Here is a 55096-nt window from a genome sequence, read left to right as displayed (position 1 = left end):
GGTGAGCGAGCTGAAGCGGCTGGCCGTACCGGCGTCGGCGGACTCGATCCCGTCCTCCGCGATGCAGGAGGACCACGTATCGATGGGCTGGTCGGCAGCGCGCAAGCTGCGCACGGCCGTCGACAACCTCACGCGCGTGCTCGCCGTCGAGCTGTACGCCGCCACGCGCGCGATCGAGCTGCGCGAGGGCCTGACCCCGGCACCCGCGACGCAGGCCGTGATCGACGCCGTACGCAAGGCCGGTGCCGCCGGTCCGGGCCCCGACCGGTTCCTGGCGCCCGACCTGGCCGCGGCGGATGCGTTCGTGCGCGAGGGGCGGCTGGTCGCGGCGGTGGAGAGCGTCACCGGGCCGTTGCGGTAAGGGGTCCTTGCACTATGCCCGCCCGGGTCGCGTGGTCTGGCACCGCACCTCGCCGCGTTGCCGAAAAGCCCCAGTAGCTCCTCCCCCACTCTCGGCTCCGCTCGAGCCGGGGCACCCCCATCGAGGGCTCTCCGGCGCCTTGCGATGCACGGCACCAGACCACGCGACCTCATCTGGCGCTCATGGTGCGAGGACCCCTGTGGGGCATGAGGCCCTGTCCGCAGTGGACGGGGCCTCAGAAACGGTGAGCCGGACGGGGCCTCAGAGGCCGAGGCGCTCCCGCCGCATCGAATACACCACGAATCCGGCGCCCAGCGTCAGGGAGACCGTGCCGCCGACGACATAGGGCGTGGTGTCGAAGCTTCCGGTGGCGGCCAGCCGGGCCTGTCTCGCTTGCGCCTCGGTCTCGGACGCGTCCGCCGGCACCGCCTTGGCCTGTGTCGTCGAGGTCGTCGAGTGGGCGACTCTCGCCGAGGCGTCCGCCGTCGCGTTCGCGGAGGGAACGAACCACAGGGCGCCCAGCAGGGTGCCCGCGGCGGTGGCGGTCAGCAGCGGACGGCGCACGGATGACACGGAATATCGATCCCCTTGTGGTCCTGGCCAATTGGCCTGTGGGTTGGCCGTGTGGGGCGATGTTAGTGAAAGCGCGGGTCACGGGAAAGTCACGGGAGCTGTGAGCCTTACCCTCCGATCATGAGTACTGCAGAGACATCACGATATGTCCGGCTTCGCGTAGACCTGGTTCTCGAAGTCGGCGACACCGACGCGGTAACCAAGGCCGCGCTGCGCCGGATCGCGGACGACTCCGAGCTGCCGGCCTCGGAGCGGGTCCACGCCGAGAGCGCTGTGACGGAAGACACGGCGGAGGCCCTCGCCCATCTCGTTGATCCGTTCGGCCTGGTCAGCGAGGTGCCGGGGGTCGAGCTCCAGCAGGCGTCCTGGAGCGGTGAGCGGATCGACTACGACCCTGACTCGCCGGACTGGGATCTCGACGGGGATGATGGGGAAGACGACGACGAAGAAGAAGAGGCCGGCTGAGGCGTCTTGGGGGAATTGATGGCCCCGGGCGGCAACCGCCGTCCGGGGTTTTGTCGTCTCATGAGGCGCACTGACCGACACCCGCACCAGCCGCCCGCGCGGACGTGGTGCGCCCCACCTCCGAAGAAGGTGGAACGGGACGGGTCGTAGCGTTGAAAGCTCTTGACGGGGACTCTCGGGGTTTTTCGGGATTCGGCAACGATGGAGAAACGTGTGATTGCGAACAGTAAGCGGCGCAGGGGCCTGACGGTCGCGTCCGCGCTGCTCGGCGGTGTCCTGGTGCTCTCGGCGTGCTCCGGCGGCGGGGACGGCGCCTCGGGCGGCGGCGGCAAGGACTCCTCGCAGGCCAAGGCCGACGAGGCGGCCGCCAAGAAGACCTCCGAGGCCCAGATCAAGATCACACCGAAGGACGGCTCCGACAACGCCTCCATCAACAACTCGGCCGCCGTGACCGTGAGCAAGGGGACGCTCACGGACGTCACGATGACGACGTCCGACGGCACCGCCGTCGAGGGCCAGATATCGGCCGACAAGAAGAGCTGGAAGCCCAGCGGCCAGCTGGAGCGCTCGACCACCTACAAGCTGGCGGCGGAGGCGAAGGACGTCAACGGCCGCGTCGCCCACGAGAACGCCTCGTTCACCACGGTCGCCCCGGCCAACAGCTTCATCGGCACGTTCACGCCGGACGACGGCACGACGGTCGGCGTCGGGATGCCGGTGTCGATCAACTTCGACAAGGCGATCACCAACAAGGCCGCCGTCCAGAAGGGCATCACGGTCACCTCCACCAGCGGCCAGGAAGTCGCCTGCCACTGGTTCAACGCCAACCGCATGGACTGCCGCCCCCAGGACTACTGGAAGGAAGGCTCCACCGTCACCCTGAAGCTGGCGCTCGACGGGGTCGAGGGCGCCGAGGGCGTGTACGGCGTCCAGCAGAAGACGGTCTCCTTCAAGATCGGCCGCAACCAGGTCTCGTACGTCGACGCGAAGACCAAGCAGATGCGGGTCACCCAGGACGGCAAGACCATCCGGACCATCCCGATCTCCGCCGGTTCGCCCAAGAACAAGACGTACCAGGGCATCATGGTGATGTCCGAGAAGTTCAAGGAAACCCGGATGAACGGCGCGACGGTGGGCTTCACCGACGACGACGGCAAGGGCGAGTACGACATCAAGGACGTGCCGCACGCCATCCGGCTGACCTCCTCCGGCACCTTCATCCACGGCAACTACTGGGGCGCCAAGTCCATCTTCGGCAACGTGAACACCAGCCACGGCTGTGTGGGCCTGCAGGACAAGAAGGGCGCCAACGACCCGAACGTGCCGGGTGCGTGGTTCTACGACAACTCGATGGTCGGTGACGTGGTCGTCATCACGAACACCGGCGACAAGACGGTCGCGCCGGACAACGGCCTCAACGGCTGGAACATCAAGAACTGGGCCGACTGGAAGGCCGGTTCCGCGCTCTGACGGAGCCGATCGGCAAGGCTCTGACTGCGCGCGGAGGCCGCCGTACTGCTCCGGTTCCTCGGCGGCCACCACGGCACTCCGTAGGAGGGGGACCCCGGGGATCAGCCGCCGCTGCCGTACGGGCGGGTGAGGATCTCCAGGTTGTGGCCGTTGGGGTCCTCGAAGTACGCGCCACGCCCGCCGTCGTTGTGGTTGATCTCGCCGGGGTGCCGGTGGTACGGGTCCGCCCAGTAGGTCAGACCGGCCTCCCGGATGCGGCCGAAGATCTCGTCGAACTCGTCCTCCGACACCAGGAAGGCGTAGTGCTGCGGCGTGATGTCGCCGGACTCGGCCAGGTAGTCGAGGGTCACGCCGTTGGGGATCTCCACCGGGACGAACGGGCCGAAGGGCGGGCTCACCTTCAGGCCCAGGAGGCCGGCGAGGAACCGGGCCGAGGCCTCCTTGTCATGTGCGGCGACAATGGTGTGGTTGAGCTGGACGGTCATCGTGCGGCCTCCTCGTACGTTCGCGTGCGGTGGCGCAGGTCTCGTACGTGCTCGTACCGGGCACGGATCCGTGTACCCCGGCACGGCTCCCACGCTAGGTCCGGCCCCCGCCCGCGGGCATCGGCCCTGCGGCGCATCCGCCTCCCGCGCTCGCCCTCGGGCTCGGGTCCTAGGTCCACCATCGGGTGCCTTGCCTTAGCAGAGGATCGGAGTGGGTGTGCGTGCAGTGGGAGTGAGTGCCGCCCTGGCGGTGGCCGTCGTCGGCGGGCCGCTGGCCGGCTGTTCGACATCGGACGGCGGAAGCGGCGCCGGCGCCGGCACGAAGGGGGACGGCTCGCGCAGCCAGGTCATCGGCGCCGGCCACGACGCCGCGGGACCGTCCGCCGCGCCCGGTGAGCTCGCCGCCGGCATGGGCGCCGACAACCAGATGGTCCAGATGGTCGGGATGAATCAGATGATCGGGATGAATCAGATGGTCGCGGTGTCGATCACGAACCGGTACCGCACATCGCTGCCCAGCACCCGCTCGTACGCCTCGTTGATCTGCTCGGCGCGGATCAGCTCGATCTCGGAACCGATGCCGTGCCCGGCGCAGAAGTCCAGCATCTCCTGGGTCTCCGCGATACCGCCGATCATGGAACCGGCGAGGGTCTTGCCGCCGCCGATCACCGAGAAGAGGTTGAGGGAGATCGGCTCCTCGGGGGCGCCCACGTTCACCAGCGCGCCCTCGGTCTTCAGCAGCGTCAGGTAGGCGTTGAAGTCCAGCGGGGCCGACACCGTCGACACGATAAGGTCGAAGGTGCCCGCGAGCTCCTCGAAGGTCTTCGGGTCGCTGGTGGCGTAGTAGTGGTCGGCGCCCAGCTTCAGGCCGTCGTCCTGCTTGCGCAGGGACTGCGACAGCACGGTCACCTCGGCGCCCAGCGCGTGCGCGATCTTCACGCCCATGTGGCCGAGGCCGCCCAGGCCGACGATCGCGACCTTCTTGCCGGGGCCGGCGTTCCAGCGCTTCAGCGGGGAGTACAGGGTGATGCCGGCGCACAGCAGGGGCGCGGCGACGTCGAGGGACAGGCCGTCGGGGATGCGGACGACGAAGCCCTCGTCGACGACGATCTTCTGCGAGTAGCCGCCGTAGGTGGGCTCGCCGTCCTTGCCGATGCCGTTGTACGTCGGGACGTTGCCCTTGACGCAGTACTGCTCCAGGCCGTCCTTGCAGTTCTCGCACTCGCGGCACGAGTCGACCATGCAGCCGACACCCACGCGGTCACCGACGGCGAACCGGGTCACGCCGGAGCCGACCGCCGAGACCACGCCCGCGATCTCGTGGCCGGGAACCATCGGGAAGAGCGCCTCGCCCCAGCCCTCGCGGGCCTGGTGGATGTCGGAATGGCAAATACCGGCGAACTCGATGTCGATCAGGACGTCGTGCTCGCCGACCGCACGCCGTTCGATGGTGGTGCGCTCCAACGGAGCCTTGGCGGCGGGCGCGGCGTATGCGGCAACAGTGGTCATGCCGGGGTTCTCCTAGCGGGGGTCCGTGCCCGGCTGCCTTCTGTTCCTGACCGGGCACGCCACCCAGCCTGCCGAACCGTCCGCCATTCACCCAGGCCACGGCTTTGCGTACGCACACCGTACGTACCACTGGCGGGGTCAGGATGCCCTGCGTACGACGGTGAATACTGGACGCATGGACATACAGCCCGAATCCGTACCCGAGGCCGGCACCGGCCTGGACCGGCGTGCCGAGCTCAGCGAGTTCCTGCGCACCCGGCGTGCCCGGCTGAAGCCGGAGGACGTGGGGCTGCCGGACTTCGGGCGGCACCGCCGGGTACCGGGGCTGCGCCGCGAGGAGCTGGCGCAGCTGGCCGGGGTGTCCGTGGCGTACTACACGCGCCTGGAGCAGGGCAACGGCCGCAACGTCTCGGCGGAGGTCCTCGACTCCATCGCCCGCGCGCTGCGGCTGACCGACGCCGAGCACGCGCATCTGACGCACCTGGCGAAGCCGAAGCAGCACAAGAAGAAGCCGGCGGCGCGCACCCGGCAGGTGCGGCCGGCGCTGCGTCATCTGTTGGACTCGATCGACGGCGTTCCGGCCTACATCACCGGCCGGCGCTCCGACATCCTCGCCTGGAACCGGTTGGCCGCGGCCCTCTTCGGCGACTGGGCCGAGCTGCCGGAGCAGGAGCGGAACTGGGCACGGCTGGTGTTCCTGCGGCCCGAGTACCGCGACCTGTACGTGGAGTGGGACCAGAAGGCGTCCGACGTGGTCAGCCACCTGCGCATGGACGCCGGCTGCCACCCGGACGACCCGCGCCTGTCCGCCCTCGTGGGCGAACTCTCCGTCAAGAGCGAGGAGTTCCGGCGCCTGTGGGCCACCCACGACGTCAAGGAGAAGGGCTACGGCATCAAACGCATCCGCCACCCCTTGGTCGGCGACCTCACCCTCAACTTCGAGTCCTTCCGCCTCCCCGACGACGGCGAACAGATGCTGATCACCTACCACGCCGAACCGGACTCCCCCTCAGCCGAGGCCCTACACCTCCTGGCCAGCTGGGGCACGGACGCGACCCGCTCGGGAACGGGCGCTTCGACCCCGTCGGGCCCCTCCGAGTGAACCCGACGGCACGCGGCCACCCCTTGACCACCCTTCGGCCGACGCCACACCGATGGGTCGCAAGGCGGTGCCCGTCGGACACGAGGCAACCCAGCCGCCCTCGGAAGGGGCACCTGGCCTGCCCCAGCCCCGCCGAGGCGAAGCGCGCCCGAAGCTGTCAGCCCTCTGCCCGGGCAACGCCGATCGGGCAGGACACCCCGGTCCCGCCCAGGCCGCAGTACCCGGCCGGGTTCTTGTCCAGGTACTGCTGGTGGTAGGCCTCCGCCGGGTAGAAGGGGCGGTCCTCGGACGGGAGGATCTCCGTGGTGATCGTGCCGTGGCCCGAGGCTGTGAGGACCTTCTGGTAGGCCTCGCGGGAGGACCTGGCGGTGGCTGCCTGTTCGGGGGTGTGGGTGTAGATCGCGGAGCGGTACTGGGTGCCCACGTCGTTGCCCTGGCGGAAGCCCTGGGTGGGGTCGTGGGACTCCCAGAAGGTCTTCAGGAGGCGCTCGTACGAGATCAGGTTCGGGTCGTAGACGACGCGGACGGCCTCCGTGTGGCCGGTCAGGCCCGAGCAGACCTCCTCGTACGTGGGGTTCTCGGTGTAACCGCCCTGGTAGCCGACCAGGGTCGTCCAGATCCTGGCCGGGAGCTGCCAGAACTTGCGCTCGGCGCCCCAGAAGCAGCCCAGGCCGAAGTCGGCGATCTCCAGGCCCTCGGGGTAGGGGCCGAGGAGTGGGTTGCCGAGGACGGTGTGGCGGTCGGGGACCGTGAACGCCGGCTCCGGGCGCCCGGGCAGGGCCTGCTCGGGGGTCGGCAGCTGGGGCGTACGGCTGTGCAGGAACATGCGGTCTCCAATCGGCGCCGGCGTCATCCACCTCAACGTGCGGGGCCCTGCCCGAATTCCGGCCAGGTGCCGGGGCCGAGCCGGGCTCAGTGCGGCAGGCTCGCCGGGCTGCCGCCGTTCGCCTCGTAGCCCGCCACCGCCAGGGCGCGGTAGACGGCGAACTCGGCGGCCGGGTCGGGGGAGAGGGTCCAGGGCAGGGCGCCCACGTGGCCGTCGATGTGTATCAGCTGGTTCATGGCCTCCGACCAGCGCTCGCTGCGCACCAGGAAGAAGACCAGCATGTGGCGGACGTGTGCCAGCATCGGGTCGTCCGGGCGGGCCGAGTGCACCGCGTGCAGCGCGCCGTGGATCGCCTTGGTGACGACCTCGCTCTGGTAGAAACCGGCGACGAGGTTCACCTCGGGCATGTGCTCGAACACCGCGAAGAGCGGCATCGCGGCCAGCAGGGAGCCCTTCGGCGCGCGGGCCGCCGCGGCCTCCGCGAACTCGTACGCCAGCTCGCGCGAGCCGTGCCACTTCTCGCACCAGTAGTGCAGGGCGGCCAGGTGGGCGCCCATGTGCGTCGGCGCGCGGTCCAGGATCTTCAGCCACAGCTGCTCGAACTCCGGGTGCGGATAGGCCAGTCCGCGGGCCACCGACAGCTCGACGATGTACGGGATGGGGTCGCCGGGGGCCAGCAGCGCCGCCTCGCCGCAGGCCGCCTTCGCCTCCTCCATGATGATCCGGAACTCGTCCGTCCCGGGCGTGGACGTCCGCCACGCCTGCTGCACCAGGAACTCGGCGTGCACCGCCGCACCGCCCGCGTCCTTGGGATGCTCGGCCCGCCACACCCGCAGCCACTGCCCGCCCGGCGCCTCGCTCACCCCGCCGGGCCGCTGCTGCAGCTCCAGCGAGGCGGCGCCCGCGAAGGCCTGCACACGCTGCCAGCGCCGCTCGCCCTCGGTCTCCGTGCCGGCCAGGAGCTGCTGGGCCGCGCGGTAGTCCTGGGTGCGCTGCACCAGGTCCAGGACGTCCAGCAGGTCCTGGTCCGGGCCGGGCATCCGGATGTCCAGCTCCTCCTCGCGGACGAAGCCGTAGTTCGCCGGGTCCGCGGCGTCCGGATGGTCGGGCGAGACCAGCCCGATCGCGCCCCGCCTGCGCCGCAGGAAGGGCAGCAGCACAAAGCCGAGCATGACCAGTGCGATCAGCACCCAGAGAATCTCCATACTCCAAGCGAACCAGACCGCGCCGACAATTGGCCAACCTCGTCGGCGGACCTGTGGAAAACCTCTCGCGGACGTTCCCGCCGGACCGCCGGACCGCCGGACCGCCGGACCGCCGGACCGCCGCCGCCAGGGCCGGCCGCCGCGATCCGCGCCCGCCATCCCGCCCGTCGGCGCACTACGCTCGGTGCCCATGAGCGACAGGCACATCAGTCAGCACTTCGAGACGCTCGCGATCCACGCGGGCAACACCGCCGACCCCCTGACGGGTGCGGTCGTCCCGCCGATCTACCAGGTGTCGACCTACAAGCAGGACGGCGTCGGCGGACTGCGCTGCGGCTACGAGTACAGCCGCAGCGCCAACCCGACCAGGACCGCACTGGAGGAGAACCTCGCCGCCCTGGAGGGCGGCCGCCGCGGCCTCGCGTTCGCGTCCGGACTGGCGGCCGAGGACTGCCTGTTGCGCACGCTGCTCACCCCCGGCGACCACGTGGTCATCCCCAACGACGCGTACGGCGGCACGTTCCGCCTCTTCGCGAAGGTCGTCGCCCGCTGGGGCGTGGAGTGGTCGGTCGCCGACACCAGCGACCCCGCCGCCGTACGGGCCGCCCTCACCCCGAAGACCAAGGTCGTCTGGGTGGAGACGCCGTCCAACCCCCTCCTGGGCATCACCGACATCGCCGCCGTCGCTCAGATCGCCCGGGACGCGGGCGCCCGCCTCGTCGTCGACAACACCTTCGCCACGCCGTACCTCCAGCAGCCGCTGTCCCTCGGCGCGGACATCGTCGTGCACTCCCTGACCAAGTACATGGGCGGGCACTCGGACGTGGTGGGCGGCGCGCTCGTCGCGGCCGACGCGGACCTGGGCGAGGAGCTGGCGTTCCACCAGAACGCGATGGGCGCGGTCGCCGGGCCCTTCGACTCCTGGCTGGTGCTGCGCGGCACCAAGACCCTGTCGGTGCGCATGGACCGGCACAGCGAGAACGCCAGCAAGATCGCCGACATGCTGACCCGGCACGCGCGCGTGACGCGGGTGCTGTACCCGGGGCTGCCGGAGCACCCCGGTCACGAGGTCGCCGCCAAGCAGATGCGGTCGTACGGCGGCATGGTCTCCTTCCAGGTCGCCGGCGGCGAGGAGACGGCCGTCGAGGTCTGCAACCGGGCCAGGGTGTTCACGCTCGGCGAGTCCCTCGGCGGCGTCGAGTCGCTGATCGAGCACCCCGGCCGCATGACGCACGCCTCCGCGGCCGGCTCGGCCCTGGAGGTGCCCGCCGATCTCGTACGCCTCTCCGTGGGCATCGAGAACGTCGACGACCTCCTGGAAGACCTGCAGCAGGCACTCGGCTGACCGGGGCGGGATCCCGGCCGGAACCCGCGGGGTCTCACCAGCCCGTGAGCGGTGGAGTCGTCTCCGACGGCGGCTCCACCCAGGGGCGGGTCATGACCGCCCACACGACGAACGCCACAGCCGCCGCGCACAGCAGCAGCCACATCAGACGGCGGGCGATCACCCTGCGCCGCAGCATGCGCCCGCCCCGGCGCACGGCCTGCGCGCACAGCTCGGGCGGCACCGACGGCGCCCCCTCCTCCAGGATCCGCCGCACGGCTGCGTCACGGTCGAGCCTGCTCATACGCGCCTCCCGGCGCCCGATCGCGTTGTGCGGGGAGCGCGGTGACGGAGGCCTGCACCGGAGCCAACCCGAGAGCGCCGGCCCACTCCGCCGCCGACGCGGCCCCGGACCCCGCGAGCGCCTTGATCCCCACAGGAGCGACCGCCGTACTCCCACCGGCTCATCCCGGCGCGACCGCCGCACTTCCGCCCGCTCATGACGGAGCCACCTTCGCGCCCAGCACCGCCGGGGCCGGTCCTCGCGGCTGGTGCAGCAGGGCCGTCTGCGCGCGGGCGCAGATCGCCCGGACACGGTCAGGGGACAGGCCGAGCTGCGCCGCCACCTGTTCATCGGCGACACCTTCGTACATCCGCAGGACCAGGATCAGTCGCTCCTGCGGGCTGAGCCGGGCCAGGGCGCTCGCGGGGTGCGGGCGGGCCCGCCCGAGGCCGCCGTAGTGATGCCACGCCCCGCGCGCGAAGCGGGCGGCAAGTTCCTGGCGGGTGCGGGCGTACGGGTCCTCGCCGCGCAGCCGGTCCCAGCACGCGTACGTGTGGGCCAGGGACAGGGTCAGCAGGCGTCGCGCGCGCGGGTTGTCGTCCGGCGCCTCCGCCGTCAGCAGCGTGGCGGCGTGCAGCAGCCGCCTGGCCGCGCCCGCGACGAACGCCTCGAACTCCCGGGCCCGCCGGGCACCTTGGGACGCATGCCGTGCTCGCACCGCGCCTCCCCCCTGAGGGCGACCCTGAGGATGCGGGTCCCGGCCGCCGTACGGCCTGTGCCGGCCGCGTACGACGAGGCCCCGGTCTCATATGAGGCCAGGGGTGGCCCGTCGGTCAAGACTCCGGGGCCGGAGTCGGGGCACACGCGCGTGCCGTCGGTGCCGTACCGGGGCCGTCGCTGCCGTGTCCGGCTGCTCAGGACGGCGACTCGGCCTCCGGCCCCGGGCCGTGGGCGGCCATCCGGGTGGACAGCGCGGTGTTGAACCGTGTCAGGAACGTGCAGAACGCCTCGCGCTCCTCCGGTGCCCAGTCCTGCGTCAGCTCGGCCATCAACTGACGCCGGGACGAGCGCACCTCTTCAAGACGCGACTGCCCGCGCGGGGACAGCTGGAGCACCACGGCCCGTCCGTCCTCGGGGTGTGAGGTGCGCTTGACCAGGCCGGTGTCGACGAGCGGAGCCACCTGCCGGGTGACCGTCGAGGAGTCGATCCCCATGCTCGCGGCGAGCGCCTTGACGCCCATCGGGCCTTCCGTGTCGAGGCGGTTGAGCAGCAGGTACGCGGCGCGGTCCATGGAGTTGCGCACCTGCCCGACCCCGCCGAGCCGGGTCTGTTCCGCACGGCGGGCGAACACCGCCACCTCGTGCTGGAGCGTGTCGAGAAGGCCGGTGTCACCGACGGTCGTCATGTCCATCGACATTTCAGGTGTTGTGGGCATGGCCGGGGGCTCACTTCATGAAGGGTGCTGGGTTGGGGGACAGGGTACGCGGACGGGAGGCGGGTCGTACCGGCGCTGCGCGAACCAGTCTCGGAGGTTGGTCACAGCGGCCGTTCCCGCCGTGAACTGCGATGCTTGAGTCATGAGCAACAGCACGGCTGACTCCTTGCGGGCGGTCACCCTCGACGATGTGCGCGGGGCCCAGAAGATGCTGTCGGGCGTGGCCCGGGTGACGGCGATGGAGGGCAGCAGGCACCTGTCCCAGCTGGTGGCCGCGCCGGTGCACCTCAAGTGCGAGAACCTCCAGCGGACGGGCTCGTTCAAGCTGCGCGGCGCCTACGTCCGGATCGCCGGACTGCTGCCCGAGGAGCGCGCCGCCGGAGTCGTGGCGGCGAGCGCGGGCAACCACGCTCAGGGCGTCGCCCTGGCGTCCGCGCTGCTCGGCGTGCGCTCCACGGTGTTCATGCCGAAGGGCGCCCCGCTGCCGAAGATCAGCGCGACGCGGGACTACGGCGCCGAAGTGCGCCTGCACGGGCAGGTGGTCGACGAGACGCTGGCCGCCGCGCAGGCGTACGCGGCCGAGACGGGCGCGGTGTTCATCCACCCGTTCGACCACCCCGACATCATCGCGGGCCAGGGCACGGTGGGCCTGGAGATCCTTGAGCAGTGCCCCGAGGTGGGCACGATCGTCGTCGGGATCGGCGGGGGCGGCCTCGCGGCCGGGATCGCGGTCGCGGTGAAGGCGCTGCGGCCGGACGTGCGGATCGTGGGTGTGCAGGCGCAGGGCGCGGCGGCCTATCCGCCCTCCCTGGCGGCCGGGCGGCCCGTCGCGATCGACAACCCGGTGACGATGGCCGACGGCATCAAGGTCGGGCGGCCGGGCGACGTGCCCTTCGGGATCGTCGGCGACCTTGTCGACGAGGTGCGCACTGTCACCGAGGACGAGCTGTCCACCGCGCTGCTGTTGTGCCTGGAGCGGGCCAAGCTGGTCGTGGAGCCGGCCGGGGCGAGCCCGGTCGCGGCGCTGCTGAGCGAGCCCGGCGCGTTCGAGGGACCGGTGGTGGCGGTGCTGTCCGGCGGCAACGTCGACCCGGTGCTGATGCAGCGCGTGCTGCGGCACGGCATGGCCGCGCAGGGCCGCTACCTGGCGGTTCGGCTGCGGCTGACGGACCGTCCTGGGGCGCTCGCGACGCTTCTCAGTGCGTTGTCAGTGGTCGACGCTAATGTCCTCGACGTGAGCCACGTACGAACCGACCCACGGCTCGGGCTCACGGAGGCGGAGGTCGAGCTGCACCTGGAGACGAAGGGCCCGGCGCACTGCGCCGAGGTGAACCAGGCCCTGCGCGACGCGGGCTACACGGTCATGGACTGACGCCCGCGGCCCGCACGGGCTCACCGCCGCGGCGAACGCCGAGGTCAGAGGCTCTTCGTCACTCGTTCGAGGAATTCCGTTGAGAGACGCGATACATCGCGTTATGGTGTGTCTTGTGTCACCACCCAATGCCGCCGCTGGGCGGAACAAAATGCACAAACCTAGGCTTTCCGACGAATCCTTAACGACATGGAGACTCATATGCCAGGCGCCATCTATGCCGAAGGCCTGGTCAAGACCTTCGGTGACGTAAGGGCTCTGGACGGCGTCGACCTCGATGTCCCCGAGGGCACGGTCCTGGGCCTGCTCGGGCCGAACGGCGCGGGCAAGACGACGACCGTCCGCTGTCTGACGACCCTGCTGCAGCCCGACAGCGGCCAGGCCGTCGTCGCGGGCATCGACGTGCTCAAACAGCCCGACGCCGTGCGCCGCTCCATCGGCCTGTCCGGCCAGTTCGCGGCGGTCGACGAGTACCTGACCGGCCGCGAGAACCTCCAGATGGTCGGCCAGCTCTACCAGATGAGGGCGAAGGCGGCCAAGGCCCGCGCGGCCGAACTGCTGCAGCAGTTCCGTCTCGTGGACGCCGCCGACCGCCCCGCCAAGACCTACTCCGGAGGCATGCGCCGCCGCCTCGACCTCGCGGCGGCCCTGGTCGTCCGCCCGCCCGTGATGTTCATGGACGAGCCGACGACCGGCCTCGATCCGCGCAACCGCCAGCAGCTGTGGGAGGTCATCAAGGACCTGGTCTCCGGCGGTACGACCCTGCTGCTGACCACGCAGTATCTGGAAGAGGCCGACCACCTCGCGCACGACATCGCGGTCGTCGACCACGGCCGCGTCATCGCCAAGGGCACCTCCGACCAGCTCAAGGCCCACACCGGCGGCGAGCGCGTCGAGGTCGTGGTGCACGAGCCGGAGCACATACGGACCGCCTCTGAAGTGCTGCGCGGTTTCGGCAAGGGCGACACCACGGTCGAGGAGCACATGCGCAAGCTCACCGTGCCCGTGACCGGCGGTGCCAAGCTGCTCGCCGAGGTCATCCGCGAGCTCGACACCCGCGGCATCGAGATAGACGACATCGGCCTGCGCCGCCCCACTCTCGACGACGTCTTCCTGTCCCTCACGGGACACGTGGCCGAGGCGAAGGACGAGGAGAACGACAAGGAGGCCGCCAAGTGAGCGCCGTCACCGACGCCGTGCGGGTCGCGCCGGCCGCGGACCCGGTCAGCCAGTCGATCCGGGACTCGATGGTGGTTGCGAGACGCAACCTGAACCGCATCTCCCGGACCCCGGATCCCGTTCGCTCGTATCGGCCAGGATTCATCTCGCCGCGCGTCCGAGACCGGCGGCCCAATGCCTGGAAGGGGCAGGTGAAGTGAGCGCCGTGAGCGATTCCCTGGTCATCACTCGTCGGAATCTGATCCGCATGCGTCGGATTCCCGAGATGATCATTTTTGGGCTGGTCCAGCCCATCATGTTCGTGGTGCTGTTCACCTACGTGTTCGGCGGCTCGATCCAGGTCGGCTCGTCCACCTCCACTCAGGCCTACCGTGAGTTTCTGATGGCTGGCATCTTCGCCCAGACCGTGACGTTCGCTACCGCGGGCGCTGGCGCGGGCATCGCCGACGACATGCACAAGGGCCTCGTCGACCGTTTCCGCTCCCTGCCCATGACGCGTGGTGCGGTGCTGACTGGCCGCACCATCGCCGACTCGGTGCAGACGGCGCTCACCCTCGTCGTCCTGGCGGTCGTCGCCGTGCTGATCGGCTGGCGCACGCACGAGAACTTCGGCAAGGTGCTCGCCGGGTTCGGCCTGCTCCTGCTGCTCGGGTACGCGTTCTCGTGGATCGGCGCGCTCATTGGCCTCTCCGTGCGCACTCCGGAAGCGGCGACCTCGGGCGGCCTGATCTGGCTGTTTCCGCTGACGTTCATCTCGAACGCGTTCGTGGACGCGAACATGATGCCGTCCTTCCTGCGGCACATCGCGGAGTGGAACCCGTTCAGCGCCACCGTGCAGGCGTGCCGTGAGCTTTTCGGCAACCTTCCCCCGGGCTTCCGGACACCCGACGCCTGGCCCATGCAACACCCGGTGTGGGCCTCGCTGATCTGGTCGGTCCTGATCCTCCTGATCTTCCGTACGCTCGCGGTGCGCAAGTACCGCCGGGCGTCCGGTTGATCACGCTTCTTCGCAGGCGAACGCCGAGGCCGCTCGCGGAGACGGGGCATCGGAAGTACCTGCCGATCGTGGCGCCCTGGCTGCGGCACATCGCCGAGTGGAACCCGTTCAGCGCCACGGTCCAGGCCTGCCGCGAACTCTTCGGCAACCCCGGGCTCTCGAACTCAGAGGCTGGCCGGTGCAGCACCCGGTGTAGGTCTCGCTCTTCTACTCGATCGTGATCCTCGTCATATTCCGGACGCTGGCGGTGCGGAAGTACCGGTCCGCCACGGCGTGACGGCACGCGAGGTGACGACGACGGCATGACAGGGCCCCCGGCGTCGTTGCGGACGCCGGGGGCCCTCAAGGGCAGGCCGGCCGATCGGCCGGTGCGGATCAGCCGGTCAGCCGGAGTACGGCTCGGCCTTGAGGATCCGCACCGAGGCCGTCTTGCCGTTCGGCAGCTCGTACTCCGCGTCCTCGCCGACCTTGTGGCCGATGACGCCGGTCCCCAGCGGGGACTGCGGCGAGTACGTCTCGATGTCCGCGCTCGCGTACTCGCGGGAGGCGAGCAGGAACGTCAGCGTGTCGTCCTCGTCGCCGTCGAAGGCGATCGTGACGACCATGCCGGGCGCCACGGCACCGTTCGCCGCCGGTGCCTCACCGACCTTGGCGGTCGCAAGGAGCTGGGTCAGCTGGCGCACCCGGAGCTCCTGCTTGCCCTGCTCTTCCTTGGCCGCGTGGTACCCGCCGTTCTCACGCAGGTCGCCCTCCTCGCGCGCGGCGGCGATCTTGCCGGCGATCTCCGTGCGCGCGGGACCAGTAAGGTACTCAAGCTCATCCTTGAGCTTGTTGTACGCCTCCTGGGTCAGCCAGGTGACGTTCTCGCTGGTCTGGGTCACAGGTGCTCCTCGTAGGTACTTGGAATACAAAGCATCGCCCTACCAAGAAGCATGTTCCTTCATGGATGGGCGAAACCACGAGCCTAACAATTCGCTGCCGGAAGGGGGAGGACATAAGCCATCAGAATCACGTCAACACAGGTCAGCGGCTACGTATTCCGGATGAGATCAGTCGGCGTGACAGCCGAGGAGCTCGGCCGTCGTGCCCGGTGAGGTGGTGCGGAGCGTGACCACCTTGTCGATGCGGGTGGAGTCGCCGTCGAAGCGGAAGTCGGCCCGGCCGACCTCGGCGCCGTTCTCGGCCTGGGAGCGCAGGGTGCAGTAGCCGTCGGCGTCGGCGTCCTTGCGGACCTCCAGGTGCACCTTCACCGAGTCCCGCCCGGCGTCGAAGGCGATCACCTCGGCGCTGATCTTGCTCTGGCCGACGTAGTGGTAGGCGAAGTAGCCGATGAGGGCCAGCAGGGCCGCCGAGAGGACGGCGCCGACGACCTTGAGCGTGCGGTCGGCGCGCTCGTCCGAGGAGCGGCCGTAACGGCCCTCGGGCGGCCGCGTGGTCACCGTGCTCATGATCGTCCTCTCGGCTCGGGTGGGACGAGGGTGTCCCGAAACGGGCGCCCAGAACCGGACACCGGAATTATTCGCCTCCCGATTCGGTCACTATAGAAGCCTCCCTCCCGCCGTCCGACCACCGCCCCTCAACGACGCCCCTACGGGGCGGCACCTATTGGATTGCGCCGAAGCACACAGGGCGCCGTATTGACCAAGGATTGAGTCTTGACTGACCAGCTGCGACTGATGGCCGTTCACGCCCACCCCGACGACGAGTCGAGCAAGGGCGCGGCCACCATGGCGAAGTACGTGTCCGAGGGGGTGGACGTGCTGGTGGTGACCTGCACGGGCGGGGAACGCGGCTCCATCCTCAATCCGAAGCTGCTGGGGGACAAGTACGTCGAGGAGCACATCCACGAGGTACGCAAGAAGGAGATGGACGAGGCCCGGGAGATCCTGGGCGTGAAGCAGGAGTGGCTGGGCTTCGAGGACTCCGGGCTGCCGGAGGGCGACCCGCTGCCGCCGCTGCCCGAGGGCTGCTTCGCCCTGGAGGACGTCGCCAAGGCGGCCGGGGAGCTGGTGAGGAAGATCCGCTCGTTCCGTCCGCAGGTGATCACCACGTACGACGAGAACGGCGGGTACCCGCACCCCGACCACATCATGACCCACAAGATCTCGATGGTGGCGTTCGAGGGGGCGGCGGACGCCGAGAAGTACCCGGAGGACGAGTTCGGCCCGGCGTACCAGCCGCAGAAGCTGTACTACAACCAGGGTTTCAACCGGCCCCGGACCGAGGCGCTGCACGAGGCGTTGCTGGAGCGGGGGCTGGAGTCTCCCTACGGGGAGTGGCTCAAGCGGTGGGACGAGTTCGAGCGGACGGAGCGCACGCTGACCACGCACGTTCCGTGTGCGGACTTCTTCGAGATCCGGGACAAGGCGCTGATCGCGCACGCCACGCAGATCGATCCCGACGGGGGCTGGTTCCGGGTGCCGATGGAGATCCAGAAAAAGGTCTGGCCGACCGAGGAGTACGAGCTCGCGAAGTCTCTCGTGGATACCTCCCTCCCCGAGGACGACCTCTTCGCGGGCATCCGGGACAATGCCTGACATGAGCGCAAGCGCAAGCCTGGTCATGCCACACCTCGTCACGGTCGCGGCCGAGGTCGACGAGGACAAGGTCACTCCCGGCGTTCTCGGGTTCATCGTCTTCGCCGTGATGGCGTTGGCGGTGTGGGGCCTGATGAAGTCGATGAGCCGGCACATGGGCAAGGTCGACTTCGAGGAGGCGACCGATCCGAAGGGGAAGCCGTCCGGCAAGGACGCCGCGGACTCCGGGAAGACCTCACCCACGAAGGACTGAGCCCCTCGGGGCAGCGGCTGGCCGGGGCTGGGTCGCGCGGCCCGGCGCTGGCGGGGTGCCTCCCCCACGCTCGAACGAACTCGCGCGGGGGGCACCCCCATCGCCCACCCGTGCCGCCCTGGGAGTACCTCAGGCACTGGGAGAGGCACGCATGCCCGCAGCTACGACTGTTGCGGGCATGCGGCTACGGCCGCCGCGGCGGCCCACGGCTTGCGAGTGCCTGGCGCGCCGTCGTCGGGTGCGGCGTCGCGCGGGCGCGGCTCGCGAGTAGCGGGCCCAGCCCTGGTTACTTCCGAACGGCCGAGACCTCCACCCCCATCACCTCCCGTGCGTGCCTTCCCGGGGTCATGCCCAGGCGCCACGCCTGCCAGCCCGTTTCCAGCGTCACGCCTCGTTCCAGGAGGAGCTGGTAGGCCTCGACGCAGTCGTTCAGTTTCTCGTCGCGTGAGGGGTGGGTGGCGCGGGTCAGCTGTGTCAGTTCCTCCTGGGCCACCGCCGTGCCGATCTCCACGCCGCCGGGGGCGGCGTAGGGCAGGAGGGTGCAGCGGAGGAAGCGGGACCAGTCCTCGCCGCGGCGGTCGCCGTACGAGGTGAACAACGCCACCGCCTCGTCGCACAGGGTCAGGGCCTGCTGCGTGCGGGCGTTGCCCGCGTCGACCACCGCCAGCTCCAGGCAGGTCCAGGCCTCGCCGTGCGCGACCCCGATGCGCTGGAAGTCGGCGCGGGCGTCGACCAGCAGCTGCCGGGCGAACCCGGAGTTGCGCAGAGAGCCGGTCTGCGCGGCGCGCTGGTCGCGGGTCGCGCGGGCCGAGTGGTGGCGGGCGCAGGCCAGGCCGTACACATCCCGCATCCGGGAGAACATCGTGCGGGAGCGTTCCAGCTCGCGCACCGCCTGGTCGATGTTGCCGGTCTCCTCCAGCGCCTGCCCCAGGTAGTACAGCGTCCAGGCCTCACCGCGCGCGTCCTCGTTGTCCCGGTGCCGGGCGGCCGCGCCGTGCAGCTGCTCCAGCGCCGGCTGCGCGTCGCCGTCGACGAGGCGGGCCCGCGCCAACTGGGTCAGCGCCCAGGCCTCACCGCGGGCGTCGCGGGTACGGCCGTACAGGTCGAGGGCGTGGCCCAGCTCGGTCTCGGCGGCCGGCACGTCGCCCAGGCGCAGGTTCAGCTGGCCGAGCTGGAAGTGGGCCCAGGCCTGGCCGTGCACGGACTCGCCGGCGCGGTGCAGGACCAGGGACTCGGTGAGCAGACCGAGTGCCTCGGCGAGGTGGCCGCGGTCGCGTTCCACCGCGGCCAGCGCGTGCATCGTCCAGGCGCGGTCCGTGGCCAGCTCCGCGGGCGCCTGCATGTCGAGGGCCTCCCGCAGCTTCGCCGCGGCCTCCGTCAGGTTGCCCTGGTGGTGCAGGGTGATGCCGAGGGAGCACAGGGCGCGGGCCGCACCGGCGTCGTGATGCGCCTGCCGGTACAGGTCGACGACGGACGTGAGCGTCGTGCGCGCCTTGTCGAGTTCGCCCAGCTGGCGGGCCGCGATGCCGGTGCGCCACTGCACGGACCGCAGCAGCAGGCCCTGGTCGACGGACTGGGCCAGCTCGCTGATCTCGCCCAGCCGGTACAGGTCGCCGCGCAGCAGGCAGTAGTCGCACAGGGCGCCCAGGAGGTTCAGCACCGCGCTCTGGCTCACGCCCTCCGTGTGCCTCAGCGCCGCCGTGATGAAGCTGGACTCGTCGTCCAGCCAGCGCAGCGCCTCGTCCAGGGACGTGAAGCCGTGCGAGCCGAACCGGTCCGAGCGGGTCGACATGTTGCCGTCGACCAGGCGCAGCACCGAGTCCGCCAGGTCGGCGTAGTTCTGGATCAGCCGCTCCTGGGCCGCCGTGCGCCCGGCCGCCTCCTCCTCGTCCAGGAGGCGGGCCTGGGCGAAGGCGCGGACCAGGTCGTGCAGCCGGTAGCGGTCGCCGCGCACATGGTCGATCAGGCCGGTACCGGCCAGTGCCACCAGGTGCCGGGTGGCCTCCGACTCGTCCGTGTTCAGCAGGGCCGCGGCCGCCGCCGCGCCCAGCGAGGCGCGTCCGGCGAGCGCCAGGCGGCGCAGGAGTCTGCGCTCGGTCTCCGGCTGGTCGGTGTAGCGCAGCCACAGGGCGCGCTCCACCGGGTCGACGGGACCGTAGGCGCTCAGGTCCGCGGCCAGGGAGCGCGGCGAGCGGGAGCCCAGGGACGAGCCCGCGACGCGCAGCGCCAGCGGCAGCCCGCCGCACAGCTCCCGAACCCGGTCGGCGGACTCGGCGTCGTACGGACCCGGCTCGTCCTGCGCGACGGCGGACAGCAGCTCCTCCGCGCCCGCCGCGTCCAGCGCCCCCACCGGCAGCTGGTGCACCCGCGCGGGCAGGTCTGTGGGCAGCTCCAGGGGCTGCCGGGCGGTGACCAGGACCAGGCTGTCGGAGCGCTCGGGGACCAGGGTGCGGACCTGGTCGGGGTCGATGGCGTCGTCCAGGACGACCGTGACCGGCATGCCGGTCAGGTGCTGGTGGTACAGCTCGCTCAGCCGCTTGACCTGGTGCTCGGGGGAGGAGCGCTCGCGGAACAGCAGCTGCTCGCGGGGTGCGCCGAGCCGGTTCAGCAGGTGCAGCAGGGCGTCGCGGGTGGACAGCGGGGTATCGCCGGGCGTGCCGGTGCGCAGGTCGACGACGCAGGCGCCGCGGAAGTAGTCCTTCAGGTCGTGCGCGGCGCGCACCGCCAGTGTCGTACGGCCGCTGCCGGGCGCCCCGTGCAGTACCACCACCGTCGGCTGGGTCTCCGTGCTCGCGCGGGCCGCCTGCACCCACTGCCGGATCCGCCCCATCTCCTGCCGCCGGCCCGCGAACGGGCCCGCCGGCTCCGGGAGTTGCGCGAAGGACTGCTGGAGCACGGTACGGCCGCGGGCCGCCGCGCTCTTGTCCGCGCCGCGCAGCCGCGGACCGGTCTTCTTCGGGCCGGTGGACGCGGCCAGCACCCGCTGCTGGTCCAGGAACGGCCGGATCCCGCGCACCTCCAGCGCGGTCAGCCACGCGAGCCGCAGCTGCTCGGGGCCGCCCGGCTGGCTCACGGCGCCGGCGCGGTGGTGCGCGGCGGGCACGTGGGCGGCGGTCACCTTCACCACGGTCGCCGCCGCGCCGACCACGCCGACCGTCACGCCCGCGCCCAGCGCGGTACCCCCGTCGGTGCCCAGCACCAGGTCGGCGACGGCCGCCGCGACCGCCGCGACGGCGGCCACCAGCAGCGGAGTGCCGGCACCCTCGCGGGCGTACCGCTGCCGGAAGGTGAGCTGCCCGGCCTGCGCCTCGTCCAGCGCGCGCGTGTAGGCCCCGTACTCCTCGGCGGCCGTCTGCGCCATCGCGTCCAGCGCGCCGCGCGCCCGCGACAGCAGCACCTTGCCGTCGGTACGGCCGCCGGAGCGCCGTACCTCCTCCTCCACGGCCCGCACCAACAGCCGTTCGGCTTCCGCCCGATGACTGTCCCGCATGTCACGTCCCCCTCCGGCGGTCACGGCTCTCCCCGGACTCTTCCAGTCCCTGCCCGCTTTCCCGTCGGTCAAGTGTGCAGCGCACGGAACGTCCTGGGGAGAGGGCGGCAATTGCCTGCGTGTGCGCTCCGCATCCCCGGGTGCGGAAGGTCCGCCGACATTCGAGGTCACCGTCTGGGAGACGCCTGACGCGTGACGGGTGGGGTACTGCGGCAGGATGGACACCATGCCGAACCGACTGGCGCATGAGACGTCTCCGTACCTTCTTCAGCACGCCGACAACCCCGTCCACTGGTGGCCCTGGTCGGGTGAGGCCTTCGAGGAGGCGCGCAGGCGGAACGTGCCCGTGCTGCTGAGCGTCGGCTACAGCAGCTGCCACTGGTGTCACGTCATGGCGCACGAGTCCTTCGAGGACCGGCAGACCGCCGACTTCCTCAACGAGCACTTCGTGAGCGTCAAGGTCGACCGCGAGGAGCGGCCCGACGTGGACGCCGTCTACATGGAGGCCGTGCAGGCGGCGACCGGGCACGGCGGCTGGCCCATGACGGTGTTCCTCACCCCGGACGCCGAGCCCTTCTACTTCGGCACCTACTTCCCGCCCGCGCCCCGGCAGGGCATGCCGTCCTTCCGGCAGGTGCTGGAGGGCGTCCACCAGGCCTGGACCGACCGGCGCGAGGAGGTCGACGACGTCGCCGGGAAGATCGTGCGGGACCTGGCCGGGCGGGAGATCTCCTACGGCGACAGCCAGGCACCCGGCGAGCAGGAGCTCGCGCAGGCGCTGCTCGGGCTCACCCGGGAGTACGACCCGCAGCGCGGCGGGTTCGGCGGGGCGCCGAAGTTCCCGCCGTCCATGGTGATCGAGTTCCTGCTGCGCCACCACGCCCGCACCGGCTCCGAGGGCGCACTGCAGATGGCGCGGGACACGTGCGAGCGCATGGCGCGCGGCGGGATCTACGACCAGCTCGGCGGCGGCTTCGCGCGCTACTCCGTCGACCGGGACTGGGTCGTGCCGCACTTCGAGAAGATGCTCTACGACAACGCCCTGCTGTGCCGCGTGTACGCACACCTGTGGCGGTCCACCGGCTCGGAGCTGGCCCGCCGGGTCGCGCTGGAGACCGCCGACTTCATGGTGCGGGAGCTGAGCACCCCCGAGGGCGGGTTCGCCTCCGCGCTGGACGCCGACAGCGACGACGGGACGGGCAAGCACGTAGAGGGCGCGTACTACGTCTGGACCCCGCAGCAACTCCGCGAGGCGCTCGGTGACGAGGCCGACCTCGCCGCCCAGTACTTCGGCGTCACCGAGGAGGGCACGTTCGAGCACGGCGCCTCCGTCCTCCAGCTCCCGCAGCACGAGGGCGTGTTCGACGCCGAACGGATCGCCCGCGTCCGGGAACGGCTCCTCGAAAAGCGCCAGGAGCGCCCCGCTCCCGGCCGGGACGACAAGGTGGTAGCCGCCTGGAACGGCCTGGCGATCGCCGCGCTCGCGGAGACCGGTGCCTACTTCGGCCGCCCCGACCTCGTCGAGGCCGCCGTCGCCGCCGCCGACCTCCTCGTCCGGCTGCACCTCGACGACCGCGCCCGCCTCACCCGCACCAGCAAGGACGGCCACGCCGGCGCCAACGCGGGCGTGCTGGAGGACTACGCCGACGTCGCCGAGGGCTTCCTCGCGCTGGCGTCGGTCACCGGGGAGGGCGTGTGGCTGGAGTTCGCCGGGTTCCTCCTCGACCATGTGCTGGCCCGCTTCACCGACCCGGAGTCGGGCTCCCTGTACGACACCGCCGAGGACGCCGAGCGGCTGATCCGCCGCCCGCAGGACCCCACCGACAGCGCGACCCCGTCCGGCTGGAGCGCGGCGGCGGGCGCCCTGCTCAGCTACGCCGCCCACACCGGCGCCGAACCCCATCGCACCGCCGCCGAGAAGGCGCTCGGCGTCGTCAAGGCGCTCGGGCCGCGCGTCCCGCGGTTCATCGGCTGGGGGCTCGCGGTCGCCGAGGCGCGGCTCGACGGGCCGCGTGAAGTGGCGGTCGTGGGCCCGGAGCCGGACGACGCCGCCGCGAAGACCCTGCACCGTACGGCGCTTCTCGGCACCGCGCCGGGCGCGGTCGTCGCCTACGGCACCGTGGACAGCGACGAGTTCCCGCTGCTCGCCGACCGGCCCCTCGTCGGCGGTGAACCGGCCGCGTACGTCTGCCGTGACTTCACGTGTGACGCTCCGACGACCGATCCGGAGCGGCTGCGTGCGGTCATGACCGGCTGACACCCGTCGGCAACCGTCCTCGGTGACGGTGACGTGCTCTCCTTCGGCGGGCTGCGCGAGGGCTCGACCGGCTCGGTGACGGCCGAGCGCCGGTCGGATGCCCAGCAGCAGTGGCTGCCGACCTGGCAGGTCAACCGCAAGGACGGCCCACTGCGCCTGGACAGGAACAGGGACGGGACAGCCTGCGGCAAGAAGGATCGGAACGAGGCGCTGAACGCCCCGATAGAGGCGCGCGTAACGCCGATGCACAGGGGCGCGGGGCTGTATCGATATGCGGCTCCGCCGCGCCGGCGCGACCAGCCACACACGACCGGCAGATTCCCCACGGCGCTTCCCCTCAACGGCGCTGCGAGCGCAGCGCAAGCGCGCGCTCGACGATGGCCACCAGCTGCTCGTGGTGCGCGCCCTTCCAGTACGCCCGCCCACACACCGTGCACTGCGCGAACACGTCGTGCGTGCGGCGCGTGCCGTGTTCGAGCTGATCGGCGACCTCCTCCTTGGAGGCCTCGCGAAGCAGCCCGTTGCAGGCGGTGCAGCGCGTCCAGGGACGCAGCTCGGGCCGGAACCGGTCCAGCACATCCCGGAGCTGATCCTCCGGCCGGGTGCTGTACACGAACGCGCCGGCCCACAATTCACGCCGGCGCAGCAGCCCCCGGTCCCGGCTCAACATCACCCGCTTCTCTGCCGCCGAGCGCGCGGCCAGCGCCGGGTCGCCGATGTCCGCCGACTCGTACGCCGTGTCCACGCCGAGCAGGCGCAGCCGGCGGGCCAGCGTGCCGAGGTGCACGTCGAGGAGGAACCGCAGGGGAGCGCCCGGCACCTTCTGGGGGCGCTCGACGGTCCCGACCCGCACGGTCTCGCCCGCCGCCGGGACGTGTGACACCGGCACCTCGCGGCCGTCCACGACCAGCGCACCGACCTCGGTCAGCGGGACGCCGAGGGACTCCACGACATGGCCAAGCGTGGAGACGCCGTCGGTCGGCACGGGCGCCGCCCGCCGCGCCTCGGGGACGAACAGGTGCAGCTCGGGGGCGAACTCGACGCGGATCCGGGGACCGTTCACCCGGTCAGGATGTCACGGGGAACGAGCCGCGGCCTCAGGGCTTCGCGGTGGGCAGGCCGTGTTCCAGGACCTCGAGGGCGCGGTCGACGAGGTCCCGAACGTCGTCCCGGTGGTCGTTCTCAGCCCAGTAGTGCGAGGCCTCCAGCAGCCCGCCGATGACGGACATCGTGAGCACCCGCACCTCCAGGCTGTCCGGATCCAGCCCGGTGCGTTCGGCGACGGCCTGGCGGAGCAGCTGGCCGGTGGCCGACATGCTCTCGAACATCCGGCTGCGGACCGCGGGCACGTCGACCATCAGCCGGGTCCGCAGCCGGGTCACCTCCGGCTCCTCGGCGAGGCTGAGGTCGAGGGCCTTGTGCAGCACGTACCGGAGGCTGTCCGACCACGCCTCGTCCGCGGGCCGGGCCCGCAGCTCCTCCAGCATGACCGGGTCCCACTCGTCCGTGAGGACGATGTCCTCCTTGGCCGGGAAGTAGCGGAACACCGTGGACGGCGACACCTCGGCGCGCTCGGCGATCTGCTCGATCGTCGTGGCCTCGTAGCCCTGCTCCTCGATCAGCGCGTACGTCGCGTTGCGGATCGCCTGACGGGTCTTGATCTTCTTCCGCTCCCTGAGGCCCAGTGGGGGCCGGGCGGCGGGGGTGGAGGAGGTATGTGCGGGCGTCATTGGGTCATTGTCCGGCATCGGTCCGCGGGGTGACCATGTCCGGGCCGGTATCCGGAGTGGAGCGTTCCGGGGGTTTTCGTGCCGTCTGCGGCGTGTTCGGCAGGAACGCCCCGGCCAGCAGCGCGGCCACCAGGGACGCGACGCCGCACACCAGCAGGGCGACGCCCATGCCGTGCACGTACGCCCCGTTCGCGGAGTCGGCCAGCCCCTCCGCGCCCGCCCGCTCGGCGACGAGGTGGGCCGCGACGACGGACTCCTTCGCGGTGTCGGCCGCCTGCGCGGTGCGCTCGTCGGGCCCGAACAGCGAGGGCATCACGGACAGGGCCAGCGGGTCCCCGGCCAGCGCGCCGGCCAGGGGCCGCGGCGTCCGACGCCGCGGCCTGCAGGGGTGAAGGGGCTATGCGTGCTGGTACGCGACCAGCGAGATCCCCACGTAGTGCGTGATGAACGCCGCGAGGGTGAGGGAGTGGAACACCTCGTGGAAGCCGAACCAGCGCGGGGACGGGTTCGGCCGCTGGATGCCGTACACCACCCCGCCCGCGCTGTAGAGGACACCGCCGACGATCACCAGCACCAGCACCGCGATGCCGCCGTTCCGCATGAAGTCGGGCAGGAAGAACACGGCTGCCCAGCCCATCGCGATGTAGCAGGGGGTGTAGAGCCAGCGCGGGGCACCGACCCAGAACACCCGGAAGGCGATGCCGGCCAGCGCCGCGGCCCAGATGCCCCACAGCAGCCACTGCCCCTTGGCTTCCGGCAGGAGCAGCATGGTCAGCGGGGTGTACGTGCCCGCGATGATCAGGAAGATGTTGGCGTGGTCGAGGCGGCGCAGCACGCCGTCCATGCGCGGGCTCCAGTTGCCCCGGTGGTACAGCGCGCTCACGCCGAACAGCAGGCAGGCCGTCAGGGTGTAGATGCCGCAGGCGATGCGCCCCCGGGTCGAGTCGGCGAGGGCGGTGAGCACCAGGCCCGCGACGAGGGCGGCCGGAAACATGCCGAGATGCAGCCAGCCGCGTAGCTTGGGCTTGACCGGATGTGGCAGGGAGAGCGCGACGGGTCCACGGCCGGCGGTCGGCGTGTCCGTACGCGCGTCGGAGGCGGACGCAGTCATGCGCGGCATCGTACCTACGGAACCGTAAGTTGCGGATCAGTCCGGCGAGATGAGCGGCCGCAAGTGGCCATCATCTCACGCCTGTGGGTGCGATTGTCACGCAAAGAAACAGTCAGGTGAACTCAACGTGCACGCAAAACGGCACATCTATACGTGGCAATCCTCACGTCGCTCACCTGTGAGGTCCTCTGGACAGATGGGCACTCGCGGCGGATGATCAAATGAGTGCGGTCGGCACCGGATGAGCGCCGTGGATCAAACCGTGAAGCATCCGGGTCGCAGCCCCCACGGGGCCTCCAGCTGAAAACCCTCATCAAACCCCTCATCTAGGAGCAATCGTGGCGCGCGACATCGCGGCTCCCCCCGTCGTCCCCACCAAGCACCGGGAACTGGTCTCGTGGGTGAACGAGATCGCCGAACTGACCCAGCCGGACAACGTGGTCTGGTGTGACGGATCCGAGGCCGAGTACGAGCGACTGTGCGAGGAGCTCGTGGCCAAGGGCACGTTCAGGAAACTCGACCCGGTCAAGCGCCCCAACTCCTACTACGCCGCCTCCGACCCCAGCGACGTCGCCCGCGTCGAGGACCGGACCTTCATCTGCTCCGAGAAGGAGAAGGACGCAGGTCCCACCAACCACTGGAAGGCACCCGGCGAAATGCGGGAGATCTTCCGGGGCACCGGCGGAGAGGGCGGCCTGTTCCGCGGCTCGATGCGCGGCCGGACCATGTACGTCGTGCCGTTCTGCATGGGCCCCCTCGGCTCGCCGCTGTCCGCGATCGGCGTCGAGATCACCGATTCGGCGTACGTCGCCGTGTCCATGCGCACGATGACCCGAATGGGGCAGCCGGTCCTGGACGAGCTCGGCGACGAGGGCTTCTTCGTGCGCGCCGTGCACAGCCTGGGCGCCCCGCTGGAGCCCGGCCAGGAGGACGTGCCCTGGCCGTGCAACAAGACCAAGTACATCTCCCACTTCCCGGAGACCCGCGAGATCTGGTCCTACGGCTCCGGCTACGGCGGCAACGCGCTGCTCGGCAAGAAGTGCTACGCCCTGCGCATCGCGTCGGTGATGGCGCGGGACGAGGGCTGGCTCGCCGAGCACATGCTGATCCTGAAGCTGACCCCGCCGCGCGGGGAGTCCAAGTACGTCGCCGCCGCGTTCCCGAGCGCCTGCGGCAAGACCAACCTCGCCATGCTGGAGCCGACCATCCCCGGCTGGACGGTCGAGACGATCGGGGACGACATCGCCTGGATGCGGTTCGGCGAGGACGGCCGCCTGTACGCCATCAACCCCGAGGCCGGATTCTTCGGCGTAGCGCCCGGCACCGGTGAGCACACCAACGCCAACGCGATGAAGACGCTGTGGGGCAACTCGGTCTTCACGAACGTGGCGCTCACGGACGACGGCGACATCTGGTGGGAGGGCATGACGGAGGAGACTCCGGCCCACCTGACGGACTGGAAGGGCAACGACTGGACGCCGGGCTCCGAGACGCCGGCCGCCCACCCCAACGCCCGCTTCACCGTTCCCGCCGCGCAGTGCCCGATCATCGCGCCGGAGTGGGAGGACCCCAGGGGTGTGCCGATCTCGGCGATCCTGTTCGGCGGGCGCCGGGCCAGCGCCGTGCCGCTGGTGACGGAGTCGTTCGACTGGAACCACGGGGTTTTCCTGGGCGCGAATGTGGCGTCGGAGAAGACCGCTGCCGCCGAGGGCAAGGTCGGTGAGCTGCGCCGGGACCCGTTCGCCATGCTGCCGTTCTGCGGCTACAACATGGGCGACTACATGGCCCACTGGGTCGAGGTGGCCAAGGGCAAGGACCAGGCGAAGCTGCCGAAGATCTACTACGTCAACTGGTTCCGCAAGGACGAGGACGGCAAGTTCGTGTGGCCGGGCTTCGGTGAGAACAGCCGGGTCCTGAAGTGGATCGTGGAGCGGCTGGAGGGCAAGGCGGAGGGGGTCGAGACGCCGATCGGCGTCCTGCCGGCCAAGGAGGCCCTGGACGCGGACGGGCTCGAGCTGTCCGACTCCGAGCTGGACTTCCTTCTCACCGTCGACAAGGAGGTCTGGCGCGAGGAGGCGGCGCTGGTGCCGGAGCATCTGAACACGTTCGGTGAGCACACGCCGAAGGAGCTGTGGGATCAGTACCACGCACTGGTGCGGAGGCTGGGCGCCTAGGAGCTGTCCGCGCCCTTGAGCTGCTGCCAGGTGCGGTCGCGCTCGGCGGCGTCGAGGAAGGCGGACATCTTCGCTGGACGGGAAGGCGAGGTCGTAGCCACTGAGGTCGAGGCCCTCCATGGCCCAGGACCCCGAGGTTTCGGCCCGCACGGTGTAGCCCTGGCGGCGAGGGGCCCTCACCACGTCCGGGTCGGCGAAGAACTCCGCCTTCGCCGACCCGATCACTGCACCGGGCGAATCGGGTGAACGCCGGGTGACCGGGTCCTTCCGGTAGGCAACCGGGGCGGAGGCTTCCGAGGGTGCGGCGGGAGTGGAGGGGCTGGTGGGACACGTGAGGGTGATAACGGAGCAAAGCGGGCGTCTCACGTGGTGGAAAACACGGCCCAAGGTGCGTTACCGGGCCGTAAGCTCCCTGACATGCAGGTGATCCAGTCGACCAAACTCGCCAACGTCTGTTACGAGATCCGGGGCCCGGTTCTTGAGGAGGCGATGCGGCTCGAGGCGGCCGGGCATCGGATCCTCAAGCTGAACACCGGCAACCCTGCGGCGTTCGGCTTCGAGTGCCCTCCCGAGATCCTGGAGGACGTCCTCCGCAACGTGTCCACCGCGCACGGCTACGGCGACGCCAAGGGTCTGCTCGCCGCGCGCCGCGCGGTCGTCATGCACAACCAGACCCTCGGCATCGAGACGGACGTCGAGCACGTCTTCATCGGCAACGGCGTCTCCGAGCTGATCGTGATGGCGATGCAGGGCCTGCTGGACGACGGCGACGAGGTGCTCGTACCCGCGCCGGACTACCCGCTCTGGAGCGCCGCCGTGTCCCTGTCCGGCGGCACGGCCGTGCACTACCGGTGCGACGAGCAGGCCGACTGGATGCCCGACCTCGCCGACGTGGAGCGCAAGGTCACCGATCGCACCAAGGCGCTCGTCATCATCAACCCGAACAACCCGACGGGGGCCGTGTACGACGAGGCGATGACCAAGGGGCTGACCGACATCGCCCGCCGCCACAACCTGCTGGTCTGCTCCGACGAGATCTACGACAAGATCCTCTACGACGGCGCCACGCACACCCCGACCGCCGCGATCGCCCCCGACCTGCTGACCCTCACCTTCAACGGCATGTCCAAGGCGTACCGCGCGGCCGGCTACCGCGTGGGCTGGCTGTCGATCTCCGGGCCCCGCGCGCACGCCGACTCCTACATCGAGGGCCTGACGATCCTGGCGAACATGCGGCTGTGCGCGAACATGCCGGGCCAGCACGGGGTCGTCGCCGCGCTCACCGGGCGGCAGTCGGTCAACGATCTGGTACTGCCGGGGGGCCGGCTGCGGGAGCAGCGGGATGTGGCGTACGAGCTGCTGACGCAGATCCCGGGCGTGACCTGCGTGAAGCCGAAGGGGGCGCTGTATCTCTTCCCGCGCCTCGACCCCAAGGTCTTCAAGATCAAGGACGACCGGCGGATGGTCCTCGACCTGCTGCGCCGCGAGAAGATCATGGTTGTCCAGGGCACCGGCTTCAACTGGCCGGAGCCGGACCACTTCCGAGTGGTGACGCTGCCGACGGTCGGGGACCTGCGGGACGCGGTGGGCCGGATCGGGAACTTCCTGGACGGTTACGGCCAGCCGTAGCCGTCACTCTGCGCAGCCGGGTGCGGGCAGTTTTGCGAACAACTCAACTTTAGACCGAATCCAAGCTAGGATGGCTTCTGCTACAGCACAGGAGGCCATCCCATGTACGAACCGATCCGCACTGCATCTTCCAGTCGGTCCGTCCACGGCACGATGGCCGGCACCACCTCCGACTTCCCCCACCGGTCACGTGAGGAAGAGCTGGACATCCAGCTCGCTGGCCACCTCGCCGCGCTGCTCGCCGTCACGGACGAGCTGCGGGCGGTGGTGCCGTCCGCCGGCCTGGACGCGGCGGCCGAGCGGCTCGCCGGGCAGGTGACCCGGCTCAGGGGTGGACGTATGCCGGCCCGCGTGCCGCTGACGGCGGCCGGCGCCGACGCGCAGGCGGCCGTCCTGCACCGGCGGGCCCACGCCCTCGCGGGCCGCGCTCTGGTCGTCGCGGCCTCCCGCGCCGATACGGCCGCGGCGATCCTGGCCGCCGAGCAGATGGACGTGCACGCGGCGGCCCTGGAGCCCCGCGAACTCGCGTCCCACTGAGCCCCGTTCGGGGGCTCCCTCTGACGGCCCCGGTCCGCGTGCACCCGCAGCGACACGCGGACCGGGCGCCTCGACACCGCAGGCGCTCGCCGCGCACTCTCCTGCGCTCTGCTCAAGCCCGGTACACCAACAGGTACCGGTAGAACAGCAGTCGCCGCACCGTCGCGCCCGGCAGCAGGCGGGCGGCTTCGGTGCGGGTCTCGGCGTACGACATCGGGGGCGGCCAGACCGTCGGGATCTGGACCGGCGGGGCGGGGCGGCGCCTGCTCAGCAGCCGGTCCGCCTTGAGCAGGGTGCGGGCGGGGAACGCGCAGACGAAGTCCGTGAGAGACCGGACCGAGTAGAGGCCGAGCACGGCGAGAACGCCGCCCGGGGCAAGGGATTTGCGCAGGGTCAGGACCATGTCGAACGGCATGTGGTGCAGGCTGGCGATGCAGGAGATGAAGTCGTAGCGCTCTTCGGGGAGTTGTGAGCCGCGCACGTCGGCCCACCGGTAGCTGGGCCCGCCGCCGGCCGCCTGTGCCGCCTTGACCATGTCTGCGTCGGCGTCCACGCCCTCCACCTCAAGGCCGCGCGCCGCGAGGAGCCGCGCGAAACCGCCCGTCCCGCAGCCGACGTCCAGTGCTGTCCGCGCCCCCGGTGGTATCTGCTTCAGCAGCAGCGTGTGATAGTGATCGTTGTAGTTGAGGCCCATGAGCGCGGTTTTACCCTTCTTTGATGATCGCCAACTCGCCTGCGCCCAGCGCGACTTGACAGGTAAGCAGCCCCGCGTCGGAAAACGAATGCTTGCTCATCGGGCCCTCCCCCCTCAGAATGCGCATGACAAATCTGTGGGTGGCCGGAGTTTTTCCGGCCGCCCCCGTCGCAAGAGGGGACCCCCACATGAGAAAACCTCTTATCGCCGCGCTCTCTGTCCTGGCGATAGCCGGGGCCGGCGTGACCCCCGCGGTCGCGGCCGAGCCCGCCCCCACCGGTGTGGGCAAGAGCGCGGAAGCGGACACGGTCACGTCGGCCGTAAACGGCGTGGTCACGTCCGCAGCGGACACCGTCAACCGGCTCACGTCGCCCACCCCACGGGGCGTCAGCTTCGCCGGTACCGTCTCGCTCAGCAACTGCTCGGGCTCGGTGATCCGCTTCCCCGGCTCGGAGGAGAACGACCCGGCCCTGGTCATGTCCAACGGCCACTGCCTGGAGTCCGGCTTCCCGGCGCCCGGCCAGGTCATCGTCGACCAGGCCTCCAGCCGCACCTTCGGCCTGCTCAACGCCTCCGGCACCCGCGTCGCCACGCTGCGCGCCAACAAGCTCGCCTACGCGACGATGACCGACACGGACGTGTCGATCTACCAGCTCAACACCACGTACGCGCAGATCAAGAGCTCGTACGGGATCAACCCGCTGACGGTGAACGACAAGCACCCCACCGCCGGCACCGCCATCACCGTCGTCTCCGGCTACTGGAAGCGGACCTACGCCTGCAACATCGACGGTTTCGTCCACCAGTTGAAGGAGGGCAACTGGACCTGGAAGGACTCGGTCCGCTACACCTCCGCCTGCCAGACCATCGGCGGCACCTCGGGCTCGCCCGTCGTCGACAACGCCACCGGCAAGGTCGTCGCCGTCAACAACACCGGCAACGAGGACGGCGAGCGATGCACCGACAACAACCCCTGTGAGGTGGACGAGAGCGGCAAGGTGACCGTCCGTCACGGCATCAACTACGGCCAGGAGACCTACCAGATCCCGGCCTGCTTCGGCGTCGACAACAAGCTCGACCTGAGCCGCAGCGGCTGCACCCTGCCCAAGCCGTAGTCGTCAGGGCGGGCGATCACAGGGCACCGGTCACACCGGAGTCCTGCGGACCGCCCGCCCCGCCAGGACGTCCGTCCGGCGGCCGTCCTCGATGACGAACCGGCCGTCGACCAGGACGTACGGAATGCCGGTGGGCAGCCGACGCGGCTCTTCGAAGGTCGAGCCCGCCGCCACCGTCGCCGGGTCGAACAACACCAGATCCGCCCGGTACCCCTCGCGCACCAGCCCGCGGTCCGGCAGCCGCAGCCGGGCCGCCGGGCGCGAGGTCAGGTGCGCCACGCACTCCTCCAGGGACAGGATCCCCAACTCCCGTACATACCAGCCGAGATACTGCGGAAAGGTCCCGTAGGCGCGCGGATGCGGCTTGCTGCCCTGCAGGATGCCGTCCGAGCCGCCGGTGTGCACCCGGTGCCGCATGATCTCCCGCACGTTCTCCTCGTGGCCGACGTGCTGGAGGATCGTCGGCGCCAGCCGGTCCCGGAGCAGCAGGCGCCGGGCGGTCAACCAGGGGGCCTCGCCGCGCGCGTCTGCCGACTCCTGAACCGTACGGCCGACGTACTCCGCCAGCGCCCAGTCGCCCACGCCCGAGATCTCGATCGTGTCCCACTCGATGGGCACGCCGTGGCAGCCGTCCGAGCCGACGACCTCCAATTGATGCCGGATCCGCTCGGCGGCCGTGTCATCGGCGAGCCGTCCGAGGACCTCCTGCGGGCCGCCCTCGCCCGCCCAGCTCGGCAGCATGGCCGCCAGAGTCGTGCAGCCGGGCGTGTAGGGATAGGTGTCCAGGCTGATGTCGGCCCCGGCCTCCAGCGCCTGGTCCAGCAGGGCCAGCAGCTCCGGCGCCCGGCCCTTGTTCACGCCGAAGTTCATCGTCGCGTGCGCCAGGTGCAGCGCACAGCCCGCCTCCCGGGTCAGGGCGACCATCTCCGTGTACACCTCCAGGGCGCCCGCGCCGTAACTGCGGTGGTGCGGGCAGTAGTAGCCGCCGTACGACGCCACCACCCGGCACAGCTCGGTCAGTTCGGCGTCCTTGGCGTACATGCCCGGCGTGTACGTCAGCCCCGACGACAGGCCGACCGCGCCCTGCGCCATGCCCTGCGCGACCAGTTCCCGCATCCGGTCCAGCTCTTCGGGTGTCGCCTCCCTGTCCTCCCAGCCGACGGCGAGCGCGCGGACCGTGCCCTGCGGGATGAGGTAGGCCGCGTTCACGGCGATCCCCCGGTCGAGCCGGTCCAGGTACTCGCCGACCGACCGCCAGTCGAGGTCGAGGTCGTCGCCGGGGCCGTTCCAGCCCGCAATGGCCCGGCGCACCCCGTCGAGCGTACGGTCGTCGACCGGCGCGTACGACAGCCCGTCCTGGCCGATGACCTCCAGCGTCACGCCCTGCGCGGCCTTGGCGCTGTGGTCGGGGTCGCGCAGCAGGGCGAGGTCGCTGTGCGCGTGCATGTCGATGAAGCCGGGGGAGAGGGCGAGCCCTTCCGCGTCCAGCTCCCGCATGGCTTTGGGGCGTTGGCAGCCCGCCTCCGCCGCCTCCTTGACGATGGACACGATCCGTCCGGCGTCGACCACCACGTCTGCGCGGTAGGAGAGGGTGCCGGAGCCGTCCACCACCTCCCCGTCCCGGATGACGAGATCTTCCACTGCGGCTCCCCCTGAGCGGCCAAGGACCCCTTAGAAGAACGTGCGGATGTATTCGACGACCGTGCCGTCCGCCTGCGCGAGCGGGATCAGCGGCCACTTGTCGAAGGACGTGCACGGGTGGGACAGCCCGAGGCCCAGCCAGTCGCCGACCTCCAGGTCCGCGTCCGGGGCCGTGCGCAGCCAGGCGTGCTGGTCGGACAGGGCGGTGACGGAGACGCCGGTGGCCGGGCGCTCGGCGCCGTCTCTGCGGACCACCTGGGCGAAGGGCAGGTCGATGTCGTACGCCGCGTCCCGCTTGCCCGCGTTGACGAAGGCCTGCTCGGGGGAGGGGCGGGAGACGACCTGCGCCCACAGCCGGAACGCGGGCTCCAGGGCGCCCTCCTCCGGGACCCGGTTGAACGGCGTGATCTTCCGGTAGTGGCCGTCGTCGTGCGAGACGTACGCACCGGAGCGCAGCAGCTTCAGCACGGGCAGCGAGAGTTCAGGAATGCCGGAGAACACGTCGGCGACCGCGTCGAACCAGGCGCTGCCGCCCGCGGAGACCACGATCTCGTCGGTGCCCGTGAAGCGGCCGGCCTTGTCGAAGTCCATGGCGAGGGCGACCAGCCGCCGCAGATACGCACGCACCCGGTCGGGGTCGGCCTGCGGGACCTCGCCCTCGTAGCCCGCGACGCCGACGAGGCGCAGGGTACGGGTGCCGGCCACGGCCTCGGCGACCGCCGCACACTCGGCCTCGGTCCGCACGCCGGTACGGGCACCGTCCCCGGCGGCGAGCTCGACGACGACGTCCAGCGGGCGTCCGGCCCCCGCGAGCGCCGCGTCCATCAGCCCGACGCCGCGCACGGAGTCGACGTAACAGACGACCCGGAAGTCCGGGTCGGCGTCCAGCTGACCGGAGATCCAGCGCAGCGCCGCCGGATCGACCACCTCGTTGGCGAGAAAGACCCGCTGGATCCCGAAGGCCCGCGCCACCCGCACCTGATGCGGCACCGCGAGCGTGATCCCCCACGCCCCGTGCTCGATCTGGCGGTGGAAGAGCTGCGGGGCCATGGAGGTCTTGCCGTGCGGGGCGAAGACAAGGCCGTGGCGGGCCGCGTACGTCTCCATGAGCGCGAGGTTGTGTTCCAGGCGCTCGGCGGACAGCGCCAGCACCGGGGTGGCGAAGCCGCCGGTGAAGAGGTTGCGGCGCTGGGCGGCCAGCGCGCCGACGGGCAGGCCGTCGGCGTCCGGCGGGAGGCCCTTGAAACGGTGATCGACGCGTTCCTCGGCGAGGCGGGCGAGTGCATCGCTGGCCATCAGCGCCTCCTGATCTGCAAGGTTGCATTGCCTGCAACATTCATTGCGCATTACGCATTCCGCTGTCTAACATCTCGGCCACGCGGGGTCAACGAGAGCCGCGTCCCGCCACAGCCGACGGGGAGCTACGACCATCGTGACCGTCACCGGACCCTGCAATGCCCCCGACGCCGTGGACGTCGTCAGCGGTGCCGACATAGCTGCGGGCAGTCGTGCCTCCCCCAGTGCCTTAAGGGCCTGGGAGGTACCCCCAGGGCGGCACGGGTGGGCGCAGCGGCACCCCGCCGGCGCGGCCAAGCGCACCCACCCCGGCCCGCACCAGCCGACGGCACCCCGCAGCCAACCGCCTCGACTCGGACCCGGCTGGACCCGGGCCGCCGAGAAGGAGGACCGTACGCCATGAGCCAGACCGTCGACCGCGCCCTGAGCATCCTGCCGCTGCTCGCCGAGGGCCCCGCCGACCTCGGCAAGGTCGCCGACCGCCTCGGCGTGCACAAGTCCACGGCCCTGCGCCTCCTGCGTACCCTCCACGAGCACGGCTTCGTCTACCGCCAGTCCGACCAGCGCTACCGCCTCGGCGCCCGCCTCATCGCCCTCGCCCAGGAGGCGATGGAGAACCTCGATGTCCGCGAGATCGCCCACCCCCACCTCGCACGCCTCAACGAACAGTGCGGACACACCGTCCACCTCGCCGTCTACGAGGAGAACGAGGTCCTCTACATCGACAAGGTCGAGAGCCGGTACCCGGTGCGGATGTACTCCCGCATCGGCAAGCCCGTCGCCATCACCGTCGCCGCCGTCGCCAAACTCCTCCTCGCCGACCTCCCCGAGCCCGAGCGCCACGCCCTCGCCGAGAAGCTCGACTACCCCATGTACACGCCCCGTTCGACCCCCGACGCCGAAGCCTTCCGCAGGGAACTCGCCAAGGTGCGCGAACAGGGCTGGGCCACCGACCTCGGCGGCCACGAGGAGTCCATCAACTGCGTCGCCGCCCCCATCCGCGGCGCCGACGGCCGGGTCGTCGCGGCCATGTCGGTCTCCGCCCCCAACGTCGTCGTCACCGGCGACGAACTCCTCACCCTCCTCCCGCTGGTGCGCCGTACGGCGGACGCCATCAGCGGCGAGTACTCCGGCAGAACTCCAGTGAAAGGCACCGCATGACCGACAAGATCGCGTTCACGCCGAAGACGCACACCACGCCGCCCGCGAAGTTCTCCCACGGCGTGAAGAAGGGCAACATCCTCCAGGTCGCCGGCCAGGTCGGCTTCCTGCCCGCGGTCGAGGGGCAGCCGCCGACACCCGCGGGCCCGACCCTGCGCGAGCAGACCCTCCAGACCCTGGCCAACGTCAAGGCGATCCTCGAGGAGGGCGGCGCCGGCTGGGACGACGTGATGATGATCCGCGTCTACCTCACGGACGTGGACCACTTCGCCGAGCTGAACGAGATCTACAACCAGTACTTCGACGAGCAGAACCTCACCGCCCCGCCCGCCGCCCGCACCACCGTGTACGTCGGGCTCCCCGCCGGCCTCCTCATCGAGATCGACGCGCTCGCGGTCCTGGGCTGACCTCCTCTCTCAACTCTGCACCGTGGGTGGCGGGGTTCGTGGTGGCGTCGGTGCTCAGCGTGTTCGTGTAGCCGCTCCCTGACGTACGCCGGCCGCGCAGGCCACGAAGCCGGTGCACAGCAGGCAGCCGTAGCCCCCGGGCTTTCGCCACGCCCCGCGTCCGGCTCGCCTGCGCCCCCTGTCCGGGGCGGGCGAGTCCGGTACGCCTGGCACCGGCACGACCGCTACCACGTCCGGGATCCGTATGACCGATACGCGGGTCGCTCACCGGCACAGCCCTTCCTCCCCTGTCACCCGGGGAATCGCGCCGGCCGGCACGTCCAGCAGTCGGGCCGCCTCCGCCACGGTCGTGTCCGTGGCGGTGAGCCGGTCCCACAAGGCGCGCACCCGCTTGCCCGTGGCGTCGTCCGGCCGGTCCAGCAGGGCACGCGCCAGGGCGTCCTCACGCGGTCCGAAGCTCAGCCCGGACGCGGAGTTGAGGACGGGCAGGATGATCCCGCCGGAGGAGTGACCGGCCACGGAGTCGTACGCGCCGCGCGTCCCCGCAGTCGACTGGGCGGCGAGCCACAGGGTCAGCGCGCCCCGGGCACCGCACGACGCAGTGAGTCCGTTCGCGCCCACGGGCTGTCCGGCCACGAGGCGGTGGGCGAACTGGGTGGCGAAGGAGAGGACTTCGGTCTCGGCGAACCTCCCCTGCCCGCCCTCGGCCCAGAAGGTGACACGGGTATCGCGTCGGGGGTGCCGGCCCGCTTGTCGTCGGCGGCCCACTCGGCGGCCGGCGGGGCCACGCTCACCCCGTCGCCGTCCAGCTCCGTCGACAGCCGCTGGCGTACGGCCCGGGGCCGGTCGGCCACGGCCTTCGGCACCTGGGCCAGCTCACCCTCGGCCACCCGCGCCCAGCTGCCGATCCGCGAGGCGAAGTCGGGGAAGGCACAGTAGGTGACGAGGCCCTGGGGCCGGCAGGTCTGGTCTCGCGCGGGCTGCAGCGTCAGGACCTGCCGTTCCCGCTCCGTCTCCGCGCACTCCTGGAACAGCATGGCTGCACCGTCGTGCCAAAGGCCGAGCGCGGCGACCTGGCGCTGACCACCAGGACACCCTGCTGCGGGCCGGGTTCCAGGGGCTGATCGCCCGGGAGGCGCCCGCCGCTCTCCTCAGGAGCCTGCTCGCCGCCGCCGGCGCCGGCTACCTGGTCTGCCCTGCGGCGCTCACCCCTGTCCTGGCCGCCACCGCCGCCCCGAATCCGGGCGACGACCTGGGGGCGGACCCCGGCCTGGACCTGACCGGGCGTGGCTGGGAGATCTTCCATCTGCTGCACCTCGGCCTGAGCAACCGCCAGATCGCGGAGGCACTGCACATCAGCCCGTCGACAGTCAAGTGGTACGTGAGCAACCTGCTGACGCAACTCCGGGTGAGCAACCGTGTACAGGCCGCACGTCTGTACCCGGTCCTGTCCCCCCGTCTCCACGAGACATAGCAACGTCCGCCATACTGCCCGCTGTGGAGCAGCAGCGCATAGGTTCGAGCAGCCAGCCCCTGGAAGGCGCCGGATTCGACCCGGCCTTCATCCCCGGGCTCACCTCACCCGTGACCGGCGAGGCGGAGGACGCCAAGCCGGAGGAGACGGAGGAGGAGGTCGAGGAGGTCGAGGAGACCTCCTCGGAGGCCGGGGACGCCGTCGAGCCGGAGGAGTCCGAGGAGGCGGAGGAACCCGAGGAAGAGGCGGCCCCGGACGGCCCCGTCTTCGAGGCCTCCGACCGCCGCGCGAGATTCGTCGCCGACCACCGGGGCGTACGACTGACCCTGGACGACCAGGAGTGCGAGTTCCGCTGGGACGAGGTGGCCGCCGTCGAAACGGAGACGCCCCGCTTCGGCAAGCGGTACACCATCACCGTCCACACCCCTGACCGCCGCTGGTACCCGATCGAAATCGAGGCGACGGCCAGGAGCGTGTTCAAGGACTGGGACGAGCAGCTGGACGCGGTCCTCGACGCCTACTTCGAAGAAGAGGACGACTGATCCAACTCTTCAGGAGCGCGAGGAACCGCGCACATCAACTGCAGTACTGGGCTTCCTTACCGATCGACCGGTACATACAGTCCGCGTTCTCCAGCAACTGCAACACCGCATCCCAGTTCCGGGAAGTCTCCCGCTCGATCACCTCATCGGGCGGGTAGAACCCCCCACCCGCACCGGACGACGGATACATCTCGAACGTGTACCCGAAGATCTTGTGCGTGCCCCACAGGTAGTCATCGATCGACCCGTCGGTGATGTACAGGTCACTGGACTGCTGCGCCCTGTACCCGTTGCTCGCGGCCATCTTCCGCCCCACCGCCTTGAACGCGGCGTTGTCGTCGGCCGTCATCCCGGTCGTCGTGTCCGAGTTGGTGTACCCGAACGGCCACAGCACCAGCTCGCTGTACGTGTGGAAGTCGACGCCGGCCGTGATCTGCTGCCTGCCCCCGACGACCCGGCTGCGCACGAAGTCGGCGACCACCTTCACCTCGGGCGCCGACTCGGCCGCCGAACCCCGGTACGTGTCGGAGGACGGTGAGCCCGAGGAGCCGCCGCAGCAGCCCCACCGGTAGTCCCAGTTGCGGTTGAGGTCCGTGCCCACGGCCGACGAACCGCTGTTGGGCTGGCGGTTCTTGCGCCACGAGCGGTACGACCCGGTCGCGATGTCGTACTCGCCGCCGTCCGGGTTGATGTCGGGGACGATCCAGATCTCACGGTTGTTGACCATGCCGGTCACGCGTGAGTCGCTGCCGTACCCCTCGCCCAGCTCGCGGATCAGGTACAGCGCCATCTCCACGGTCAGGTGCTCACGCGCGTGCTGATGGTGCGTGAAGAGAACCTCGGGCTCGCTCTCGTCGCTCGCGACGTTGTCGCTGATCTTGACGGCGACGATGTCCCGGCCCTGGTACGACTTGCCGATCACCCGCTTGCTCATGATGTCCGGGTGGGCGGCCAGGCGCTGGTTGATCTCCGCGTTCATCTCGGCGTAGTTGTGGTAGCGCGAGTCGGCCGAGGGGAAGTCGAAGAGCCGTACGTCGCCCGCGCCCGCCGAGCGGTCGGGCGCCGAGCCCAGCGCGCGGACCTCGTAGCCGAGTTGCCGCAGCTTGCGGATCTGGTCCGCGCGGCCGGAGACGACGACGGTCTCCTCGTCGGCCTCGTCCACGGTGACGCCGGTCTGCTGGATGGCCGTACGGGTCACGGGAGTCGTGTGCTGGTGGATCTCGTACTGCCGTACATCGTCGGCGCCGGCGGCGGGTGCCGCCCGGTCGGCGCTGTCGGCGGTGGCGTCGGTCGCCGTCGCCGAGACGGGTGCCGCGAGGGCGAGCGCCAGGAGGGCGGCGAGCGCGGCCGATCGTCTGCCGCGGATCCGAAGTCGCATGAAGTCTCCTTGTGGGAGTGGGGGGTGGGTGCAGTGCGACGTACTGCGACGTACACGGTGCGGGTGTGGCGCTCATCGTGACGGGGTGGCATGAGCAGGTCAAGAGCGAGTAGTCGTGCCCGCACACGGATCCATAGGGGCATCAAGTGAAGATCCCCGCACGCCCCCTTGTCCGACCGGCGTCTTTGGGCTTTCTTGACCTTCATGGCGGAAACCACGGGCAATACCAGCGACATCTCGGCCACCGGTGACGGTGCGCCGGACTCCACTCCCCGCAAGTCCAGTTGGCGTTACATCGGCCCCGGCATCGTCGTCGCGGCGACCGGCGTGGGCGCGGGCGACCTCGTCGCCACGCTGATCGCGGGCAGCAACTTCGGCTACACCCTCCTGTGGGCCGCGATCCTCGGCTGTCTGGTGAAGATCTCCCTCGCCGAGGCGGCCGGCCGCTGGCATCTGTCCACCGGCCGCACCCTGTTCGACGGCTGGGCCAGCCTCGGCCGCTGGACGACGTGGTTCTTCGCCGTCTACGCCGTGGTCTGGGGCTTCGTCTACGGCGCAGCGGCGATGTCGTCGAGCGCCCTGCCCCTGCAGGCCCTCTTCCCGGACGTGATGGACCTCAAGTGGTGGGGCGTCGCGACCGGTCTCGTCGGCCTGGTCTTCGTCTGGTTCAACAAGTACGCCGTGTTCGAGAAGGTCATGACGGTCCTGGTGGGCGTCATGTTCGTGGTGACCGTCTACCTCGCGATCCGCGTCACCCCGAACATCGGCGACGCGTTCGCGGGCCTGCTGCCGGTGCTGCCCGACGAGAAGGACTCCATCCTCAACACCCTCGGCCTGATCGGCGGCGTCGGCGGCACCATCACGCTGGCCGCGTACGGCTACTGGGTCAACGCCAAGGGCTGGACCAACACCGGCTGGATGAAGATCATGCGCCTGGACAACCGCGTCGCCTACGCCACCACCGGCATCTTCGTGATCGCCATGCTCATCGTCGGCGCGGAGCTGCTGCACGCCGCGAACATCGCGATCGCCAGCGGCGACAAGGGCCTGATCCAGCTGGGCGACATCCTGGAGCGGGAGTACGGCACGGCGACCGCGAAGTTCTTCCTGATCGGCTTCCTCGCCACGTCCTTCACCTCCCTGATCGGTGTCTGGCACGGCGTGAGCCTGATGTTCGCCGACTTCGTGGCCCGCTACCGGAAGCGGGAGCAGGCGACGGGCGAGGAGGTCGCCTCCGGCGAGCGCGAGCGCTCCTGGCCCTTCCGCGCCTACCTGCTGTGGCTGACCTTCCCGCCCATCGTGCTGCTCTTCCAGGGCGAGCCCTTCCGCCTGATCATCATCTACGGCGTCCTCGGCGCGGCCTTCATGCCGTTCCTCGCCCTGACCCTGATCTGGCTCCTGAACTCCTCCCGCACCCCGAGCCAGTGGCGCAGCGGCCTGGTGAGCAACGGCATGCTCGCGATCGCCGGGCTGCTGTTCCTGGTGCTGTGTGTGAAGCAGATCTGGAACCAGCCGTGGTCGGAGTTCTTCTAGAACCCAGCGGGCTCACAGGGCCTTGCGCCACTTCGGGCTGAGGGCGATCGCCCTGAGCTGCTTCATGGTCAGCGCGGGGGCGTCACGCGTGGCGTCCTCGCGCTGGCTGCCCGCGTTGAACGCACTGATCACCACCCGCATCCCGTCGGTCCGCAGGGTGTCGACGGTCCACATGACGACCCCGGCACCGCCCTTCTCGCCCGGACCTTGCCGGGTCGCGACCAGCGTGCCGTCCGGCAGAGTCTCGACGTCGCCGTGGAGCTGGCCGGCCACGTCCGACATGTCCGGCTGGACGTTGATCTGGACGAAGCTCCTGCCCTTGCCGTCGTCGACCACGACATAGGCGTACTCGCCGTCACCGCCGCCGGATACCTCACGGACGCCCTTGGGGAGCAGCGAGGAGAGCGTGGTCCGCACCGCGTCGCCGACCGGAATCGCCGTACTGCCGGGCTCCGGCGGGGCGGGCTGCCGGGTCTCCTCGGGGAGGGCGGCGGCGACCCTGCGCCAGGCGGGCGCGGTGGCCAGCTTCTTCAACTCGTCGACGGAGAGCGGAGGCTCGGGCCGGCTGACGGGCGCGTCCTTCTCCGCCGCGGAGTTCCACTCGGACACGCTCACCTGCTGCCCCTGCGGAGTGACGAGTTCGGCGCTCCACCATTTGGTGTCCTTGCGCCGGTCCGGATACTCGTATCCCTGCAGGAGCATCAGCCGGGACCCGTCGGGCAGGGTGCTGGTGGTGCAGCTGTCGTGCGCCGTCAGGACCTTGTCCGGACACCGCGTCGCCCCCCGGGCGGCCTCGCTGCCCGGCTCGACCCGGTTCAGGCCCACGGAGATCGCGGCGGCGCCCTTGCCGTCGTCATACACCACATGGGCGGACGGCGGGAGGCCCGAGCCGGTGCCGCGTCCCGACTCCCCGGAGAACGTGCCCTCGGGCAGCAGCGCCTTGAGCGTGCTCACCAGCTGCTGCCCGGTGTACGCGCCGGGGGCGGTCGGCGTGGGCGTGCTCGCCGTGGCAGTCGAGGCCTTGCCTCCGCCCTCCGGCACGAGCAGCGTGCCGCCCACGCCCACCAGGGCGATCCCGGCCGCACCCCCGAGCACGGCGGCCCGGCGCCGCAGCCGGATCCGCCGCCCACGGACCTGCCCGCCGGCGGCGAGCGCGCCCCGGTCGGTGTCGAAGGCGCCGCCGGTGTCGCGCAGAACGGCGGCGAACCGCTCCTCGAAGGGGTCGCTGTGCTGGTCATCGGGCATGGCAAACCACCGTTCCGTGAACATGGGTGCAGATCATGGGTGGGCAGATGGGGAGGGCGTCAGGATCTGGCGTACTCGCCGAGGTCCTCCCCGAGCAGCTCGCGCAGCCGCGCCAGGGCCCGCACACACCGCGTCCGGACCGCGGCCGAGCTGGCGTTCAGGACGTCGGCGGTCTCCTCGATCGAGCGATCCTCCCAGTAGCGCAGGACGACCACAGCCCGGTCCTTGGCAGGCAGCAGGGCGAGCGCCGCCAACAGGGTGAGCCGCAGGGACGCATCACCGCCTTCGGCGCCGGGCAGGTCGGGGAAAACGTCCGTCGACCGCTCGGTGCTGCTGCGCCGCCGCTGATGGGCGAGGAAGGTCCGGGTGAGGACGGTCTGCGCGTACCCGGCGGGGTTCTCCGCGCGCGCCACCCGCCCCCAGCGGACGTACAGCCGCCCGAAGGTCTCCTGCACGAGATCCTCGGCGAGGTGCGTGTCCCCGGCGGTGAGCAGACAGGCGGACCGGTACAGATGCCCCGCACGCGCCGCCGCGAACTCCGCGTACCCGTTGTCCGCCCGGCCGAGTCCCATGCACTCCCCCTGCCCCGTCGTGTGCTGTCACCTCATTGATGCGGTGGCCCCCCGGAAATGTTTCACACCCGATGCTTCAGGTGAGCAGCTGAGCCAGGTGGTCGGCGAAACCGGTGAGCAGAGCCAGGCGCGGCCCGCCACGGGCGACGCGGAAGCCGCCGCGGCGGGCCTGGAACGCGGTGCGTACGGCGTGGAAGTGGCACCAGCGCCGGACGCGCTCGCGGTCGAGTTCCGCGGCCTCGGCGAAGGTGTCCACGACGCGGTGGACGGCCTTGCCGAGGTCGGGGGCTTCGAGGAGGGACAGGGCGCGGGATCTCAGCAGGGTGCCGCCGTCGTAGGCGGGGTCGCCCGCGCAGCCCTTGGGGTCGACGGCCAGCCACGGCTCCCGGTCGGCGCGCAGGATGTTGCGGGCGTGCAGATCGCCGTGGACGAGCGTGTCCGGCTGCGCCCTGCCCAGTTCGCGGACGGTGGCGACGGCGGCGGCCACCGTGGCGGTCGGCAGGGCCTGCGAAAAGTGCGCCGCGTCGGTGCGCAGTCGGCGTTCCCACTCCTCGGCCCGCTCCCGCAGCCGGGGCAGGCCGGGCGGCGCGGGTGCGGCGAGCCGGCGGCCCAGCCGCCCGGCCACCGTCACCACCTCGTCATTGTCCCCGGTCGCCGCCAGAGTCGGGGTCCGCGCCCGCTCCAGCAGCATCGCGAACCGCTCGTCGTCCCGCTCGTACAGCCGCACGGCCCCGCGCCCACCCCAGGCCGCGAACGCGTCCGGCTCGTGGACGTTGCCGGGGTGCGGGAACGACACCTTCAGTACGGCGGGTCCCGCCGCTCGCCGCACCGGGACGATGATGCCGACGCCCCCGTGCAGCACCTCCCCGTCCGGCACGCACGCCCAGCGTTCGAGGAGTTCGTCCACGACGGCGGGCAGCCCGGCCAGCCACGCCGCCGCCACTGCTCCCTCACGCTCGACGGTGGCCCGCGCGAACGGCCCCGGTACCACGATCACCCGGGCACGATACGCGCTGCCGTCCAGGTTCGGGGCCGGGCGGCGATGGGGATGCGTCTGCGTAAGAAACACGTGTGTCGAGAGAGCCGGGCGCCTTCGGTGTGGCCGTCCGGCGTCAAGGCAGTGCACATGATCTCCACCCCTGCGACCGAATCGAGACCGACAGGATGCTCAACCTGTCCCATTTTGGTGCCCCTTGTGCAAAGGCGGTTGTTCGCCAGCTACCCAAACGCTGTTCTCCGGCCAGAGAGCCGTGGATACAGTGCTGAGGTAGTCACGCAGTGAAGTCAACAAGGCGCACCGGCGTAACGCCGGCGGGCCGACGGGCATGGGGAAACGGGGAGCTGCGCGTGCCAACTGCCATTGCCGTGACCAGCGCCGACATGGCGCTGCCGGCACACGACGACCGGACCCTGCCCGCCGTCGTGCTGCGGGACGTGGACACCCGGCCGCTCGACGAGGCGCTGACCGACCTGCAGACGCTCGTCGAACAGCACGGTCACGTCATCGTGGTGTGCTCACCGGCCGCCCCGACCAGCCTGGAACGCCGGCTGCACACCATCCGCGCCCTCCTGGAGAGCGACCGGATAGCCCTGTTCCGGCCCGATCTGCCCCCGCTCGGACTCGCCGTCCTGGCCCGCCAGCTGAGACAGCTCGCCTCCTGCGACATCAGCCCCGGCGTGCTCGCCTCGGCCGGCCGGCTGCTCACCCACTACATACACGCCGGGGCGGTGCTCGGCTCCGTCGCCCGCCTCGACCGCGTCCCCGTCGACCTGAAGGCGCACGCCAAGTCCTGGGTGCCCGGCAGCCAGTTCGCCGTCCTCGCCCACCCCGAGCCCCAGCTCGTACGGCTCGGGCCCGGGGCCGCCCTGGCGGGACCGGAGTTCGGCACCTGGATGCTGCACGCCAAGGGACAGCTCCAGTCCGACTGGGTCACCGGCACCCTGGCCCCGTCCTGGAACGTGACCGGGATGCGCGAGACACCCCTGCCCGCCGAGTCGCCGGGCTGGTGGGGCACCGGCAAGCTGATCGAGTTCTGCGCCTACCTGCCCGACCTTTCCGTCCTCTACCAGCTGGTCACGTCGGTACGGCAGAGCACCTGCCACTGGTGCGGCCTCGACGTGATCGGCGACCGCTGCGTCTTCTGCTCCGCCACCCCGCCCACCCACGACACTCCGCACGACCATTTGCACACGCCCGTTGGGTAGGTATCCACGGACGCCGCCCGCCCCCGCCCGATTCCGCTCGACCGAGATCCCCCAATGAGGTTGTACGGCACATGAACTCCCGTCAGCGCCGCGGCGTGATACTCCTGCTCCTGTCGGTCGTGTGCGCCCTGGCCGCCTTCGCCGGCGTGCTGTCCGTCATCAGCGACGTGCGCTCCAAGGTCGGCCCCGAGGTCACCGCGTACCGCGTGAAGGACAATGTGGCGCCCTACACGGCCCTCAACCGGGACCAGTTCGAGAAGACCAGCATGCCCGAGCGGTGGCTGTCGGGCACCGCGGTCACCGATCTCGACGACATCCGCGGCAAGATCGCCGTGACGACCCTGAAGAAAGGGTCCCTGCTGCAGAGCGACATGATCGTCGATCAGCCTGCCCTGCAGCCGGGCCAGCAGGAGGTCGCCATCATGGTCGACGCGGCGACCGGGGTGGCGGGCAAGATCACGCCGGGTTCGGCGGTCAACGTGTACGCCACCTTCAAGGGCGAGCGGGAGGGTGATCCCGACCAGTCCAAGATCATCGTAACCAACGCCAGGGTCCTCGACGTCGGCGACGTCACCGCGCAGGACGCCGACGAGAGCGACCGCGGCCGCGACCCCACCGACGCCGTCCCGATCACCTTCGCCCTGACCACCCTCGACGCCCAGCGCCTCACGTACGCCGAGTCGTTCGCCGAGCGGGTCCGGCTCGCGCTCGTCGCGCCCGGCGACGACAGCACCGTCCCGGACTCGCAGCGCACGTACGAACTCGCGAAGGACAGGTGAGAGGCCCGCATGCCCACGAGGATCCTCCCGGCAGTCGGCGACGCGGAGGCGGTCCGGTCCGTCACGACGCTGCTCAGCCAGCTCCCGGACGCCGAGCCGGTGGCTCCGGTGGTCGACTCCACCCAGCTCATCGACACCCTCGCCCGCCTGGCCGCCGAGTCGGTCGACGAGCTGCCCGAGGTCGTCGTGGTGCACGAACGGATCGGCCCGGTGCCCGCACTGGAGCTCATCCGCGAAGTCGCCCTGCGCTTCCCTGCCGTCGGCGTCATCCTCGTCACCTCGGACGCCGGCCCCGGCCTCTTCCAGGCCGCCATGGACTACGGCGCACGCGGCCTGGTCGCCCTGCCGCTGAGCTACGAGGAACTCGCCAGCCGCGTCCAGGCGGTCGCCCAGTGGTCGGCGGGCGTACGGCGCCACCTGGGCGCCGGAGCCGACGTGTTCACCGGCGTCGGGGGCACGGTCGTCACGGTCAGCGGAGCCAAGGGGGGCGTGGGGGCCACCCTCACGGCGATCCAGCTGGCCCTCGCCGCCCAGACCTCCGGGCGCAGCACCGCCCTGGTCGACCTCGACCTGCAGACCGGGGACATCGCCTCCTACCTGGACGTCCAGTTCCGCCGCTCGGTGGCCGACCTGGCCACGATCACCGACATATCCCCGCGCGTCCTCGCCGACGCCGTCTTCCGCCACGACACCGGTGTCGCCCTGCTGCTCGCACCCGGCGAGGGCGAACGCGGCGAGGACGTCACCGACCGCGCCGCCCGCCAGATCGTCAGCGCCCTGCGCTCCCGCTACGAGGTCGTCGTCATCGACTGCGGCGCCCAGATCGGCGGCGCCGGCGCGGCGGCCGTGGAGATGGCCGACACCGCCCTGCTGGTCACCACCCCGGACGTGGTCGCGGTGCGGGGCGCCAAGCGGGCGGTGCGCATGTGGGACCGGCTGCAGATCCGCAAGGCCGAGGAGACCACGGTCGTCGTCAACCGCCACACCCGCGGCACCGAGATCCAGCCCCCGCTGATCCAGAAGATCACCGGCACCGCCGTCGCCGCCACCGCGATCCCCGCCCACTTCAAGGAACTCCAGAGCGCCGTCGACGCCGGCCGCGTCCACGAACTGGACAGCAAGAGCACGGTGAAACAGGCCCTGTGGACGCTGGCGGGCGAACTGGGCCTGGTCAAGGCCGCGGGCGCCGCCCAAAAGGCGGGCCGCTTCCGCGGCGACCGGGGGTCGCTGAGCTTTCGGCGGCGGAAGGACGGTGGGGGATGAGGGGACGGGCCTTACCGGCAGAGCACCGGGACCGGGGCCAGGTCACGATCGAGTTCCTCGGCATGACCCCGATGATCATTGTGACTCTGGTGGTGATGTGGCAGCTCGTGCTGGTGGGGTACACGTTCACGCTCGCGGGGAACGCTGCCGACGAGGCGGTGCGGGCGGGCACGGCGGTGGCGCCGGGCGCGCGGCAGGCCGCGTGCGAGGCCGCCGGACGGAGGCATCTGTCCGCGGCGTGGAGCGGGAACGCTCAGGTGACCTGCGGCGGTTCCGGCTTCGTGACGGCCGACGTGCGGCTGAAGGTCCCCGTCCTCTTCCCGGGCGCGATCGCCTTCCCGTTCACGGTCGAGGGCCACGCGGGCGCCGTAGAGGAAGAGAAGGGGGACTGAGATGCCGTACGGCCGCCGCCGGGACGACCGGCACCGCGACCGCGGGCAGGTCGCCATCGAGTACCTCGGGTTCATCCCGGTGCTGGTGCTGGTCGCGATGGCGGCCGTGCAGCTCGGGCTGGTCGCCTACGTCGCCCAGCAGGCCGGGACCGCGGCGCGGGCGGGGGCGCGCAGCGCGTCGCTGGACGGGCCGTACGCGCAGGACTGCCGGAGCGCGGTGAGCGGCTGGCTGGCCGACGGGACGGGGTGTTCGAGCGCGCAGCTGGGCGACGAGGTCGAGGTCACCGCGCGGATCGACATCCCGTCGGTCGTACCCGGCTGGGACTTCGGCCAGGCCGAGAAGACCGCGACCATGCCGCTCGACCACTGAGGCACGAACGAGGAGCACGGACCCATGAGCCTGCGGGCACGCATCAGCTCCCCCGAGGAGAACGGCAGCCGGGGCGAGGACGGCCACCTGGTCGCCTCCTACCGCGCCAAGCTCCTGGAGGAGATCGACCTCGCGGAGATGAGCTCCCTGGCCGCGGCCGAGCGCCGGGCCCGGCTGGAGCGGGTGCTCGGGCACATCATCAGCCGCGAGGGCCCGGTCCTGTCGACGGTGGAGCGCTCCCAGCTGATCCGCCGGGTCGTCGACGAGGCGCTGGGCCTCGGCATCCTGGAGCCGCTGCTGGAGGACGCGTCCATCACCGAGATCATGGTGAACGGCCCGGACGCGATCTTCGTGGAGCGCGGCGGCCGCGTCGAGCAACTGCCGCTGCGCTTCGCCTCGAACGACCAGCTCATGCAGACGATCGAGCGCATCGTCTCCACGGTCAACCGCCGCGTCGACGAGTCGAACCCCATGGTCGACGCCCGCCTCCCCTCCGGCGAGCGCGTCAACGTCATCATCCCGCCGCTGTCCCTGACCGGCGCCATCCTCACCATCCGCCGTTTCCCGCGCTCCTTCACACTCCAGGAGCTGATCGGCCTCGGCTCGCTCGACGAGCACATGGTGTACCTGCTGGCGGGCCTGGTGCAGGCCAAGTTCAACGTGATCGTGTCGGGAGCCACCGGCACCGGCAAGACGACCCTGCTCAACGCCCTCTCGGGGCTGATCCCGGAGGGCGAGCGCATCATCACCATCGAGGACTCGGCCGAACTCCAGCTCCAGCAGCCGCATGTGATCCGCCTGGAGTCGAGGCCGCCCAACGTCGAGGGCAAGGGCCGGGTCACCATCCGCGACCTGGTCCGCAACTCCCTCCGGATGCGCCCCGACCGGATCGTGGTCGGTGAGGTCCGCGGCGGCGAGTCGCTGGACATGCTCCAGGCGATGTCGACCGGCCACGACGGCTCCCTCGCCACCGTGCACGCCAACAGCGCCGAGGACGCGCTGATGCGGCTGCAGACCCTGGCCTCCATGTCGGACGTCGAGGTCCCCTTCGTAGCCCTGCACGACCAGATCAACAGCGCCGTCGACGTCATCATCCAGCTCACCCGCTTCGCTGACGGCGCCCGCCGCATCACCGAGGTCGCGATCGTCGACAGCCACGGCTCGGAGCCGTACCGCCTGGCCACGGTCGCGCGCTTCCACGCCCAGCCCATGACGCCCGACGGCCGGGTCCACGGCGCCTACGAGCACTTCCCGCTGCCGCGCCGCACCGCGGACCGCCTCTACATGGCGAGCCAGCCCGTCCCCCAGGCCTTCGGCGTAGCCCAGTCCGCAGACCAGCTGGCCACCCGAGAAGCCAGGTAGGCAGGAGCCGTATCCATGGATGTGCAGACCCTGATCACGCTCACCACCGGCGTCTCCCTGCTGACCTGCCTCCTAGCCGTCCTGGGCGGGCACTCCTACGCGTCGGGCCGGGCACAGCGCCGGGCCCTCGTCGAACGTCTCTCCGCCACGCCCCAGCTCCCGCCCGGCGGCCGCCGGCGCCGCTTCCCCGCCCTGGACCGCCGGCTGCGCCGTACGAAACTGGGACGGAAACTGGAACTGCGCCTGGCCGCCACGGGCCTGGACATCACCCCCGGCGAGTTCTTCGCCGCCATGCTCGCCGCCGTCGCCGGCCTGTGGCTGGTCGGCCAGGCGGCCCTGGCGCCCTTCTTCGGCCCGATCGCCGGGCTGCTGGGCGTCTGGGCGGCGGTGCAGTTCCTGAACTGGCAGCGCCAGAAACGCATCGAGAAGTTCATCAACCAACTCCCGGAACTGGCCCGCATCCTGGCCAACGCCACCCACGCGGGCCTGGCTCTCCGTACGGCGATAGGAATGGCGGCGGAGGAACTCGAAGCCCCCGCAGGCGAGGAACTGGCCAAGGTGTCGGCCCAGCTGGCGGTCGGCGCGTCCATGGACGAGACGCTGGAGGAACTGTCGGAGCGCCTCCCCTCCCGCGAACTGGTCGTCCTGGTCAGCACGCTCGTCCTGGCCAACCGGGCGGGCGGCCAGGTGGTGAGCGCGCTGCGGAACCTGACGGAGACGCTGGAGGAGCGCAAGGAGACCCGGCGCGAGATCCGCACCCAGCTGTCCCAGGTCAGCATGACGTCGTACGCGGTGCCGGTGCTGGGCGTGGGGTCCCTGTTCCTGATGAACGGGGTGAAGGACGGGGCGTTGGAGCGGATGACGAGTTCACCGGTCGGCCAGGCCGTCGTCCTGATCGCGTTCGGGCTGTACGCCGTCGGCTTCGTGCTGATCCGCCGGCTGTCGCGGATCGACGTGTGAGGGGGATCCATGGCTGAGCTGACGTTCGAGGGAGTGGGAGGGGAACCATGGCACTGCTGCTAGCTCTGCTCATGGGCCTCGGAGTCTGGGGCATCTTCGCCGGCATCCGCATGTACCGCGCGGACGCGAAGCTGCCCGGCGACCTGGTGCTGGCCCTGGAGGTGGGCGCCACCCGCACGGGAGCCGTCGACTCCCTGATCGACCGCCTGGGCATGCGCTACGCCCCGGCCGTGCTGCGCCTGATGGGCCCCAAGCTGGTGGCCAAGTACCGCCGCAAGATCGACCTGGCGGGCAACCCCGGCGGCCTGACGATCGACCGCTACGCGGCGCGGCGGGCGGTCTACGGCTTCCTGGGCGCGGTGGGTTTCCTGGTCTTCCTGATGCGCGGCCAGTTCTTTGTGGCCCTACTCCTGCTCGCTTTCGGCGCGTTCTGGACGGAGGTCGGCATCTGGTCGGCGATCCGCATCCGCAAGGACGAGATCGAACGGACGCTGCCGGACTTCCTGGACGTGCTGGCGGTGGTGGTGAGCGCGGGCCTGGGCTTCCGTCAGGCACTGGACCGTGTGGCGTCCAAGTACGAGGGTCCCTGGGCGGACGAACTGCGCATCACCCTCCGCCAGATGGACCTGGGCATGAGCCGCCGTCAGGCCTTCGCGGAGCTGCGGCGCCGCAACGACTCGGAACAGGTCGCCATGTTCGTGACGGCGCTGCAGCAGGGCGAGGAGTTGGGCGCGCCCATCGTCGACACACTGGTGTCCCTGGCCAAGGACATGCGCCGCACGGACGCGCAGAACGCCCGCCGCAAGGCCGCGCGGGCGGTGCCCAAGGCCACGATGATGATCACCACGTTCATGGTCCCGGCCACCATGCTGCTCCTCGGCGCGGGCCTCATCCTGGGCTCGGGCACCGACTTCGGCTCGTTGACGGGGGAGTAGGGCGTCGGGAGGAGGACAAGATGATTGTGCTGTCGATGAGGGAACGCTCAGAGTCTCAGCAACTCTCAGCACTCCGGACGTTTCCGCCTGGAAAGTCCGTGACGGTGTCACCGGAGCGCGGGTTGCGCTTCGGTGTCCTGACGACGGTCTCCCGTTTCCTTCCGCTGCGGATGCGGCAGGCTCGCGCCACCTGCCCGCCCGCCTCGGCCACGGTTGCAGCCGTGGCGGCGAAGGGCCAAGAGGCCCACGAGGCGGCCCGCAGCCATCGCCCTGATGTGATCCTCCTGGACGTACGCATGCCGGGGGAGTCGGAGACGGTCCGGGAGCCAGTGCGCCGAGGGGCTGCCGGTTACCTGGTCCACGGTGAGTTCACGACGAACGAACTGGTGGAGGCCGTACGGGACATCAAGCGGGGCTGGCTGCCGTGCCTCACCCTCACTGCAACAGCATCCCTCGCGCAAGCAAACATCCAACCTCCAACTACTGCAAGCGATTTATCGGAACGCCTTTCGCAAGTGCAACCAGATATGGGACAGTCGTCGTCATGCAGGTCGCGGTTCCAGCTGAGCGGGAGGGAGGCGGAGATCATGGACCTCATCGCATCGGGCATGAACAACCAGCAGATCGCCGCCGGCTGCTTCATCAGCGCAGCGAAAGCCGCTGCCAAGTGGCTGGGCGCGGCCCGGGTCCGCACCCAGTACGGAGCTGACCGGCGGTGACACAGCGATGGTTTTCGGCCAGGGCCCGGAATTGGGCCCGGGGACCCTCTGGTGTTCCGGGTATTTCCGCTTACCTTTCTCGCAAGACTTGCGGGCGCAGCGCTCAACGATCGCCGGACACCAGAGGGGAACGCCATGAACAACTGGATCAACACCACGGTCACGTACCTCAAGGCCCACGCCGCCCGCAACGACAGGGGCCAGACCGCGGTCGAGTATCTGGGGATCATCGCGGTGGTCGTGGCGATCGTGCTGGCGATCACGGGGACGGATATCGGTCAGACTATTTTCGATGCGATCACCACGAAGATCGCCGAGGTCACTGGGGGCTGATGCGGCTTCGCTGTTACGGCGACGCCGGGCAGGTCTTCCCCATCTACATCACGGTGGTGGGGGGCCTGCTCTTTCTCGCGCTCGCCTACTTCGCGGTCGGCCAGGCTGCGGCGAACCGGAACGGCGCCCAGACGGCAGCCGACGCGGCGGCACTCGCGGCGGCGCAGGACACCCGGGACCAACTCGCGGGCAAGTGGCTGGAGGACGTACTCGACCCGACGAAGTGGCAGGACATCTTCGACGGCAACGTGGACGTGGACCCCGGTGCGTGCGACCGTGCGGCTCGGCTCGCCGCACAGAACGAAGCCGGTATGCAGGACTGCGACCCGGAGGGCCTGCTGGGCTACACGGTCACGGTCAAGACCGACGAGCCCGTCGGAGACTCGATCATCCCCGGTACGGAGGACAAGCACTCCGAGGCATCCGCCACCGCCGTGATCGAGCCCCTGTGTACGTTCGAACCTCCCGCGGAAGGCACGGGAGACGACGTACTGCCACAGCTCGACTGCAAGGACCGGGACTGGGACCTGAACCCGGATGATCGCGACGTTCTCCCGAAACCCGAGGACCTCTTCGACGTCCACCTGGCCGACTCACCAGCGAACGACGAGTGATGAAGGAAGCGGAGTCATGAGTATTCGGTTCACCACGAAGGCCCGCAGGGGGATGGTCGCATTGACCGTTGCGGCCGGCCTGGCCCTCGGTGTGGCCGGGTGTGGAGGGGGCGGCGACGACGAGAAGCCGGATACTTCGGCATCCGCCTCGAACAACGGTGGGTCGAAGACGAGTGCTCAGGAGGGGCAGGCGGCAGAGCCGCTGGCCGAGGTGAAGGGTTCCGACGGCCTTCTCCTCCAGATCACCTCGGCGGAACGTGACTCCGGTGGCTTCGTCACGGTGAACGGCACCCTGAAGAACGACGGGGCCAAGAGTGCTCCGATTCCGGCTGCGTTGAGCGGCAACGAGACGGAGATCATCAGGAACGGAAGGTCTCTGGGAGGCGCCACGCTCGTCGACTCCAAGGGCAAGAAGCGGTACTACGTGCTGCGCGACACGGATGGCCGCCCGTTGACCACCACGGGTTTGTCGATCCTCAAGTCCGGAGACAGCGTGTCCGTCTTCATGCAGTTCCCGGCCCCGCCCGCGGACATCGCCGAGGTCAACTTCCAGTTGCCGACGTTCTCCACCGCAACCATCACGATCTCCGGGTGAGGTGCACCATGACCGTCACCCAGGCTCCAGCCCGAGCTCGAAACGTGCGCCTCGCACTGACCTTCACCGCCACCGCGGTCATCGTCGCCACAAACCTGTACGGCACCGGCCCCGCCCACGCCGCCGACGGCCCAAGCGTCCCCCCAGGCACCGAAGCAACAGCCACCGCCCCCGTCGAAGTGGACCGGAACGACCCGGACCTCAAACTCCCCGAGGGCGCCACCCTGGCCACCCCCAAAGTCCTCGACATCAAGTCGGTCGTAGAAGACCAGACCGGCGACGAACGCCGCGAGGACACCAACACCAACGTCAAGTTCGCCCTCCAGGCCGAGGTCCTCTTCAGCAAGGACAGCGCGAAGCTCAGCGCCGAATCGAGGGCACGGATCTCGGGTATCGCCGAGGAGATCAAAACCCAGAACGCCACAAGGATCCGCGTCTTCGGCTTCACCGACGACCTCGGCTCCTCAGCACACGGCGACGTCCTGTCCAAGCGCCGCGCCAACGCCGTACAGGAGGTCCTCGACCAAGAACTGAACGACTCCGCGATCACCTACGAGGTACGCGGATACGGGGAGCAGTACCCGATCGCCGACAACTCGACGGAAGCCGGCCGCAAGAAGAACCGCAGGGTCGAGGTCTCCTTCCCACGCTCGGAGAGCGGACAGGCGACAGGCTGACAAGGACCGGTCAGGGATCCACGTCCTCGATCGAGCTGGGTCCCATCTGGGACGCGGAGCTGAACTCCGGCAGCGTTGCGGGCTGGTCGAAGAGGAAGAAGCTCTGGTTCATGCCGATGGTGAACTCCAGGTAGGCACCCGTGGTGGCGTCGAAGCCGTAGTAGGTGTTGCAGGTCCCGGCCCCGTCGCTGTAGGTGCCGTCCATTTCCGGGAGCGGGACGTTGACCATGCCGTAGCTGCTCGATTTCGTCTTCGACGGTGGTGTACCCAGCGCACAATACGAGACGGGGAGACCCTTCAGAACGAAGTAGCCGTACTCACCCCTGGCGTTCTGAAGGTAGACGTAGCTGAGTTTGCCCTTCGAGCTGGCCTTCCCCCAGGTCTTGATCCACCTGTTGATGGTCTCGCGCGTCGTCGAGTACTCGGGGACCTCGATCGGCTGGCCCGGGTTCCGCAGCAAATCGGTCTCCTGGCAGGTGCTGCGTGGTGAAGTTGCTGGTCAGCGCGTTCAGGCATAGCGGCACGGCTC

The 55096-nt window shown here is 70.5% G+C and carries 59 protein-coding genes and 1 pseudogene (1 of these 60 cut by a window edge); 35 read left to right on the top strand and 25 right to left on the bottom strand.

What is annotated here, in order from left to right:
* A protein-coding gene (hutH, locus tag H8R17_RS27505; RefSeq protein WP_187825913.1) for a histidine ammonia-lyase crosses the window boundary here: on the top strand, positions 1-361 show its final stretch. The gene continues 1208 nt to the left of window position 1, outside the view; the window shows 361 of its 1569 coding nt (coding positions 1209-1569); its start codon lies beyond the left edge, outside the window; its stop codon occupies positions 359-361.
* A gap of 261 nt (positions 362-622) precedes the next feature.
* On the opposite strand, the gene H8R17_RS27500 is transcribed toward hutH, so the two are convergent.
* Entirely contained in the window at positions 623-934 is a 312-nt protein-coding gene (locus H8R17_RS27500; RefSeq protein WP_187825905.1) for an LPXTG cell wall anchor domain-containing protein, read from the bottom strand.
* 120 nt (positions 935-1054) lie between these two features.
* Here H8R17_RS27500 and H8R17_RS27495 point away from each other — a divergent pair, with 120 nt between their 5' ends.
* Together H8R17_RS27495 and H8R17_RS27490 are read left to right on the top strand one after the other, a co-directional pair.
* Positions 1055-1399, top strand: coding sequence for a hypothetical protein (locus tag H8R17_RS27495; protein WP_187825904.1), 345 nt, complete (start codon positions 1055-1057; stop codon positions 1397-1399).
* Between the two features lie 201 nt (positions 1400-1600).
* The gene (locus H8R17_RS27490; protein ID WP_187825903.1) at positions 1601-2869 is read left to right on the top strand and encodes an Ig-like domain-containing protein; all 1269 of its coding nucleotides are present in this window, start codon (positions 1601-1603) and stop codon (positions 2867-2869) included.
* A gap of 101 nt (positions 2870-2970) precedes the next feature.
* Here H8R17_RS27490 and H8R17_RS27485 read toward each other — a convergent pair whose 3' ends face one another.
* Together H8R17_RS27485 and H8R17_RS27480 are read right to left on the bottom strand one after the other, a co-directional pair.
* Entirely contained in the window at positions 2971-3354 is a 384-nt protein-coding gene (locus tag H8R17_RS27485; RefSeq protein WP_187825902.1) for a VOC family protein, read from the bottom strand.
* A 468-nt stretch (positions 3355-3822) separates the two neighbouring features.
* Complete coding sequence (locus H8R17_RS27480; RefSeq protein WP_187825901.1) at positions 3823-4863, bottom strand: NAD(P)-dependent alcohol dehydrogenase; 1041 nt, start codon at positions 4861-4863, stop codon at positions 3823-3825.
* A 175-nt stretch (positions 4864-5038) separates the two neighbouring features.
* On the opposite strand from H8R17_RS27480, the gene H8R17_RS27475 reads away from it, so the two are divergent.
* Positions 5039-5965, top strand: a complete 927-nt coding sequence (locus H8R17_RS27475; RefSeq protein ID WP_187825900.1) for a helix-turn-helix domain-containing protein — start codon at positions 5039-5041, stop codon at positions 5963-5965.
* 157 nt (positions 5966-6122) lie between these two features.
* Here the strand turns inward: H8R17_RS27475 and msrA are convergent, their stop codons facing one another.
* Together msrA and H8R17_RS27465 are read right to left on the bottom strand one after the other, a co-directional pair.
* Positions 6123-6791 carry a peptide-methionine (S)-S-oxide reductase MsrA gene (gene msrA / locus H8R17_RS27470; protein WP_187825899.1) on the bottom strand — a complete coding sequence of 223 codons (669 nt, stop codon included), beginning with the start codon at positions 6789-6791 and terminating at the stop codon, positions 6123-6125.
* Between the two features lie 86 nt (positions 6792-6877).
* On the bottom strand, positions 6878-7996 hold the full coding sequence (locus H8R17_RS27465) for a hypothetical protein (protein ID WP_187825898.1): 1119 nt from the start codon (positions 7994-7996) through the stop codon (positions 6878-6880).
* A 190-nt stretch (positions 7997-8186) separates the two neighbouring features.
* Here H8R17_RS27465 and H8R17_RS27460 point away from each other — a divergent pair, with 190 nt between their 5' ends.
* The gene (locus H8R17_RS27460; RefSeq protein ID WP_187825897.1) at positions 8187-9341 is read left to right on the top strand and encodes a cystathionine gamma-synthase; all 1155 of its coding nucleotides are present in this window, start codon (positions 8187-8189) and stop codon (positions 9339-9341) included.
* Between the two features lie 34 nt (positions 9342-9375).
* On the opposite strand, the gene H8R17_RS27455 is transcribed toward H8R17_RS27460, so the two are convergent.
* The 3 genes from H8R17_RS27455 to H8R17_RS27445 all read right to left on the bottom strand — a co-directional run bounded on the left by H8R17_RS27455 (position 9376) and on the right by H8R17_RS27445 (position 11021).
* Positions 9376-9624 (bottom strand): hypothetical protein, encoded by a 249-nt coding sequence (locus H8R17_RS27455; protein ID WP_187825896.1) that lies wholly within the window; start codon positions 9622-9624, stop codon positions 9376-9378.
* A gap of 193 nt (positions 9625-9817) precedes the next feature.
* Entirely contained in the window at positions 9818-10321 is a 504-nt protein-coding gene (locus H8R17_RS27450) for a sigma factor-like helix-turn-helix DNA-binding protein (protein WP_187825895.1), read from the bottom strand.
* A 196-nt stretch (positions 10322-10517) separates the two neighbouring features.
* Positions 10518-11021 (bottom strand): MarR family winged helix-turn-helix transcriptional regulator, encoded by a 504-nt coding sequence (locus H8R17_RS27445; protein ID WP_187825894.1) that lies wholly within the window; start codon positions 11019-11021, stop codon positions 10518-10520.
* A gap of 160 nt (positions 11022-11181) precedes the next feature.
* On the opposite strand from H8R17_RS27445, the gene ilvA reads away from it, so the two are divergent.
* From ilvA to H8R17_RS47460, 5 genes and pseudogenes are all read left to right on the top strand, one after another.
* Entirely contained in the window at positions 11182-12411 is a 1230-nt protein-coding gene (gene ilvA / locus H8R17_RS27440; protein ID WP_187825893.1) for a threonine ammonia-lyase, read from the top strand.
* 201 nt (positions 12412-12612) lie between these two features.
* Positions 12613-13590, top strand: coding sequence for an ATP-binding cassette domain-containing protein (locus tag H8R17_RS27435; protein ID WP_187825892.1), 978 nt, complete (start codon positions 12613-12615; stop codon positions 13588-13590).
* Positions 13587-13790 carry an integral membrane transport protein gene (locus tag H8R17_RS27430; protein WP_187825891.1) on the top strand — a complete coding sequence of 68 codons (204 nt, stop codon included), beginning with the start codon at positions 13587-13589 and terminating at the stop codon, positions 13788-13790. Before H8R17_RS27435 ends, H8R17_RS27430 begins: the two co-directional genes overlap by 4 nt.
* Positions 13787-14587: an ABC transporter permease gene (locus H8R17_RS27425; RefSeq protein WP_187825890.1), complete on the top strand. Its 801-nt coding sequence runs from the start codon at positions 13787-13789 to the stop codon at positions 14585-14587. Before H8R17_RS27430 ends, H8R17_RS27425 begins: the two co-directional genes overlap by 4 nt.
* Positions 14588-14655: 68 nt before the next feature.
* Positions 14656-14864 (top strand): annotated as a pseudogene (locus H8R17_RS47460) (ABC transporter permease); the annotation flags it as partial.
* 106 nt (positions 14865-14970) lie between these two features.
* On the opposite strand, the gene greA reads toward H8R17_RS47460, so the two are convergent.
* Complete coding sequence (greA, locus tag H8R17_RS27420; RefSeq protein WP_187825889.1) at positions 14971-15468, bottom strand: transcription elongation factor GreA; 498 nt, start codon at positions 15466-15468, stop codon at positions 14971-14973.
* A 168-nt stretch (positions 15469-15636) separates the two neighbouring features.
* The gene (locus tag H8R17_RS27415) at positions 15637-16035 is read right to left on the bottom strand and encodes a DUF4307 domain-containing protein (RefSeq protein WP_187825888.1); all 399 of its coding nucleotides are present in this window, start codon (positions 16033-16035) and stop codon (positions 15637-15639) included.
* Positions 16036-16242: 207 nt separating this feature from the next.
* On the opposite strand from H8R17_RS27415, the gene mca reads away from it, so the two are divergent.
* Together mca and H8R17_RS27405 are read left to right on the top strand one after the other, a co-directional pair.
* A complete protein-coding gene (gene mca, locus H8R17_RS27410) occupies positions 16243-17124 on the top strand; it encodes a mycothiol conjugate amidase Mca (protein WP_187825887.1) in 882 nt (293 codons plus the stop codon).
* A complete protein-coding gene (locus tag H8R17_RS27405; protein ID WP_187825886.1) occupies positions 17117-17377 on the top strand; it encodes a hypothetical protein in 261 nt (86 codons plus the stop codon). Before mca ends, H8R17_RS27405 begins: the two co-directional genes overlap by 8 nt.
* A 286-nt stretch (positions 17378-17663) precedes the next feature.
* Here H8R17_RS27405 and H8R17_RS27400 read toward each other — a convergent pair whose 3' ends face one another.
* A complete protein-coding gene (locus H8R17_RS27400) occupies positions 17664-20867 on the bottom strand; it encodes a tetratricopeptide repeat protein (protein WP_187825885.1) in 3204 nt (1067 codons plus the stop codon).
* A gap of 226 nt (positions 20868-21093) precedes the next feature.
* Between H8R17_RS27400 and H8R17_RS27395 the strand changes: the two genes are divergently transcribed.
* Positions 21094-23124 carry a thioredoxin domain-containing protein gene (locus H8R17_RS27395; RefSeq protein ID WP_187825884.1) on the top strand — a complete coding sequence of 677 codons (2031 nt, stop codon included), beginning with the start codon at positions 21094-21096 and terminating at the stop codon, positions 23122-23124.
* 337 nt (positions 23125-23461) lie between these two features.
* On the opposite strand, the gene H8R17_RS27390 is transcribed toward H8R17_RS27395, so the two are convergent.
* From H8R17_RS27390 to H8R17_RS27375, 4 genes are all read right to left on the bottom strand, one after another.
* Positions 23462-24187 (bottom strand): Mut7-C RNAse domain-containing protein, encoded by a 726-nt coding sequence (locus H8R17_RS27390; protein ID WP_187825883.1) that lies wholly within the window; start codon positions 24185-24187, stop codon positions 23462-23464.
* Positions 24188-24221: 34 nt separating this feature from the next.
* Positions 24222-24854, bottom strand: coding sequence for a TetR/AcrR family transcriptional regulator (locus tag H8R17_RS27385; RefSeq protein ID WP_262505544.1), 633 nt, complete (start codon positions 24852-24854; stop codon positions 24222-24224).
* A gap of 4 nt (positions 24855-24858) precedes the next feature.
* Positions 24859-25167, bottom strand: a complete 309-nt coding sequence (locus tag H8R17_RS27380; protein ID WP_399477355.1) for a hypothetical protein — start codon at positions 25165-25167, stop codon at positions 24859-24861.
* A gap of 84 nt (positions 25168-25251) precedes the next feature.
* A complete protein-coding gene (locus H8R17_RS27375) occupies positions 25252-25965 on the bottom strand; it encodes a hemolysin III family protein (RefSeq protein WP_187825881.1) in 714 nt (237 codons plus the stop codon).
* A 338-nt stretch (positions 25966-26303) separates the two neighbouring features.
* Here H8R17_RS27375 and H8R17_RS27370 point away from each other — a divergent pair, with 338 nt between their 5' ends.
* The 3 genes from H8R17_RS27370 (at position 26304) to H8R17_RS27355 (ending at position 30305) form a co-directional block, all read left to right on the top strand.
* Positions 26304-28139 (top strand): phosphoenolpyruvate carboxykinase (GTP), encoded by a 1836-nt coding sequence (locus H8R17_RS27370; RefSeq protein WP_187825880.1) that lies wholly within the window; start codon positions 26304-26306, stop codon positions 28137-28139.
* Between the two features lie 417 nt (positions 28140-28556).
* Positions 28557-29768 carry a pyridoxal phosphate-dependent aminotransferase gene (locus tag H8R17_RS27360; RefSeq protein WP_187825879.1) on the top strand — a complete coding sequence of 404 codons (1212 nt, stop codon included), beginning with the start codon at positions 28557-28559 and terminating at the stop codon, positions 29766-29768.
* A gap of 102 nt (positions 29769-29870) precedes the next feature.
* Entirely contained in the window at positions 29871-30305 is a 435-nt protein-coding gene (locus H8R17_RS27355; protein ID WP_187825878.1) for a hypothetical protein, read from the top strand.
* 112 nt (positions 30306-30417) lie between these two features.
* On the opposite strand, the gene H8R17_RS27350 is transcribed toward H8R17_RS27355, so the two are convergent.
* On the bottom strand, positions 30418-30999 hold the full coding sequence (locus H8R17_RS27350; RefSeq protein WP_187825877.1) for a bifunctional 2-polyprenyl-6-hydroxyphenol methylase/3-demethylubiquinol 3-O-methyltransferase UbiG: 582 nt from the start codon (positions 30997-30999) through the stop codon (positions 30418-30420).
* 188 nt (positions 31000-31187) lie between these two features.
* On the opposite strand from H8R17_RS27350, the gene H8R17_RS27345 reads away from it, so the two are divergent.
* Complete coding sequence (locus H8R17_RS27345) at positions 31188-32114, top strand: serine protease (protein WP_187825876.1); 927 nt, start codon at positions 31188-31190, stop codon at positions 32112-32114.
* 30 nt (positions 32115-32144) lie between these two features.
* Here H8R17_RS27345 and H8R17_RS27340 read toward each other — a convergent pair whose 3' ends face one another.
* Together H8R17_RS27340 and H8R17_RS27335 are read right to left on the bottom strand one after the other, a co-directional pair.
* Complete coding sequence (locus H8R17_RS27340) at positions 32145-33755, bottom strand: amidohydrolase family protein (RefSeq protein ID WP_187825875.1); 1611 nt, start codon at positions 33753-33755, stop codon at positions 32145-32147.
* A 30-nt stretch (positions 33756-33785) separates the two neighbouring features.
* Positions 33786-35051: an amino acid deaminase gene (locus tag H8R17_RS27335; RefSeq protein ID WP_187825874.1), complete on the bottom strand. Its 1266-nt coding sequence runs from the start codon at positions 35049-35051 to the stop codon at positions 33786-33788.
* A gap of 399 nt (positions 35052-35450) precedes the next feature.
* On the opposite strand from H8R17_RS27335, the gene H8R17_RS27330 reads away from it, so the two are divergent.
* Positions 35451-36212, top strand: a complete 762-nt coding sequence (locus H8R17_RS27330) for an IclR family transcriptional regulator (protein ID WP_187825873.1) — start codon at positions 35451-35453, stop codon at positions 36210-36212.
* A complete protein-coding gene (locus tag H8R17_RS27325) occupies positions 36209-36619 on the top strand; it encodes a RidA family protein (RefSeq protein ID WP_187825872.1) in 411 nt (136 codons plus the stop codon). Before H8R17_RS27330 ends, H8R17_RS27325 begins: the two co-directional genes overlap by 4 nt.
* A 264-nt stretch (positions 36620-36883) precedes the next feature.
* On the opposite strand, the gene H8R17_RS27320 is transcribed toward H8R17_RS27325, so the two are convergent.
* Entirely contained in the window at positions 36884-37240 is a 357-nt protein-coding gene (locus H8R17_RS27320) for a hypothetical protein (protein ID WP_187825871.1), read from the bottom strand.
* Positions 37192-37656: a hypothetical protein gene (locus tag H8R17_RS27315; protein WP_187825870.1), complete on the bottom strand. Its 465-nt coding sequence runs from the start codon at positions 37654-37656 to the stop codon at positions 37192-37194. Before H8R17_RS27315 ends, H8R17_RS27320 begins: the two co-directional genes overlap by 49 nt.
* 2 nt (positions 37657-37658) lie before the next feature.
* On the opposite strand from H8R17_RS27315, the gene H8R17_RS49425 reads away from it, so the two are divergent.
* Both H8R17_RS49425 and H8R17_RS27305 read left to right on the top strand, forming a co-directional pair.
* On the top strand, positions 37659-38093 hold the full coding sequence (locus H8R17_RS49425; protein WP_187825912.1) for a LuxR C-terminal-related transcriptional regulator: 435 nt from the start codon (positions 37659-37661) through the stop codon (positions 38091-38093).
* Positions 38094-38116: 23 nt separating this feature from the next.
* Positions 38117-38635 (top strand): hypothetical protein, encoded by a 519-nt coding sequence (locus H8R17_RS27305; protein ID WP_187825869.1) that lies wholly within the window; start codon positions 38117-38119, stop codon positions 38633-38635.
* A 34-nt stretch (positions 38636-38669) separates the two neighbouring features.
* On the opposite strand, the gene H8R17_RS27300 is transcribed toward H8R17_RS27305, so the two are convergent.
* Positions 38670-40013 (bottom strand): M14 family metallopeptidase, encoded by a 1344-nt coding sequence (locus H8R17_RS27300; RefSeq protein ID WP_187825868.1) that lies wholly within the window; start codon positions 40011-40013, stop codon positions 38670-38672.
* A gap of 204 nt (positions 40014-40217) precedes the next feature.
* On the opposite strand from H8R17_RS27300, the gene H8R17_RS27295 reads away from it, so the two are divergent.
* Positions 40218-41546, top strand: coding sequence for an Nramp family divalent metal transporter (locus H8R17_RS27295; protein WP_187825867.1), 1329 nt, complete (start codon positions 40218-40220; stop codon positions 41544-41546).
* Between the two features lie 12 nt (positions 41547-41558).
* Here the strand turns inward: H8R17_RS27295 and H8R17_RS27290 are convergent, their stop codons facing one another.
* The 3 genes from H8R17_RS27290 to H8R17_RS27280 form a co-directional block, all read right to left on the bottom strand.
* Complete coding sequence (locus H8R17_RS27290; RefSeq protein ID WP_187825866.1) at positions 41559-42791, bottom strand: hypothetical protein; 1233 nt, start codon at positions 42789-42791, stop codon at positions 41559-41561.
* A gap of 59 nt (positions 42792-42850) precedes the next feature.
* Positions 42851-43363, bottom strand: a complete 513-nt coding sequence (locus H8R17_RS27285; RefSeq protein WP_187825865.1) for a SigE family RNA polymerase sigma factor — start codon at positions 43361-43363, stop codon at positions 42851-42853.
* A 76-nt stretch (positions 43364-43439) separates the two neighbouring features.
* The gene (locus H8R17_RS27280; RefSeq protein ID WP_187825864.1) at positions 43440-44360 is read right to left on the bottom strand and encodes an aminoglycoside phosphotransferase family protein; all 921 of its coding nucleotides are present in this window, start codon (positions 44358-44360) and stop codon (positions 43440-43442) included.
* Positions 44361-44743: 383 nt separating this feature from the next.
* On the opposite strand from H8R17_RS27280, the gene H8R17_RS27275 reads away from it, so the two are divergent.
* The 13 genes from H8R17_RS27275 to H8R17_RS27215 all read left to right on the top strand — a co-directional run bounded on the left by H8R17_RS27275 (position 44744) and on the right by H8R17_RS27215 (position 54567).
* On the top strand, positions 44744-45568 hold the full coding sequence (locus H8R17_RS27275) for a hypothetical protein (RefSeq protein WP_223125518.1): 825 nt from the start codon (positions 44744-44746) through the stop codon (positions 45566-45568).
* Positions 45569-45639: 71 nt separating this feature from the next.
* On the top strand, positions 45640-46347 hold the full coding sequence (gene cpaB / locus H8R17_RS27270) for a Flp pilus assembly protein CpaB (protein WP_187825862.1): 708 nt from the start codon (positions 45640-45642) through the stop codon (positions 46345-46347).
* A gap of 9 nt (positions 46348-46356) precedes the next feature.
* Entirely contained in the window at positions 46357-47610 is a 1254-nt protein-coding gene (locus tag H8R17_RS27265) for an AAA family ATPase (RefSeq protein ID WP_187825861.1), read from the top strand.
* The gene (locus H8R17_RS27260; protein WP_187825860.1) at positions 47607-48002 is read left to right on the top strand and encodes a pilus assembly protein; all 396 of its coding nucleotides are present in this window, start codon (positions 47607-47609) and stop codon (positions 48000-48002) included. Before H8R17_RS27265 ends, H8R17_RS27260 begins: the two co-directional genes overlap by 4 nt.
* A 1-nt stretch (position 48003) precedes the next feature.
* Positions 48004-48372, top strand: a complete 369-nt coding sequence (locus H8R17_RS27255; RefSeq protein ID WP_187825859.1) for a TadE/TadG family type IV pilus assembly protein — start codon at positions 48004-48006, stop codon at positions 48370-48372.
* Between the two features lie 24 nt (positions 48373-48396).
* On the top strand, positions 48397-49734 hold the full coding sequence (locus H8R17_RS27250; protein WP_187825858.1) for a CpaF family protein: 1338 nt from the start codon (positions 48397-48399) through the stop codon (positions 49732-49734).
* Between the two features lie 15 nt (positions 49735-49749).
* Positions 49750-50694 carry a type II secretion system F family protein gene (locus H8R17_RS27245; protein ID WP_187825857.1) on the top strand — a complete coding sequence of 315 codons (945 nt, stop codon included), beginning with the start codon at positions 49750-49752 and terminating at the stop codon, positions 50692-50694.
* A gap of 47 nt (positions 50695-50741) precedes the next feature.
* Positions 50742-51629, top strand: a complete 888-nt coding sequence (locus H8R17_RS27240) for a DUF5936 domain-containing protein (RefSeq protein WP_187825856.1) — start codon at positions 50742-50744, stop codon at positions 51627-51629.
* A gap of 170 nt (positions 51630-51799) precedes the next feature.
* Positions 51800-52348 carry a LuxR C-terminal-related transcriptional regulator gene (locus H8R17_RS27235; RefSeq protein WP_187825911.1) on the top strand — a complete coding sequence of 183 codons (549 nt, stop codon included), beginning with the start codon at positions 51800-51802 and terminating at the stop codon, positions 52346-52348.
* A 135-nt stretch (positions 52349-52483) separates the two neighbouring features.
* Entirely contained in the window at positions 52484-52681 is a 198-nt protein-coding gene (locus tag H8R17_RS27230; protein ID WP_187825855.1) for a Flp family type IVb pilin, read from the top strand.
* Positions 52681-53295 (top strand): pilus assembly protein TadG-related protein, encoded by a 615-nt coding sequence (locus H8R17_RS27225; RefSeq protein WP_187825854.1) that lies wholly within the window; start codon positions 52681-52683, stop codon positions 53293-53295. The genes H8R17_RS27230 and H8R17_RS27225 overlap by 1 nt, the downstream gene beginning before the upstream one ends.
* Before the next feature lie 16 nt (positions 53296-53311).
* Positions 53312-53890: a hypothetical protein gene (locus H8R17_RS27220; RefSeq protein WP_187825853.1), complete on the top strand. Its 579-nt coding sequence runs from the start codon at positions 53312-53314 to the stop codon at positions 53888-53890.
* Positions 53891-53898: 8 nt separating this feature from the next.
* A complete protein-coding gene (locus H8R17_RS27215; RefSeq protein ID WP_187825852.1) occupies positions 53899-54567 on the top strand; it encodes an OmpA family protein in 669 nt (222 codons plus the stop codon).
* Between the two features lie 10 nt (positions 54568-54577).
* On the opposite strand, the gene H8R17_RS27210 is transcribed toward H8R17_RS27215, so the two are convergent.
* Positions 54578-55027: a hypothetical protein gene (locus tag H8R17_RS27210; protein WP_187825851.1), complete on the bottom strand. Its 450-nt coding sequence runs from the start codon at positions 55025-55027 to the stop codon at positions 54578-54580.
* Positions 55028-55096 lie beyond the last annotated feature (69 nt).

It is taken from the genome of Streptomyces sp. TRM68367, from assembly GCF_014495685.1.
GTDB lineage: Bacteria > Actinomycetota > Actinomycetes > Streptomycetales > Streptomycetaceae > Streptomyces.
This window is presented reverse-complemented; position numbering and strand designations above follow the sequence as displayed.

Coding starts and splice junctions, on each gene's coding strand:
- H8R17_RS27495 (WP_187825904.1), top strand. CDS start 1,055: ATGAGTACTGCAGAGACATCACGATATGTCCGGCTTCGCGTAGACCTG.
- H8R17_RS27490 (WP_187825903.1), top strand. CDS start 1,601: ATGGAGAAACGTGTGATTGCGAACAGTAAGCGGCGCAGGGGCCTGACG.
- H8R17_RS27485 (WP_187825902.1), bottom strand. CDS start 3,354: ATGACCGTCCAGCTCAACCACACCATTGTCGCCGCACATGACAAGGAG.
- H8R17_RS27480 (WP_187825901.1), bottom strand. CDS start 4,863: ATGACCACTGTTGCCGCATACGCCGCGCCCGCCGCCAAGGCTCCGTTG.
- H8R17_RS27475 (WP_187825900.1), top strand. CDS start 5,039: ATGGACATACAGCCCGAATCCGTACCCGAGGCCGGCACCGGCCTGGAC.
- msrA (WP_187825899.1), bottom strand. CDS start 6,791: ATGTTCCTGCACAGCCGTACGCCCCAGCTGCCGACCCCCGAGCAGGCC.
- H8R17_RS27465 (WP_187825898.1), bottom strand. CDS start 7,996: ATGGAGATTCTCTGGGTGCTGATCGCACTGGTCATGCTCGGCTTTGTG.
- H8R17_RS27460 (WP_187825897.1), top strand. CDS start 8,187: ATGAGCGACAGGCACATCAGTCAGCACTTCGAGACGCTCGCGATCCAC.
- H8R17_RS27455 (WP_187825896.1), bottom strand. CDS start 9,624: ATGAGCAGGCTCGACCGTGACGCAGCCGTGCGGCGGATCCTGGAGGAG.
- H8R17_RS27445 (WP_187825894.1), bottom strand. CDS start 11,021: ATGTCGATGGACATGACGACCGTCGGTGACACCGGCCTTCTCGACACG.
- ilvA (WP_187825893.1), top strand. CDS start 11,182: ATGAGCAACAGCACGGCTGACTCCTTGCGGGCGGTCACCCTCGACGAT.
- H8R17_RS27435 (WP_187825892.1), top strand. CDS start 12,613: ATGCCAGGCGCCATCTATGCCGAAGGCCTGGTCAAGACCTTCGGTGAC.
- H8R17_RS27415 (WP_187825888.1), bottom strand. CDS start 16,035: ATGAGCACGGTGACCACGCGGCCGCCCGAGGGCCGTTACGGCCGCTCC.
- H8R17_RS27405 (WP_187825886.1), top strand. CDS start 17,117: ATGCCTGACATGAGCGCAAGCGCAAGCCTGGTCATGCCACACCTCGTC.
- H8R17_RS27400 (WP_187825885.1), bottom strand. CDS start 20,867: ATGCGGGACAGTCATCGGGCGGAAGCCGAACGGCTGTTGGTGCGGGCC.
- H8R17_RS27395 (WP_187825884.1), top strand. CDS start 21,094: ATGCCGAACCGACTGGCGCATGAGACGTCTCCGTACCTTCTTCAGCAC.
- H8R17_RS27385 (WP_262505544.1), bottom strand. CDS start 24,854: ATGACGCCCGCACATACCTCCTCCACCCCCGCCGCCCGGCCCCCACTG.
- H8R17_RS27380 (WP_399477355.1), bottom strand. CDS start 25,167: ATGCCCTCGCTGTTCGGGCCCGACGAGCGCACCGCGCAGGCGGCCGAC.
- H8R17_RS27375 (WP_187825881.1), bottom strand. CDS start 25,965: ATGACTGCGTCCGCCTCCGACGCGCGTACGGACACGCCGACCGCCGGC.
- H8R17_RS27360 (WP_187825879.1), top strand. CDS start 28,557: ATGCAGGTGATCCAGTCGACCAAACTCGCCAACGTCTGTTACGAGATC.
- H8R17_RS27355 (WP_187825878.1), top strand. CDS start 29,871: ATGTACGAACCGATCCGCACTGCATCTTCCAGTCGGTCCGTCCACGGC.
- H8R17_RS27350 (WP_187825877.1), bottom strand. CDS start 30,999: ATGGGCCTCAACTACAACGATCACTATCACACGCTGCTGCTGAAGCAG.
- H8R17_RS27345 (WP_187825876.1), top strand. CDS start 31,188: ATGAGAAAACCTCTTATCGCCGCGCTCTCTGTCCTGGCGATAGCCGGG.
- H8R17_RS27335 (WP_187825874.1), bottom strand. CDS start 35,051: ATGGCCAGCGATGCACTCGCCCGCCTCGCCGAGGAACGCGTCGATCAC.
- H8R17_RS27330 (WP_187825873.1), top strand. CDS start 35,451: ATGAGCCAGACCGTCGACCGCGCCCTGAGCATCCTGCCGCTGCTCGCC.
- H8R17_RS27325 (WP_187825872.1), top strand. CDS start 36,209: ATGACCGACAAGATCGCGTTCACGCCGAAGACGCACACCACGCCGCCC.
- H8R17_RS27315 (WP_187825870.1), bottom strand. CDS start 37,656: ATGCTGTTCCAGGAGTGCGCGGAGACGGAGCGGGAACGGCAGGTCCTG.
- H8R17_RS27300 (WP_187825868.1), bottom strand. CDS start 40,013: ATGCGACTTCGGATCCGCGGCAGACGATCGGCCGCGCTCGCCGCCCTC.
- H8R17_RS27295 (WP_187825867.1), top strand. CDS start 40,218: ATGGCGGAAACCACGGGCAATACCAGCGACATCTCGGCCACCGGTGAC.
- H8R17_RS27290 (WP_187825866.1), bottom strand. CDS start 42,791: ATGCCCGATGACCAGCACAGCGACCCCTTCGAGGAGCGGTTCGCCGCC.
- H8R17_RS27285 (WP_187825865.1), bottom strand. CDS start 43,363: ATGGGACTCGGCCGGGCGGACAACGGGTACGCGGAGTTCGCGGCGGCG.
- H8R17_RS27275 (WP_223125518.1), top strand. CDS start 44,744: ATGGCGCTGCCGGCACACGACGACCGGACCCTGCCCGCCGTCGTGCTG.
- cpaB (WP_187825862.1), top strand. CDS start 45,640: ATGAACTCCCGTCAGCGCCGCGGCGTGATACTCCTGCTCCTGTCGGTC.
- H8R17_RS27265 (WP_187825861.1), top strand. CDS start 46,357: ATGCCCACGAGGATCCTCCCGGCAGTCGGCGACGCGGAGGCGGTCCGG.
- H8R17_RS27260 (WP_187825860.1), top strand. CDS start 47,607: ATGAGGGGACGGGCCTTACCGGCAGAGCACCGGGACCGGGGCCAGGTC.
- H8R17_RS27255 (WP_187825859.1), top strand. CDS start 48,004: ATGCCGTACGGCCGCCGCCGGGACGACCGGCACCGCGACCGCGGGCAG.
- H8R17_RS27250 (WP_187825858.1), top strand. CDS start 48,397: ATGAGCCTGCGGGCACGCATCAGCTCCCCCGAGGAGAACGGCAGCCGG.
- H8R17_RS27245 (WP_187825857.1), top strand. CDS start 49,750: ATGGATGTGCAGACCCTGATCACGCTCACCACCGGCGTCTCCCTGCTG.
- H8R17_RS27240 (WP_187825856.1), top strand. CDS start 50,742: ATGGCACTGCTGCTAGCTCTGCTCATGGGCCTCGGAGTCTGGGGCATC.
- H8R17_RS27235 (WP_187825911.1), top strand. CDS start 51,800: ATGCGGCAGGCTCGCGCCACCTGCCCGCCCGCCTCGGCCACGGTTGCA.
- H8R17_RS27230 (WP_187825855.1), top strand. CDS start 52,484: ATGAACAACTGGATCAACACCACGGTCACGTACCTCAAGGCCCACGCC.
- H8R17_RS27225 (WP_187825854.1), top strand. CDS start 52,681: ATGCGGCTTCGCTGTTACGGCGACGCCGGGCAGGTCTTCCCCATCTAC.
- H8R17_RS27220 (WP_187825853.1), top strand. CDS start 53,312: ATGAGTATTCGGTTCACCACGAAGGCCCGCAGGGGGATGGTCGCATTG.
- H8R17_RS27215 (WP_187825852.1), top strand. CDS start 53,899: ATGACCGTCACCCAGGCTCCAGCCCGAGCTCGAAACGTGCGCCTCGCA.